The organism is Streptomyces sp. NPDC059679, from assembly GCF_042734105.1.
Taxonomy (GTDB): domain Bacteria; phylum Actinomycetota; class Actinomycetes; order Streptomycetales; family Streptomycetaceae; genus Streptomyces.
Map to the genome: position 1 here is coordinate 54,547 of NZ_JBHWES010000020.1, position 56,077 is coordinate 110,623.

53 protein-coding genes (2 of these 53 running past the window's edge) are annotated in these 56,077 nt (G+C 71.4%); 34 read left to right on the forward strand and 19 right to left on the reverse strand.

Annotation, left to right across the window (positions count from 1 at the left end):
• On the reverse strand, nucleotides 1-1,065 hold the start of the coding sequence (locus ACFV2X_RS22115; RefSeq protein WP_385618990.1) for a S41 family peptidase. Its footprint begins 2,517 nt before the window's first position; only the first 1,065 of its 3,582 coding nucleotides appear in the window; its start codon is at nucleotides 1,063-1,065; its stop codon lies off the left edge, out of view.
• Between the two features lie 166 nt (nucleotides 1,066-1,231).
• On the opposite strand from ACFV2X_RS22115, the gene ACFV2X_RS22120 reads away from it, so the two are divergent.
• The 6 genes from ACFV2X_RS22120 (at nucleotide 1,232) to ACFV2X_RS22145 (ending at nucleotide 8,517) form a co-directional block, all read left to right on the forward strand.
• Nucleotides 1,232-1,834, forward strand: a complete 603-nt coding sequence (locus ACFV2X_RS22120; RefSeq protein ID WP_385618992.1) for a TetR/AcrR family transcriptional regulator — start codon at nucleotides 1,232-1,234, stop codon at nucleotides 1,832-1,834.
• Nucleotides 1,835-1,977: 143 nt separating this feature from the next.
• Nucleotides 1,978-4,221: an MMPL family transporter gene (locus ACFV2X_RS22125; protein ID WP_385618994.1), complete on the forward strand. Its 2,244-nt coding sequence runs from the start codon at nucleotides 1,978-1,980 to the stop codon at nucleotides 4,219-4,221.
• Between the two features lie 215 nt (nucleotides 4,222-4,436).
• Nucleotides 4,437-5,660 carry an energy-coupling factor ABC transporter permease gene (locus tag ACFV2X_RS22130; protein WP_385618997.1) on the forward strand — a complete coding sequence of 408 codons (1,224 nt, stop codon included), beginning with the start codon at nucleotides 4,437-4,439 and terminating at the stop codon, nucleotides 5,658-5,660.
• A 1-nt stretch (nucleotide 5,661) separates the two neighbouring features.
• Nucleotides 5,662-6,426 carry a cobalt ECF transporter T component CbiQ gene (cbiQ, locus tag ACFV2X_RS22135; RefSeq protein ID WP_385618999.1) on the forward strand — a complete coding sequence of 255 codons (765 nt, stop codon included), beginning with the start codon at nucleotides 5,662-5,664 and terminating at the stop codon, nucleotides 6,424-6,426.
• Nucleotides 6,423-7,235 carry an energy-coupling factor ABC transporter ATP-binding protein gene (locus ACFV2X_RS22140; RefSeq protein WP_385619001.1) on the forward strand — a complete coding sequence of 271 codons (813 nt, stop codon included), beginning with the start codon at nucleotides 6,423-6,425 and terminating at the stop codon, nucleotides 7,233-7,235. The genes cbiQ and ACFV2X_RS22140 overlap by 4 nt, the downstream gene beginning before the upstream one ends.
• A gap of 73 nt (nucleotides 7,236-7,308) precedes the next feature.
• The gene (locus ACFV2X_RS22145; RefSeq protein ID WP_385619203.1) at nucleotides 7,309-8,517 is read left to right on the forward strand and encodes a serine hydrolase domain-containing protein; all 1,209 of its coding nucleotides are present in this window, start codon (nucleotides 7,309-7,311) and stop codon (nucleotides 8,515-8,517) included.
• Between the two features lie 140 nt (nucleotides 8,518-8,657).
• Here the strand turns inward: ACFV2X_RS22145 and ACFV2X_RS22150 are convergent, their stop codons facing one another.
• Together ACFV2X_RS22150 and ACFV2X_RS22155 are read right to left on the reverse strand one after the other, a co-directional pair.
• Nucleotides 8,658-9,080 (reverse strand): hypothetical protein, encoded by a 423-nt coding sequence (locus ACFV2X_RS22150; protein ID WP_385619003.1) that lies wholly within the window; start codon nucleotides 9,078-9,080, stop codon nucleotides 8,658-8,660.
• Between the two features lie 846 nt (nucleotides 9,081-9,926).
• Nucleotides 9,927-10,262 carry a DUF397 domain-containing protein gene (locus ACFV2X_RS22155; RefSeq protein WP_385619005.1) on the reverse strand — a complete coding sequence of 112 codons (336 nt, stop codon included), beginning with the start codon at nucleotides 10,260-10,262 and terminating at the stop codon, nucleotides 9,927-9,929.
• A gap of 412 nt (nucleotides 10,263-10,674) precedes the next feature.
• Between ACFV2X_RS22155 and ACFV2X_RS22160 the strand changes: the two genes are divergently transcribed.
• The gene (locus tag ACFV2X_RS22160; protein WP_385619006.1) at nucleotides 10,675-10,914 is read left to right on the forward strand and encodes a hypothetical protein; all 240 of its coding nucleotides are present in this window, start codon (nucleotides 10,675-10,677) and stop codon (nucleotides 10,912-10,914) included.
• A gap of 14 nt (nucleotides 10,915-10,928) precedes the next feature.
• Here ACFV2X_RS22160 and ACFV2X_RS22165 read toward each other — a convergent pair whose 3' ends face one another.
• From ACFV2X_RS22165 to ACFV2X_RS22195, 7 genes are all read right to left on the reverse strand, one after another.
• Nucleotides 10,929-11,789: a tetratricopeptide repeat protein gene (locus ACFV2X_RS22165; protein ID WP_385619007.1), complete on the reverse strand. Its 861-nt coding sequence runs from the start codon at nucleotides 11,787-11,789 to the stop codon at nucleotides 10,929-10,931.
• Nucleotides 11,695-12,645, reverse strand: coding sequence for an NB-ARC domain-containing protein (locus ACFV2X_RS22170; RefSeq protein WP_385619009.1), 951 nt, complete (start codon nucleotides 12,643-12,645; stop codon nucleotides 11,695-11,697). Before ACFV2X_RS22170 ends, ACFV2X_RS22165 begins: the two co-directional genes overlap by 95 nt.
• A gap of 228 nt (nucleotides 12,646-12,873) precedes the next feature.
• Nucleotides 12,874-13,596 carry a DUF6879 family protein gene (locus ACFV2X_RS22175; RefSeq protein ID WP_385619011.1) on the reverse strand — a complete coding sequence of 241 codons (723 nt, stop codon included), beginning with the start codon at nucleotides 13,594-13,596 and terminating at the stop codon, nucleotides 12,874-12,876.
• Entirely contained in the window at nucleotides 13,490-13,759 is a 270-nt protein-coding gene (locus tag ACFV2X_RS22180) for a hypothetical protein (protein ID WP_385619012.1), read from the reverse strand. The genes ACFV2X_RS22175 and ACFV2X_RS22180 overlap by 107 nt, the downstream gene beginning before the upstream one ends.
• A gap of 138 nt (nucleotides 13,760-13,897) precedes the next feature.
• On the reverse strand, nucleotides 13,898-14,098 hold the full coding sequence (locus ACFV2X_RS22185; RefSeq protein WP_385619014.1) for a hypothetical protein: 201 nt from the start codon (nucleotides 14,096-14,098) through the stop codon (nucleotides 13,898-13,900).
• A 107-nt stretch (nucleotides 14,099-14,205) separates the two neighbouring features.
• Nucleotides 14,206-14,868 (reverse strand): response regulator, encoded by a 663-nt coding sequence (locus ACFV2X_RS22190; protein ID WP_385619017.1) that lies wholly within the window; start codon nucleotides 14,866-14,868, stop codon nucleotides 14,206-14,208.
• Nucleotides 14,865-16,184 (reverse strand): sensor histidine kinase, encoded by a 1,320-nt coding sequence (locus ACFV2X_RS22195; RefSeq protein ID WP_385619019.1) that lies wholly within the window; start codon nucleotides 16,182-16,184, stop codon nucleotides 14,865-14,867. The genes ACFV2X_RS22190 and ACFV2X_RS22195 overlap by 4 nt, the downstream gene beginning before the upstream one ends.
• A gap of 134 nt (nucleotides 16,185-16,318) precedes the next feature.
• Here ACFV2X_RS22195 and ACFV2X_RS22200 point away from each other — a divergent pair, with 134 nt between their 5' ends.
• The 8 genes from ACFV2X_RS22200 (at nucleotide 16,319) to ACFV2X_RS22235 (ending at nucleotide 23,817) form a co-directional block, all read left to right on the forward strand.
• Nucleotides 16,319-17,227 carry an ABC transporter ATP-binding protein gene (locus tag ACFV2X_RS22200; protein ID WP_385619021.1) on the forward strand — a complete coding sequence of 303 codons (909 nt, stop codon included), beginning with the start codon at nucleotides 16,319-16,321 and terminating at the stop codon, nucleotides 17,225-17,227.
• On the forward strand, nucleotides 17,224-18,060 hold the full coding sequence (locus ACFV2X_RS22205; protein ID WP_385619023.1) for an ABC transporter permease: 837 nt from the start codon (nucleotides 17,224-17,226) through the stop codon (nucleotides 18,058-18,060). Before ACFV2X_RS22200 ends, ACFV2X_RS22205 begins: the two co-directional genes overlap by 4 nt.
• A 286-nt stretch (nucleotides 18,061-18,346) precedes the next feature.
• Nucleotides 18,347-19,726, forward strand: coding sequence for a hypothetical protein (locus ACFV2X_RS22210; RefSeq protein ID WP_385619024.1), 1,380 nt, complete (start codon nucleotides 18,347-18,349; stop codon nucleotides 19,724-19,726).
• A 35-nt stretch (nucleotides 19,727-19,761) separates the two neighbouring features.
• Entirely contained in the window at nucleotides 19,762-20,712 is a 951-nt protein-coding gene (locus ACFV2X_RS22215) for a DNA-binding response regulator (RefSeq protein ID WP_385619027.1), read from the forward strand.
• Between the two features lie 191 nt (nucleotides 20,713-20,903).
• Entirely contained in the window at nucleotides 20,904-21,386 is a 483-nt protein-coding gene (locus tag ACFV2X_RS22220; RefSeq protein WP_385619030.1) for a hypothetical protein, read from the forward strand.
• The gene (locus tag ACFV2X_RS22225) at nucleotides 21,383-21,703 is read left to right on the forward strand and encodes a hypothetical protein (RefSeq protein ID WP_014176973.1); all 321 of its coding nucleotides are present in this window, start codon (nucleotides 21,383-21,385) and stop codon (nucleotides 21,701-21,703) included. The genes ACFV2X_RS22220 and ACFV2X_RS22225 overlap by 4 nt, the downstream gene beginning before the upstream one ends.
• A gap of 73 nt (nucleotides 21,704-21,776) precedes the next feature.
• Nucleotides 21,777-22,964: an ATP-binding protein gene (locus ACFV2X_RS22230; protein WP_385619033.1), complete on the forward strand. Its 1,188-nt coding sequence runs from the start codon at nucleotides 21,777-21,779 to the stop codon at nucleotides 22,962-22,964.
• A 70-nt stretch (nucleotides 22,965-23,034) separates the two neighbouring features.
• A complete protein-coding gene (locus ACFV2X_RS22235) occupies nucleotides 23,035-23,817 on the forward strand; it encodes an SDR family NAD(P)-dependent oxidoreductase (RefSeq protein ID WP_385619035.1) in 783 nt (260 codons plus the stop codon).
• A gap of 16 nt (nucleotides 23,818-23,833) precedes the next feature.
• Here ACFV2X_RS22235 and ACFV2X_RS22240 read toward each other — a convergent pair whose 3' ends face one another.
• The 5 genes from ACFV2X_RS22240 to ACFV2X_RS22260 form a co-directional block, all read right to left on the reverse strand.
• The gene (locus ACFV2X_RS22240; RefSeq protein WP_385619038.1) at nucleotides 23,834-25,345 is read right to left on the reverse strand and encodes a PE-PGRS family protein; all 1,512 of its coding nucleotides are present in this window, start codon (nucleotides 25,343-25,345) and stop codon (nucleotides 23,834-23,836) included.
• Complete coding sequence (locus tag ACFV2X_RS22245; RefSeq protein WP_385619040.1) at nucleotides 25,332-28,040, reverse strand: ABC transporter substrate-binding protein; 2,709 nt, start codon at nucleotides 28,038-28,040, stop codon at nucleotides 25,332-25,334. The genes ACFV2X_RS22240 and ACFV2X_RS22245 overlap by 14 nt, the downstream gene beginning before the upstream one ends.
• A 194-nt stretch (nucleotides 28,041-28,234) precedes the next feature.
• Entirely contained in the window at nucleotides 28,235-29,428 is a 1,194-nt protein-coding gene (locus ACFV2X_RS22250) for an FAD-dependent monooxygenase (protein ID WP_385619042.1), read from the reverse strand.
• Between the two features lie 178 nt (nucleotides 29,429-29,606).
• Nucleotides 29,607-31,247: a penicillin-binding transpeptidase domain-containing protein gene (locus ACFV2X_RS22255; protein WP_385619045.1), complete on the reverse strand. Its 1,641-nt coding sequence runs from the start codon at nucleotides 31,245-31,247 to the stop codon at nucleotides 29,607-29,609.
• 105 nt (nucleotides 31,248-31,352) lie between these two features.
• On the reverse strand, nucleotides 31,353-33,131 hold the full coding sequence (locus ACFV2X_RS22260; protein WP_385619047.1) for a dolichyl-phosphate-mannose--protein mannosyltransferase: 1,779 nt from the start codon (nucleotides 33,129-33,131) through the stop codon (nucleotides 31,353-31,355).
• A 257-nt stretch (nucleotides 33,132-33,388) separates the two neighbouring features.
• Here ACFV2X_RS22260 and rsmI point away from each other — a divergent pair, with 257 nt between their 5' ends.
• The 6 genes from rsmI (at nucleotide 33,389) to ACFV2X_RS22290 (ending at nucleotide 39,223) form a co-directional block, all read left to right on the forward strand.
• Nucleotides 33,389-34,267: a 16S rRNA (cytidine(1402)-2'-O)-methyltransferase gene (gene rsmI, locus ACFV2X_RS22265; protein WP_089505221.1), complete on the forward strand. Its 879-nt coding sequence runs from the start codon at nucleotides 33,389-33,391 to the stop codon at nucleotides 34,265-34,267.
• A 161-nt stretch (nucleotides 34,268-34,428) separates the two neighbouring features.
• Nucleotides 34,429-34,881 (forward strand): hypothetical protein, encoded by a 453-nt coding sequence (locus tag ACFV2X_RS22270; RefSeq protein WP_385619050.1) that lies wholly within the window; start codon nucleotides 34,429-34,431, stop codon nucleotides 34,879-34,881.
• Nucleotides 34,882-35,090: 209 nt separating this feature from the next.
• On the forward strand, nucleotides 35,091-36,023 hold the full coding sequence (locus tag ACFV2X_RS22275; RefSeq protein WP_385619053.1) for a TatD family hydrolase: 933 nt from the start codon (nucleotides 35,091-35,093) through the stop codon (nucleotides 36,021-36,023).
• Nucleotides 36,024-36,116: 93 nt separating this feature from the next.
• Nucleotides 36,117-37,316, forward strand: coding sequence for a ubiquitin-like domain-containing protein (locus tag ACFV2X_RS22280; RefSeq protein ID WP_385619055.1), 1,200 nt, complete (start codon nucleotides 36,117-36,119; stop codon nucleotides 37,314-37,316).
• A 54-nt stretch (nucleotides 37,317-37,370) separates the two neighbouring features.
• Nucleotides 37,371-38,300: a 16S rRNA (adenine(1518)-N(6)/adenine(1519)-N(6))-dimethyltransferase RsmA gene (rsmA, locus tag ACFV2X_RS22285; protein WP_385619056.1), complete on the forward strand. Its 930-nt coding sequence runs from the start codon at nucleotides 37,371-37,373 to the stop codon at nucleotides 38,298-38,300.
• On the forward strand, nucleotides 38,297-39,223 hold the full coding sequence (locus ACFV2X_RS22290) for a 4-(cytidine 5'-diphospho)-2-C-methyl-D-erythritol kinase (protein WP_385619058.1): 927 nt from the start codon (nucleotides 38,297-38,299) through the stop codon (nucleotides 39,221-39,223). Before rsmA ends, ACFV2X_RS22290 begins: the two co-directional genes overlap by 4 nt.
• Before the next feature lie 65 nt (nucleotides 39,224-39,288).
• Here the strand turns inward: ACFV2X_RS22290 and ACFV2X_RS22295 are convergent, their stop codons facing one another.
• The gene (locus ACFV2X_RS22295) at nucleotides 39,289-39,729 is read right to left on the reverse strand and encodes a hypothetical protein (RefSeq protein ID WP_385619060.1); all 441 of its coding nucleotides are present in this window, start codon (nucleotides 39,727-39,729) and stop codon (nucleotides 39,289-39,291) included.
• A 197-nt stretch (nucleotides 39,730-39,926) separates the two neighbouring features.
• Here ACFV2X_RS22295 and ACFV2X_RS22300 point away from each other — a divergent pair, with 197 nt between their 5' ends.
• From ACFV2X_RS22300 to ACFV2X_RS22315, 4 genes are all read left to right on the forward strand, one after another.
• Complete coding sequence (locus tag ACFV2X_RS22300; RefSeq protein WP_385619062.1) at nucleotides 39,927-41,750, forward strand: ABC-F family ATP-binding cassette domain-containing protein; 1,824 nt, start codon at nucleotides 39,927-39,929, stop codon at nucleotides 41,748-41,750.
• 213 nt (nucleotides 41,751-41,963) lie between these two features.
• On the forward strand, nucleotides 41,964-43,868 hold the full coding sequence (locus ACFV2X_RS22305) for a hypothetical protein (protein ID WP_385619065.1): 1,905 nt from the start codon (nucleotides 41,964-41,966) through the stop codon (nucleotides 43,866-43,868).
• Between the two features lie 41 nt (nucleotides 43,869-43,909).
• Nucleotides 43,910-44,035 carry a hypothetical protein gene (locus tag ACFV2X_RS22310; protein ID WP_385619068.1) on the forward strand — a complete coding sequence of 42 codons (126 nt, stop codon included), beginning with the start codon at nucleotides 43,910-43,912 and terminating at the stop codon, nucleotides 44,033-44,035.
• A 217-nt stretch (nucleotides 44,036-44,252) separates the two neighbouring features.
• Complete coding sequence (locus ACFV2X_RS22315) at nucleotides 44,253-44,948, forward strand: LuxR C-terminal-related transcriptional regulator (RefSeq protein WP_385619071.1); 696 nt, start codon at nucleotides 44,253-44,255, stop codon at nucleotides 44,946-44,948.
• Nucleotide 44,949: 1 nt separating this feature from the next.
• Here the strand turns inward: ACFV2X_RS22315 and ACFV2X_RS22320 are convergent, their stop codons facing one another.
• Nucleotides 44,950-45,285 carry a hypothetical protein gene (locus tag ACFV2X_RS22320; RefSeq protein ID WP_385619073.1) on the reverse strand — a complete coding sequence of 112 codons (336 nt, stop codon included), beginning with the start codon at nucleotides 45,283-45,285 and terminating at the stop codon, nucleotides 44,950-44,952.
• A gap of 46 nt (nucleotides 45,286-45,331) precedes the next feature.
• Nucleotides 45,332-47,002 (reverse strand): sodium:solute symporter family protein, encoded by a 1,671-nt coding sequence (locus ACFV2X_RS22325; RefSeq protein ID WP_385619075.1) that lies wholly within the window; start codon nucleotides 47,000-47,002, stop codon nucleotides 45,332-45,334.
• Nucleotides 47,003-47,187: 185 nt separating this feature from the next.
• Here ACFV2X_RS22325 and galT point away from each other — a divergent pair, with 185 nt between their 5' ends.
• The 4 genes from galT to ACFV2X_RS22345 all read left to right on the forward strand — a co-directional run bounded on the left by galT (nucleotide 47,188) and on the right by ACFV2X_RS22345 (nucleotide 51,648).
• Nucleotides 47,188-48,231: a galactose-1-phosphate uridylyltransferase gene (gene galT / locus ACFV2X_RS22330; protein WP_385619077.1), complete on the forward strand. Its 1,044-nt coding sequence runs from the start codon at nucleotides 47,188-47,190 to the stop codon at nucleotides 48,229-48,231.
• Complete coding sequence (gene galE / locus ACFV2X_RS22335; protein ID WP_385619080.1) at nucleotides 48,228-49,202, forward strand: UDP-glucose 4-epimerase GalE; 975 nt, start codon at nucleotides 48,228-48,230, stop codon at nucleotides 49,200-49,202. The genes galT and galE overlap by 4 nt, the downstream gene beginning before the upstream one ends.
• Before the next feature lie 16 nt (nucleotides 49,203-49,218).
• Nucleotides 49,219-50,418 (forward strand): galactokinase, encoded by a 1,200-nt coding sequence (gene galK, locus ACFV2X_RS22340; protein WP_385619082.1) that lies wholly within the window; start codon nucleotides 49,219-49,221, stop codon nucleotides 50,416-50,418.
• Between the two features lie 339 nt (nucleotides 50,419-50,757).
• Nucleotides 50,758-51,648, forward strand: a complete 891-nt coding sequence (locus ACFV2X_RS22345; protein WP_385619084.1) for a LuxR C-terminal-related transcriptional regulator — start codon at nucleotides 50,758-50,760, stop codon at nucleotides 51,646-51,648.
• On the opposite strand, the gene ACFV2X_RS22350 is transcribed toward ACFV2X_RS22345, so the two are convergent.
• Entirely contained in the window at nucleotides 51,607-52,104 is a 498-nt protein-coding gene (locus tag ACFV2X_RS22350; protein ID WP_089505207.1) for a MarR family winged helix-turn-helix transcriptional regulator, read from the reverse strand. The two genes, ACFV2X_RS22345 and ACFV2X_RS22350, sit on opposite strands and share 42 nt — an antisense overlap.
• A gap of 123 nt (nucleotides 52,105-52,227) precedes the next feature.
• Here ACFV2X_RS22350 and ACFV2X_RS22355 point away from each other — a divergent pair, with 123 nt between their 5' ends.
• The 5 genes from ACFV2X_RS22355 to ACFV2X_RS22375 form a co-directional block, all read left to right on the forward strand.
• The gene (locus tag ACFV2X_RS22355; protein ID WP_385619086.1) at nucleotides 52,228-53,049 is read left to right on the forward strand and encodes a trans-aconitate 2-methyltransferase; all 822 of its coding nucleotides are present in this window, start codon (nucleotides 52,228-52,230) and stop codon (nucleotides 53,047-53,049) included.
• Nucleotides 53,049-53,429, forward strand: a complete 381-nt coding sequence (locus ACFV2X_RS22360; protein ID WP_385619089.1) for a VOC family protein — start codon at nucleotides 53,049-53,051, stop codon at nucleotides 53,427-53,429. The genes ACFV2X_RS22355 and ACFV2X_RS22360 overlap by 1 nt, the downstream gene beginning before the upstream one ends.
• A gap of 108 nt (nucleotides 53,430-53,537) precedes the next feature.
• Nucleotides 53,538-54,182, forward strand: a complete 645-nt coding sequence (locus ACFV2X_RS22365) for a Uma2 family endonuclease (protein WP_385619091.1) — start codon at nucleotides 53,538-53,540, stop codon at nucleotides 54,180-54,182.
• Nucleotides 54,183-54,304: 122 nt separating this feature from the next.
• Nucleotides 54,305-55,099: an SDR family NAD(P)-dependent oxidoreductase gene (locus tag ACFV2X_RS22370; RefSeq protein ID WP_385619093.1), complete on the forward strand. Its 795-nt coding sequence runs from the start codon at nucleotides 54,305-54,307 to the stop codon at nucleotides 55,097-55,099.
• A 118-nt stretch (nucleotides 55,100-55,217) separates the two neighbouring features.
• A protein-coding gene (locus ACFV2X_RS22375) for a hypothetical protein (RefSeq protein WP_385619095.1) crosses the window boundary here: on the forward strand, nucleotides 55,218-56,077 show its 5' portion. Its footprint extends 28 nt past the window's final position; only the first 860 of its 888 coding nucleotides appear in the window; it begins with the start codon at nucleotides 55,218-55,220; the stop codon falls past the right edge of the window.

Genomic DNA, 56,077 nt, shown 5'->3' on the forward strand with positions numbered 1-56,077 from the left:
GCCCAGCATCTCCGGCAGCCGGACCCGTACGCCCGGGGTGTCGGCGAGGGTGCGGGCGGGGCCGTCGCGGTGGGTCAGCCAGTACAGGCTGCCCCGTACGCATACCGCGCTCGCCCGGCCCGTGGTGTCCACGGACAGCGAGTTGACGTGCGAGGAGGCGGGGACCTGGTACGGGCGGCGCCCGGTGCGCGCCCCGCCGAGCCGTACGTCAAGCCGGCGCGGCTCGGCGCGCGGGCTCAGATCGTCGACCAGCCACAGGTCGCCCGCGCACTGGTAGACGATGCGCGAGCCGTCGGTCGAGGCGTGGCGGGCGTAGAAGTCGGTGTGGTCGGTGTGGCGCCGCAGGTCGGAGCCGTCGGGCAGAACGGAGTAGAGGTTGCCGATGCCCTCGTGGTCGGAGAGGAACGCGATCCGGCCCGCGACGAACATCGCCGAGGCCAGGTGTCCGTTCAACTCCGGTACCAGGCGCGTGCCGTGCAGCCACAGCCGACCCGTCGCGCCGCCGCGGTAGCGCTTCCAGGAGGCGGGCTCGTGCGGGGGCGTACCGGTCAGCAGGAGGGTGCGGCGCTCGCCGTCGACCTCGGTGACCGCGATATCGGAGACCGGGCCCCAGGGCAGCCGCCCGCCGGGGCTGCCGTCGGTGGGCAGGCTGTAGGCCCAGGAGAAGTGGGAGAGCGGCTGGTCGTGGGAGGAGACGGCCAGGATGTGCGAGGTGCCGTCCTGGTCGGGCGGCGTCCAGCCGCAGACGCGGGCGTCGACACCGCCCCAGTACGTCAGGCGCCGCGCCGCGCCGCCGTCGACCGGGACGAGATGGATCTCCGGGTCGAGGCTGCGCCAGGTCGTGAACGCGATCTGCGAGCCGTCGGGGGAGAAGCGGGGATGTCCGACGCGGGTGCGGTCGACCGTCAGCCGCCAGGCCCGCCCGGGTGGCTCTCCCGGCGCGGCCAGCGGCGCCACCCAGAGGTCGTCCTCGGCCGCGAAGCAGAGCAAGTCGTCGTGCAGGTGCGGAAACCGGAGATACGCGCCGTCGCCTTGGCCCGACGCGTTCGACAAAGCATCCTTCACCTGACCATCCTTCCGGGGCTGCCTCTTCAGGGCAACTCGGTCTTGTGACGCATCCCACGAGCGAAACGGGCTCGTTTCGTACAGTGCCACTCAGAACTGCGCTTACGCTATTGGTGTACGAAACCGTTTCGTTCGTGACGCTCCCATGTTCGGGAAGGAGGGCACGATGCAGGCACTGGACCGACGCCGCAGCCGGCTGTCCCCCGAGCGGGAGGGCGAGCTGTACGAAGCCGTCATGGGCCTCCTCACCGAGGTCGGCTACGACGCGCTCACCATGGACGCCGTCGCGGCCCGTACCCACTCCAGCAAGGCCACGCTCTACCGGCAGTGGAAGAGCAAGCCGCAGCTGGTGGCCACCGCGCTGCGGCACACCAAGCCCGTCTCGCTCGAAGACATCGACACCGGCTCGCTGCGCGGCGATCTGCGCGAGATGGTGCGGTGCGGCGACCATGCCCGGGAGCGGGACGCGGCCCTGATGCGAGGGCTGGCCCTGGCCGCCCACCAGAACCCGGATCTGCTCGAGGCGCTGCGCGAACTCATGGTCAAGCACGAGCTCGCCGCCTTCGAGACGGTGCTCGGGCGGGCCGTCGACCGCGGTGAGGTCGCCCCGGACCGCCCCGCCCTCCGCTACACCGTGCACATGCTGGTCGGCGCCTTCACCACCCGGGCCCTGGTCGAAGCCCAGGAGCCCGACGCCGACTATCTCTTCGACTACATCGACGCCGTGATCCTCCCCGCCCTCGGCGTCCGGTCCCCAGCCTCCCCCTGAGGCGCCCCTCCCCCCCCACTCTCCCCGCACCCCGGCTCCACCACCACACAACCCCATAGAGCTCCAGCCGGCGCGCCGCTCTCGTCGCCGTCTGGTTCCCCACCCCTGCCAGTCACGCCTACTCGACGGGAGCACCTCTCCTCGTGGCCACGTTCCTCTATAAACTCGGCCGATTCGCCTTCAGGCGACGTCGGTTCGTCGCCCTGATATGGGTGGCGCTCCTCGCGGTCGCCGGTGTCGGGGCCGCCACCGCCTCACCACCCTCCAACGACACCTTCTCCATCCCTGGTACGGAGGCCCAGAAGGCCTTCGACGTGCTGGAACAGCGCTTCCCTGGCGGTAACGCGCAGGGTGCCACCGCGCGCGTGGTCTTCCGCGCACCGGCCGGCGAGAAGATGACCGACGCGGCCAACAAGGCCACGGTCCAAAAGACCGTCCGTGAGCTCCAGTCGGGCTCGGACGAGGTCGCCTCGGTCGCCGACCCGTACAAGGCGGGCGGGGTCAGCAAGAACGGCACCACGGCATACGTCCTGACCACCTACAAGGTCAGCGCCATGGAGCTGGAGGACAAGACGCGGGACGCCCTGAAGGAGGCGGGCCAGGACGCCCGCAAGTCGGGGCTGACGGTCGAGATCGGCGGTGACGCGCTGGAGCAGATGCCCGAGACCGGCGCCACCGAGATCATCGGCATCGCGATCTCGGCGGTCGTCCTCCTGATCACCTTCGGCTCGCTGGTCGCCGCCGGACTGCCGCTGCTCACCGCGATCATCGGGGTCGGCATCGGCATCTCCGGGATCACCGCCCTCGCCACCACCCTGGGTCTTTCCAGTACGAGCTCGACGCTGGCGATGATGATCGGCCTCGCGGTCGGCATCGACTACGCGTTGTTCATCGTCTCCCGCTACCGGGCGGAACTGGCCGAGGGGCAGGAGCGGGAGGAGGCCGCCGGGCGCGCGGTGGGCACCGCGGGATCCGCGGTGGTCTTCGCCGGGCTCACGGTCGTCATCGCGCTCGTCGGCCTCGCGGTCGTCAACATCCCGATGCTGTCCAAGATGGGCTTCGCCGCGGCGGGCACGGTGGTCATCGCCGTGCTCATCGCGATCAGCCTCATCCCGGCCCTGCTCGGCTTCGCGGGCGGCAAGGTGCTCAGCCGTAAGGTCCGCAAGGCCGCCAAGAAGGGCGCGGAGGGCGAGGCCGCGGGCGAGGAGAAGCCCAACGCGGGTACCCGCTGGGCCCGTTTCGTACTGCGCCGCCCGGTGATGGTGCTGCTGGTGGCCGTGCTCGGCCTGGGCGCCGCCGCGCTCCCCGCGGCCAGCCTGGAGCTCGGCCTGCCCGACGACGGCTCGCAGCCGACCGACACCACCAAGCGCAAGGCGTACGACCTGATGTCCGAGGGCTTCGGCCCGGGCTTCAACGGACCGCTGATGGTGGTCGTCGACGCCAAGGGCAGCGACGATCCCAAGGGCGCGGTGGAGCAGGCCCGTAAGTCCATCCACGACGTCGACGGCGTCGCGAGTGTCAGCCCGGCTCGGTTCAACAAGGCCAATGACACCGCGATGCTGACGGTCATCTCCAAGTACAAGCCGAGCAGCGTCGACACCGAGGATGTGGTCCACCACATCCGGGACGAGGCCGCGTCCCTCAAGTCCGGGACCGGCGCCGAGATGCTGGTGACCGGCCAGACGGCGATGAACATCGACATCTCGCAGAAGCTGAACGACGCGCTGCTGCCCTATCTGGGGCTGGTCGTCGGCCTGGCCTTCCTGCTGCTGATGGTGGTCTTCCGGTCGCTGCTGGTGCCGCTCAAGGCGGCCCTCGGCTTCCTGCTGTCCGTCGTGGCGGCGCTGGGCGCGGTCGTGGCGGTCTTCCAGTGGGGCTGGGGCGGGAGCCTGTTCAACGTCGAGGAGCCCGGCCCGATCATGAGCATGATGCCGATCTTCATGATCGGTGTGGTCTTCGGTCTGGCGATGGACTACGAGGTGTTCCTCGTGACCCGGATGCGCGAGGCGTACGTCCACGGCGAGCGGCCGGGCCAGGCCGTGGTCACGGGCTTCAAGCACGGGGCCCGGGTGGTCACCGCCGCCGCGGTCATCATGATGAGTGTCTTCGCCGGGTTCATCGGCTCGTCCGAGTCGATGGTGAAGATGATCGGCTTCGGCCTCGCCATCGCGGTGTTCTTCGACGCGTTCATCGTCCGTATGACCATCGTTCCGGCGGTGCTCGCGCTGCTCGGGAAGGCCGCGTGGTGGCTGCCGCGCTGGCTGGACAAGGCGCTGCCGAACGTGGACGTGGAGGGCGAGGGCCTGCGCAAGCAGCTTGCCCCAGAACCCGCGGTGCGTGCGGAGAAGGATGAGCGGGATCCCGATGCGGATCTGACCCGGGTGTAAGTCCGGGTAAGCCCGGTTCCGGTGTTGCGGCGGCCCTTCGCGAGTGCGCGGAGGGCCGCCGTCGTTGTGTACGGCACGTGTGTGCGCCGGCTTTCGCGGGTAGAGCGCTCTTGCGAATAGGTTGCAATAGCGGGTTACCATCATCGGGCGGATAACCGGATTGGCGGATTCCGTGGATGTAGCGGACACCCCCGGCGCAGAAGCGGAGCCCCGTCATGCATGTCCCCGACGGATTTATCGACGCCCCGGTGTCCGTGGCGACGGGCGTGGTCGCGGCGGCGGCGGTAGCCGTCAGCCTGCGCGGCGCCCGGCGGGAGTTGGGCGACGCCGGGGGTGCTGGTGGCTCCGTCGGCTCGGGTGGTGAGCGCACCGCGCCGCTGGCCGGTCTCGTCGCCGCCTTCATCTTCGCCGTCCAGATGCTGAACTTCCCGGTCGCGGCCGGGACCAGCGGGCATCTGCTCGGCGGGGCGCTGGCCGCGATACTCGTCGGCCCCTATACGGGCGTGCTGTGCGTCTCCGTGGTGCTGCTCATGCAGGGCGTGCTCTTCGCGGACGGCGGCCTCACCGCGCTCGGCGTCAACATCACGGATATGGCGGTGGTCACCACGGTGGTGGCGTACGCCGTATTCCGCGTCATCCTGAAGCTCACGCCCCGCCGGCGCCGCTCCGTGACCGTCGCCTCCTTCGTCGCCGCGCTGCTCTCCGTACCGGCCGCGGCCGTCGCCTTCACCGCGATCTACGCGCTCGGCGGCACGACACATGTCTCGCTCGGCAAGGTCTTCACCGCGATGGTCGGCGTCCACGTACTGATCGGCATCGGCGAGGCCGTGATCACGGCCCTGACGGTCAGCGCGGTGGTGTCCGTCCGCCCCGACCTCGTATACGGCGCGCGCGGTCTGACGCGCACCCTGGAGATCCGTACGGCTGTCGTGGCCACCCCGGGCGCGCCCCCCGCGGCGACGGCCACGCCCGCCGCGCCCGTGCCGGCCGCCGCCACGCCGTCCGCCGCCACGGCGACGCGAGACGGCGGTGCCACAGAGGCAGGGGCCGTGGCGTCGGGGGGCGTCGCGGCCCCGGCGGCCGGGGGGCGGCGGTCGGCGCGGCGGGTGTGGGCGATCGGGGTCGCGGCGGCGCTGCTGTGTGCCGGGGTGGTCAGCTTCTACGCGTCCGCCAGCCCGGACGGCCTGGAGAAGGTCGCCCGCGACAACGGCATCGACAAGAAGACCGAGGACCACGCCAGCAAGGACTCCCCGCTCGCCGACTACGGCGTCAAGGACATCTCCGACGCCCGGCTCTCCGGCGGCCTGGCCGGGGTGATCGGGGTCGGCGCGACCCTCGCCGTGGGCTCGGGGCTGTTCATCGTCGTACGGCGCCGCGCCAAGAAGGCCGCCGCCGGGCCTGCCGCCGTTCCGTCCGCGCACCCCTCCGAGACGGTCTGACATGGGCGCGGGTCACGCCCACAAGCTGTACCGGGAGGGCCGCTCGCCGGTGCACGCCCTGCCCCCGCAGTGCAAGATCGCCGCGGTGCTCTGCTTCGTACTGGTCGTCGTCTCCACCCCGCGCGAGGCGGTGTGGGCCTTCGGGGCGTACGCCGTGGCGCTGGCGGCGGTCGCGGCGGTGGCGCGGATTCCGGCGGGGTATGTGCTGCGGCGGCTGCTGATCGAGATCCCCTTCGTGGCCTTCGCCGTGCTGATGCCGTTCGTCGCGGACGGCGAGCGCGTCGCGGTGCTCGGGATGGAGCTCAGCCGCTCCGGCCTGTGGGGCGCCTGGAACATTCTGGCCAAGGGCACGCTCGGGGTCGCCGCCTCCGTGCTGCTGGCCTCCACGACCGAGCTGCGTGCCCTGCTGCTGGGGCTCCAGCGGCTGCGGATGCCGTCGCTGCTGGTCCAGATCGCGTCGTTCATGATCCGCTACGGGGACGTCATCACGGACGAGATGCGGCGGATGCGGATCGCCCGCCAGTCGCGCGGCTTCGAGGCGCGCGGGGTGCGCCACTGGGGCGTGCTCGCCAAGTCCGCCGGGGCGCTGTTCATCCGCTCGTACGAGCGCGGCGAGCGGGTCCACCTGGCGATGATCAGCCGGGGCTATGCGGGCACCATGCCCGTGATCGACGATATGACGGCGACCCGGGCCCAGTGGCTGTCCGCCGCGGCCCTTCCCCTGACCGCGCTGGTGGTCTGCCTGACCGGATGGATGTTGATATGACCGGCTCGTCTCCCGCGGAGACCACTCCCGAGACCACCCCCCGGACCACCCCGCCCTCCCACGCGCCCTCCCTCCGGGTATCCGGTCTGGCGTACGCCTACCCCGACGGCCACCAGGCCCTCTTCGGCGTCGACCTGACCGTGGCCCGCGGCGAGCGCGTCGCGCTGCTCGGGCCCAACGGCGCGGGCAAGACCACCCTGGTCCTGCACCTCAACGGGATCCTGGACGCGGGCGCGGGGACCGTCACCGTGGCCGGGCTGCCGGTCTCCAAGCGGAATCTGGCCGAGATCCGCCGCCGCGTCGGGATCGTCTTCCAGGACCCCGACGACCAGCTGTTCATGCCGACGGTGCGTGAGGACGTCGCGTTCGGCCCGGCCGCGGCCGGGCTGCGCGGCGCGGAGCTGGAACAGCGGGTGAGCACGGCCCTGGAGCGGGTCGGCATGGCCGAGTTCGCCGACCGCCCGCCGCACCACCTCTCCTTCGGACAACGGCGGCGCGTGGCGGTGGCGACCGTCCTGGCCATGGAGCCGGAGATCCTGGTGCTGGACGAGCCCTCCTCCAACCTCGACCCCGCCTCGCGCCGTGAGCTGGCCGACATCCTGCGCTCCCTGGACGTCACGGTGCTGATGGTCACCCACGACCTGCCGTACGCGCTGGAGCTGTGCCCGCGCTCCGTGGTGCTCAGCGGCGGAGTGATCGCCGCCGACGGCCGCACCCAGGACCTGCTGTGCGACGAGGCCCTGATGAGGGAAAATCGACTGGAGTTGCCCTTCGGCTTCGACCCCCGCTCGGTGACGGCCCCGGTCTGAGGTATCCGGCGGGGGCGATGCACCATGGGGGGAGCACACTTCGCCCTCGGCATGGTGGGAGTACGGATCAGTGGTGGACGTCCAGGGCACGGTGGCCGACGGATTCGAACCGGTCCGGGACGCCTTCGTGGACAACTTCGCCCGGCGCGGCGACCGCGGCGCGGCCGTGACGGTGTACCGGGAGGGCCACAAGGTCGTCGACCTGTGGGGCGGTACGAAGGACGCCCACGGCGGGGGAGGGGCTGGAGGCCCCGACGGCGAGCCGTGGGCCCAGGACACCGCGCAGGTCGTCCGGTCCGTCACCAAGGGCATCGCCGCCGCCGTCCCGCTGCTGCTCCACCAGCGCGGCCAGCTCGACCTGGACGGCCGGGTCGGCACGTACTGGCCGGAGTTCAAGGCGAACGGTAAGGAGCGGGTCCTCGTACGGCATCTGCTCAACCACCGCGCCGGGGTGCCCGTACTGGACACCCCGCTGGCCCCCGTCCAGGCCATCGACGGCTTCCACGGCCCGCGGGCGGTCGCCGCCCAGCAGCCCGTGTGGGAGCCGGGCACCGCCCACGGCTACCACGCGCAGACCTACAGCTGGCTGATCGGCGAGCTGGTCCGGCGGGTCACCGGGCGGACCATCGGCCGCTGGATAGCCGAGGAGATAGCCCGGCCGCTGGGGCTCGACCTGTGGCTCGGGCTGCCACCCGAGCAGCGCGCCCGCGTCGGCCGGATCGGGCCCGTGGAGGCCCCGCCCGTGCCCGCCGCACAGGGCCCGCGGCTGCGGCCCAAGCGGTCGGTCGCCGAGGCGTACCAGAACCCCGACTCGCTCACCCGGCGCGCCTTCGGGGCGATCAGCCCGGCGCCGGACGAGAACGACCCCGCCTACCTCGAGGCCGAACTGCCCGCCTCGGGCGGCGTCGCCACCGCCGACGCGCTGGCCCGCTTCTACGCGGCGCTCATCGGCCCGCTGCCCTCGGCAGGCCCCCTGCGATCCGGCGGCCGCCTCTTCGCACCCGCGACGCTCACCCTGGCCCGTACGGAAGAGTCCGCGGGCCCGGACGAGGTGCTGGTCATCGGCACCCGCTTCGGCCTCGGCTACATGCTGCACGGCCCGGCATCCCCGCTCCTGACCCCCGGCTCCTTCGGCCACCCGGGCCGCGGGGGCTCCCTCGCCTTCGCCGACCCCGAATCGGGCATCGGCTTCGGCTATGTCACCAACGGAATGCAGCGCGGCGTCACGGCCGACCCGCGCCCACAGGCGCTGGTACGGGCGTTGCGGACCGCTCTGCGGTGACGCGCTGCTCCCGGGGGTCCCGGGGGTAGCCGGATCGCGTGGTGCCGCGGACCGGCGGTGGCGCGCTGTGCAGGGCAACTGCGGGTGGGACGGTCGCGGGACGAGCTCGTCGTGGTGGGTGTGCGGCGCACGGGACCGGCTCACGACGTGGGGAGCTTCCCTCGCTGGGTGATCACCCACATCCACGCCTCCAGGGTGGCGACGAACTCGCCGAGGTCGGGAGTGGTGTAGGAGGCCCGCTCATGGTCCCAGTCGGGGTCGAGGACGACGACGCGGAAGCCGTAGCCGTCGTACCAGCCGGCGTCTATGTTGATCTCCCGAGCCCGCAGATCGCCCTCCTCCGCTACCTCTTCCGCAGTCAGCCACGGCGGCGGTGCCGTACGCGCCCAGTACAGATCCTCGGAGTCGTTGGCCTCGACCCTTCCATCCGGCAGGCGTCGGGCCGACAGCTGGTTGTAGATGACGTTCCAACCGGCCGGAACACGCAACGGGATCAGGCCCCAGTCCTCGGAAACGGTAACGGCCAGCGGGGAATTGGGTGGAAGCCGGAAGATCGGGTCCATGCGCCTGCAGCGTAGTCGGGGCGTGTTTCGAGGCGTCGGCGGAGCCCACGCTCGAACCCCCGCTGTACGGGCGGGGTGGGTGCGGCTCGCTGCGCTTCGCGGGTGCGGCTTTCGTCGCGGACCCTCCGGGTCCAACGCGCCAGCGAGAAGGGGGAAGGGGGCGGCTGGCCCGGTGTCCTGGTTCCTCGGCCCGGCGGGCGGCTGAGCTCAGGACGGGCTCCGCTGCGCTCCGCCGCAGCTGCTGCCGAACGGTCAGTCCAGCGGTGCGCTGGACCGGGGGCGCGGGAGCGCGACGGATGGGCAGGCACCGGGGGACGGGATCGGCTCTCCACCCACCTGCTCTCAGAAAAACACTTGATGCAGTACTTGATGCAGATCAAGCATCTTTTTAAGAGCAGGTGGGTGGAGGCCCCAACCGGACCGGCCTCCAGCGCTCCGGGCGACCACCCGCCGCTCCGCCACCCGTAGGCGGGTGATGACTCGTTGGGCTGGACGGCGACGCTGCCTCGGCGCCCTTCTCCGTTCCCGCTGCTGGCCGCTGTGTGCCGAAGACGCGAGACGATGCCCGCACGCGGCGTCCGGACCATGCCGTCCAGCGTTCGCCGGCCCGTTCGTCGCGCTCGCGCGCCTTCGGTCCAGCGCACTGCTGGACTGACCGGGCAGCCACCGCGCGGCAGCTGTCGCGGCGCAGCGCAGCGGAGCCTGTCGTGAGCCCAGCCACCCGCCGGGCAAAGAACCAGGACACCGGGTCGGCCGCCCCCTGCACCCGCCGGGGGCGCGTGGTGGACTGAGCTACGCCCCCGGCAACGGCTCGCAGGATGCCCTCGTGCGTCTGAGCTGCGCCGCCTAGCGGTCGAACTCCCGCTGCTTGACGCACAGGAGGAACGCTTGCCATGCCCCACTTGTGAACGTCAGATGCGGGCCGCGCTGATCCTTGCTGTCCCGTACGGCACGGCCGTTGTCGGCCATGTCCGCAACCTCTACGCAGTTGTTCTCTGCGCCGGAGTATGACGACTTCCGGTATGGCCCTATAACTTCAGCACAGGTTCCCGTTACGCGACAGGGAGTCACCGCGTAACGGGTGCAAGAGGACTCCCAGCACCGCGCCCCCGTGGTCGCTGGTCGAGTCCCACGCGCAGGGGCCTCGTCACTCCGCAGGCGGGGCCCCTGCCGCCCCAACACAGAAGCGCCCCAGGACGGCGGGCAGCGCCATCCCGGGGCAATCAGCCAACAGACAGGAGCTGTTGACCTTGTTAGACCTTATCGTTCGCTTCCTCGCCTGGGCGATGGCCTTCTGGCCACATCGCCCCCGGCGCGGAAAGCGCCGGCGCGGCGCCAAGGCGCCCGTCGGCCGGCCGCTGCCGGTAGCTGTGCGCGAGCAGTCGACGCCAGCCGCATGGCCACCGCGCATCCCCTCCCAGCGAACGCACCGCAACGCGCGGCATGCCTCGCCCCCCTCGGCACCGCCGACAGAGTGGGTGGACACAGGCCCGCTCGTACGGGCCTACGTGGTCCGGCATGAGGAACGGCGGCACGCCCTCTGGCTCCACTGGGCATGGGTGGACCGGCCACAGGCCCGAAAGGGGGTAACCCCATGACCGAACACGCACGGGTGGTCGACGAGACGTCCGCTGCCGCGCAGCACGGTCCCGCGAGCGCGGGCAAGAACCCGGCCCGCGAGGCCGAGTCACGGGCATGGTCCGCGTTCATCACGCATGCCGCAGTCTGCAAGGACCGGTGCCGGACACACGGTGAAGACTGCGAGACAGCGGCAGAACTGCGCACGGTCTGGCGCGCGGCACACACCGAAATCCATGACCAAGACATGAAGTGACGCCCCGGCGGCCGTCATTCCCCGGGCTCGGCCAGCCGCCTTTCCACACGTGAGCGCACGGCCATGGCCCGGGGATCGGCATACGGCGCCAGGTGCGTCAGGGCCTCGGCCCAGTGGGCGCGGGCAGCCTCGGCGTCTTCTGGTTGGACGGCTGCAGCCAAGTGGTCCAGCTCCACGACGAGTTCCCACGTAGCCGCGAGGTCGCGGTGGACCGCCGCAGCCTGGCGGTGGAAGGCGGCAGCGTCGCCGTGGCGGCCTGTTGCGGCGTACGTCTGTCCCGTGCCGCGCCAGGCCAGGGCTTCGCGAGCGCGATCACCGAGGCGTCGGTGGAGCATGGCCGACCGCTGGTAGGAGGCCAGAGCATCGCCGTACTGTCCGCTGGCGCGCTGAATGTCACCGAGGGTGATGAGCCAGAAGCCTTCCAGCCCACGATTGCGCAGGCTCAGAGCGATCTCGAGAGCTTCGTCGATGGCCTCGTGGGCCGCCTCGATCTCGTCTTGCTCACGACGGAGTTTCGCGGTGAGCCACAGGGCGTTGCCTACGCTCTGCCGGCTGTCCAGGGAACGGTGAGCGGCGAGGGCGGTTTCGATCGCGTCGCCTGCTTCCCGGAGGCGGCCCGCTTCCAGGTGGGTGCCGGCGAGGTTGGACAGAGCGGAGGCGGCCCAGCGGTCACTGTCCACTTCCCGGAAGATGCTGATGGCCTGTGCGAAGTGTTCGGCGGCGGCATCGAGTCGGCGGGTACGCAGATGGATGAGGCCTAGGAGGTTGAGGGCATGCGCCTCATCCATGGGTTTCCTGGCACTGCGGGCAAGGAGGAGGGCGCGGTCCAGGTAGTGCACTGCCTGGTCGAGTTGGGATACGGATCGGTACGACATGCCGAGCTGGTTGAGCAGCAGGAGCTGTCCGTCCGTATCGTCCACGCGCTCGGCGGACTCCAGACCGACGAGCCCGAAGTCGAGCCAGTCGGCGAAGGACGCTGATTCGCCCGGAGTGGGGTGGCAGCGTGCGGTAGGACCACGCGAAGACCGTACGGACAGCCTCGGCCTCCTCGTCCATTCCCGTGCTGAGCGCGTCCCAGAGCGCGGACTCGTCACGCAGATCGTCAAGCAAGTCGTCGAGGCGGAGATGAGGGTGGCTGGCGGCGCGCTCCGCGGCTATACGCAGTGCGAGCGGGAGGCGCGCGCACAGCCGTGCCAGCTCTGAGAGCTTGTCCTCGTCGTCTCCCGACCGGTAGTCCTGCGTGACAGCCTGCAATAGTTCGATGGCTTCGGGCTCGGGAAGCATGCCGAGGGTGATCCTGCGGGCGCCTTCCCGTACGGCGAGGCCGGCGAGGCGATTGCGGCTGGTCACCACGGTGAGGCTGTCCCCGCCGCCGGGGAGCAGCGGGCGCACTTGGCCGGCGGTGGCGGCATTGTCGAGCAGGATGAGCATCCGGCGGTCGGCGAGCAGGGAACGGTAGAGGGCGGCGGCGTCGTCCACGTCCTGCGGTATGTCGCCTGAGGCCACGCTGAGCGCGCGAAGGAAACGGCGTAAAGCCTGCTCGGCGGTGACGGGCTCTCCTGGATCGTAGCCCCGGAGATCCACGAAGAGCTGGCCGTCCGGGAAGCGGTCTTTGACCTGGTGAGCCCAGCGCAGGGCCAGCGAGGTCTTGCCTGCCCCCGCCGTGCCGGCCACCACATACACGGACACGCGGGCCTGGCCGCCGTCCCGGCCGGTGAGGATGGTGTGCAACTGGGCTTGTTCGTCAGTCCGGTTGACGAAGGTGTAGACGTCGGCAGGAAGCTGACGAGGGACGGTTCGCGGACGGTCAGATGCTTCCGGTGCCTGGTGGAAGTGGATGTCACCGGTGACATTCCCTGCCTGGACGACATCGTGGGACGAGCCGGAGAGGTCGTTGGCCGAGTCTCCGGGCGATCCATTGGCGTCTGCCGGCGTGCCGATGAGTGTGTCCTTTCCGGGTCAGGCCGCCGGGGGCGGCGACAGCGGCGCGACGGCACGGTCGAAGTAGGAGGCGATGTCCTCCGCGGTCGCGTAGGCGTCCCGCACGTATTCCGTCCACGGTTCGACGATGTCCGGGTCGGTGAAGCGGATCGCACCGTCCGGCACCCCGGTATCGGTGTACAGGACGCGGAAGAGCACCTTGCCGTCCTGAATGGTCAGTTCCGGGAGCAGTCCGTCCGCCTCGGCCGCGGCGACCGCCCCGGCAGGCAGGATCCGCACCCGCTCCCCGTACTCGGCACTGATCCGCAGTGAATGCAGCTCCCACTGTACGTATGGTCTCAGAGGCTCCTCGACCACGCGTACGCGGTGGAATGCCGAGCCGCGTGCCTCATCGTCCGCTTGGATCGCGCGCAGATTGTCACGGCCCTCATCGAGCAAGCGCAGCGCCATGCCCCAATCGCCGCGTCGCAGCGCGTCACGGGAGGGACTGCCCACCTCCTCGAAATGCTGCAGCCGTTCAAGTTTCCATGAGTCCCCGTTGCGGATAGCCGCATCCCGAGCACGGAAATCCCGAAGGTACTCCTCGCGCCCTAGCCGTTGGCCGCGCTTCTCGGGGAGGGCGGGAGCGTGAACGTCAAGCATCGGCGATGTCCGGCTTTGCCGCGCTGAGCATGTTGCCGGGAATGACGACGATCCGCTCGTCAGCCCTGACTGCCACGCCTTCCGGCAGGCGCGAACCATAGTGAGCGGTCAGATCACGGCCGATGACAGCGATGTCGCCGTTGCTGAGCTGCCAGATGTCCGGGCACTCCGCCTTGCCCTGGGAGTGGCCCAACTCTTCTGCTGACTTGCCCAATCGCCTGACGAATAAGGCCGATGGGTCGGCTTCCCAGACACGGGCCATGACATGCCACCTCAGGTTCCCGATGGTAACGAAGAGTGACCATCACGGTACCGTACGCACCAGGACGCATGCACTAGGTAGTCGCGCCGTCGTGGACAGTCGCCTCTTGACCAGGGGCAGCACCTCGCGCTTCCGGTCCTACGAGCCGCCCCAGGTCATGTTGGCGACGGCCACGAACATGGCGAGGGCGATCGCCACGCCTTGGACGGCCTTCCCCCAGCCGGGCATCGGCTCGCCCCTCTTGGACGCCGAACGCGCGGCGAAGAAGGCAAGCGCCAGCCCGACGAGGACGAGGGGACCGAGCAGCACGGACAGCCAATCGACTTGTACGGGCGTCATCGCGGGTCTCCTTGTTCCACCTCGGCGGCTGTCGGCACATCATGCGCGCGCACCACCGGGACCCCTCCCGGACGCGATATGCGCGATCAGACAGGGCCTAGGACGGCCTAGGACCCCGACGGCGCCACCAGGCCCGCCTCGTAGGCGAGGATCACCAGCTGCACCCGGTCGCGGGCGTCGAGTTTGGCGAGCAGCCGGGTCAGGTAGGTCTTGGCGGTGGCGACGCTGATGCACAGCCGGTCGGCTATCTCGGCGTTGGACAGGCCGCTGCCGACCAGGGTCAGCACCTCGCGCTCGCGGTCGGTGATGCCGCTCAGTTCCGCCCGGGGCGGGGGCGTGGCCGTGGGGCGGGCGGCGAACTCCTTGATCAGCCGGCGGGTGACGCTCGGGGCGATCAGCGCGTCTCCGGAGGCGACGACGCGGACCGCGGCGAGGATGTCGTCCAGGGCCATGTCCTTGACCAGGAACCCGGACGCGCCGGCGCGCAGCGCCCCGTAGACGTAATCGTCGTCGTCGAAGGTCGTCAGGACGACCACGCGGGTCGTGCCGGGGCCCGTGGTGATCAGCCGGGTGGCCTCGATGCCGTCCATGCCGGGCATCCGGATGTCCATCACCACGACGTCAGGGGCGAGTTCACCGGTCAGCCGGACCGCTTCGGCGCCGTCCCCGGCCTCGCCCACGACCTCGACGTCGGGGGTGTCGGTGATGACCATCCGCAGGGCGGCGCGGACGAGGGGCTGGTCGTCGGCGAGGAGGACACGGATGGTCATCCGGCTGCGGCCTCTGCTTTCGTCTCGATTGCCGTCGTAGCGGCTGTCGCGGTCGCCGCCGGGAGCGGCAGCCGGGCCGTCACCAGGAAGCCGCCGCCGCGTCTGGGCCCGGCGGCGAAGTGGCCGTGCAGCAGGGTGACCCGCTCGCGCATGCCGATCAGGCCGTACCCCGTGTCGTGTTCGGCGTCCGCACGGGTGCCCTTGCCGCGGTCGCGGACCTCGACGGTCAGTTCGTCCTCGCCGTAGCCGATGGTCACCCGGCAGGAGTCGGCGCCCGAGTGACGTACGACATTGGTCACCGACTCCTGGACGATCCGGAACGCCGCGAGGTCGATGTCCGCGGGCAGCGGGCGGCGCCTGCCCTGCCACCACACCTCCACCCGGACCCCGGCGGCGGTCGTGGTCGTGGCCAGCCGCTCCACATCCGCGAGGCCCGCGGCCGGATGCAGCGGCGCGGGTTTCCGCGACCCGGCGGCCGCCTCGTCGGCCGCCTCGTCGGCCGCCGGGTCGGGCTCGCGGTCGGCCTCCCGGTCCGCCTGGCGCAGCGCGCCCAGCATCCGGCGCAGCCCGGACAGCGTTTCGCGGCCCGTCTTCTCCACGGCGAGCATCGCCTCGCGGGCCTTGTCCGGCTGGGTTTCGATGACCCGGGCCGCGGCGCCGGACTGGAGGGCGATGATGCCGATGCTGTGGGCCACCGTGTCATGCATCTCGCGGGCGATCCGCAGTCGTTCGGCGGTGACGGCCTGGGCGGCGGCCTGGGTGTGCAACTCCTCGGTGTGGAGCTGGGACTGGCGCACCGAATTGCCGACGAGCCAGCCGATGGCCACGGTCAGCGCGATGTACGGCTCGGGGATGACACCACTGTCCTGGACGCCGAGGCCCAGCCTCAGGGTGACGTAGCAGGGCAGCGTGGCCAGCGCCGCCGAGGCGGCGATGAGGGAGGAGCGCCGGGGCCGGACGGCCGCGACGTAGCAGAGGGCGACGTCCACTCCCAGGTACTGCGTGGGCGGGATCTGGTCCTGGCGCCACGCCAGCGTCGAGGCGACCGTGCCGGCCAGCAGCAGCCCGTACCCCAGCGAAGTCCTGCGGCGCAGCAGCACACATCCGGCCAGGACCAGGGCGAAGGCGATGGCGAGCAGCAGCTTGGCGGACAGCGGGTCCAGACCGTGCCGCGGGTAGCTGAGCGAGTACCCCTGCCGCGGGGGCACCAGGACGAACTCGACGATGGGGCCCAACGCCGCCGTGAACCACACCAGCCCCGCCCACAGGCCCGGCGGTATGCGCTTGAGCAGCGGGAGAGGCTGAGAGGCGGACATGGCCAGATCGTAACGACGGTGCCCGTGGCCGGACATCGGACTGTGGCTGTACAACCAGGGTCGACACCGGCGCCCGGCGATTGTCAGCAACGGACCGACGACGGGCGGGGCCGCCCACCGGCACCGTGGCCTTTGTGATCGAAGTCAACCAACTCACCAAGCGATACGGCGGCACGACCGCCGTCAAGGACCTGACCTTCACCGTGGATCCCGGCCAGGTGACCGGCTTCCTGGGGCCGAACGGCGCGGGCAAGAGCACCACGCTGCGGATGATCCTCGGCCTGCACGAGCCCACCAGCGGCAGCGTCACCGTCGAGGGCCGCCCCTTCGCCGCCCGCCCCCGCGGGCTGCGCCACGTCGGCTCGCTGCTCGACGCGCAGGAGGTGCACGGCGGGCGCAGCGCGGTGGCGCATCTGTCCGCCCTCGCCCGGAGCAACCGCATCCCGCGGCGCCGGGTCGAGGAGGCGCTGGAGCGGGTCGGCCTCGCCGAGGTCGCCCGGCGCCGCATCGGCGGCTTCTCGCTCGGCATGAAGCAGCGGCTCGGCATCGCGTCCGCGCTGCTGGGCGACGCGCCGGTGCTGCTCTTCGACGAACCGCTCAACGGCCTGGACCCGGAGGGGGTGAGGTGGGTGCGTGAGCTGTTCCGGGGGCTGGCGGCCGAGGGCCGCACCGTGTTCGTCTCCAGCCATCTGATGTCCGAGATGGAGCACACCGCCGACCAGTTGATCGTCATCGGCCGGGGTGAGCTGATCGCGGCGGAGAGCCTGGAGGACTTCTCGGCCCGGGGCACCCGGCAGAGCGTCGAGGTGCGCACGCCCGCCGTCGGCGTTCTGCGGGATCTGCTGACGGCGGAGGGCGCGGCGGTGCACACGGAGGGCGAGCTGCTGACCGTGACCGGTCTGGGCGTGGCCCGGATCGGGGAGATCGCGCACGCCCACGGCGTTCCGCTGCACCATCTCAGCGCCCGGTCCGCGTCGCTGGAAGACGCGTTCATGGAGCTCACCGCCGACAGCGTCCAGTACCTCGCGGGGGAGTCCCGATGACCGCGGCCGCCGCGTACCTTCAGGCCGCCGAACCCCGCCCCCGGTTCGGCGATCTGGTCGCCGCCGAGTGGATCAAGCTCCGGTCGCTGCGGTCGACCTGGTTCGGGTACGGGGCGACCGCCCTGGCCGTCGTCGCGTTCAACGTGGGCACCGCCTACGACACCTATCGCAACTGGCCGCGGCAGAACCCGGAGGGTCCGGAGGGATTCATCAGGGTCGGGATGCCGCTGGACGAGGCCTTCACGGTGAACGCCGCCACGGTCATGATGCTCGCGCTCGGTGCCCTCGGTGCCATGGCGGTCGTCGGGGAGTACGCCACGGGCACCATCCGTACGACGTTCGCGGCCGTTCCGGCGCGGCGTTCGGTGATGGCGGCCAAGGCGGCGGTGGTCACGGCGGTCACGACCGTCTTCGGCGCGTTCGTCGCCGGGGTCTCGTTCGCCGCGACCCAGGCGATCCTGGACCGGCGGGGCGCGGGCGTCTCGCTCGGCGACCCGGGCGCGCCGCGCGTCGTGGTGGCGTCCGCGCTGCTCGCGCCGCTGTGCGCGCTCGCCGGCCTGGCGCTCGGCACGGTCGTCCGGCAGACCGCCGGCACCATGATCGGCTCCTCTCTGGTTCTCCTGGTGCTGCCGCTGGCGCTCACCGACGGCCGTCACTGGTCGGCGGTCGCCTCCCACGGCACGCTCTACCAGGCGTGGCGTCGGCTGGTGGCGGTTGATTACCACCCGCTGCACTACCCGTGGACCATCGCGGGAGCCTGGACCGTCTACGCGCTGTGGGCGGCCGCCGCGGTCGCGGTCACCGTGGTCGGTGTGCACCGGCGCGACCAGTGAGCGGACGCCTGACCGGCGCGCGGTGAATGTGCAGTGCGCCCCCTGCTGACTCTGTGCGCCGCTGGGCACCCGCACAAGCGGGTTCCAGGGGCCAAGGGTCCCTATACCAGAGCCACTTGCTTCTCCACACTGAAAGGCCTTCCGGCTGGTCGGCGCCCTCGCGGGCGGTGTGTCGGCCGGGGGCAGAGGGGTTCGGGGGAAGCGGGGGGACCGCGTGGCTCTGCATCGGGGGCGGTCGCTTACGCGGCCGGAAGAGGGGCGTCGTGCGCCCGGCGTGAAGGTGCCCGTGAAGGTGCCGTACCGGCGGCGCAGGCCGGGCGCCGAGTCGCCGGCCGTGCGGCACCGGCTGGCGTGGCGCGATATGGAATGGCAGATGCTCCGCATCCTGCTGATCTTCCGGCTGATGCATGGCATTCAGCTGGCCGTGACCGTGCCGGGTATCGCCGGGCACACCCGGCACCCCGGCCGCGCGCTGACTCTGCTGCTGGCGGTGCTGGCCGAGTCGCTGTGGTTCGTTCTGCACATCTTCCGCAACCACCGGCGGGTGCTCGCCCGGGACGCGGGCGGCGAGCCGGACGCGGCGCGGTCCGCCGGAACGGCCGAGGACGGGGCGGCGGGGCACGGGGCGGCGGGGCAGGCGACGGCGGGGCACGGGCCCACGGTGTACGACTCCACCACGGCTGCGGTCGAACTGGGCTCCGCCGTGGTCTTCTTGTGGGCCTGCGCCCTGGTCATGGGGGAGAACAGGGCCGCGGACATGGCCCCGCTGCTGGTGCTGACCACCGAGCAGATCTCCGGTGTGGGCGTCGGCTCGGCCCTCGGCCAGCGGCTACGCGTCCTGGTCGGCGGCACGGCCGCCGTCGCCGCCTCGTACGCCGCGGTCATCGCTCTGGGCGACCCGTCGGCGCTGGGCCGCTCCGATGTGCTGATCGGGCTCACCGGTTACGGGGCGCTGGCCTACCTCATCCGGCGCGGCGGCATCTTCCTGCTGCAACTCTCCGCCGACCTCGGTGATATGAGCCTTCAGCTGCATGAACAGGAGCAGCGGAAACTGCTCGCCATCGAGCTGCACAACCACCTCGGGCACACCCTCAACGCCTTCCAGCGGGTCGACATCACCGATCCCGAACAGCTCGACTCGCTGCGTAAATCCGCGGTGGTGGCCCGGGAGCGGCTGGCCACCTTCATCGCCACCGGGCGGTTCAGCGAGTCGGTGCCGCTGATCGGCATGGTGCACCGGCAGGTCGCCCTGGCCACCAACGACCGGTTGACCGTGGAGCCGATCATCCCCGACCACGTGGTCGAGGCGGCGGCCCGGATCCCGCCGCCCGAGGTGGAGCTGCTGGAGCCCGCCCTGCGGGCGCTGCTGATCAACGTGCCGCGCAGCGCGGGGGTGCACGACGCGGTGCTGCACGTGGACGTGATGCCCGCACCAGAAGGCCGGGAGGGCGGCGATGTGGTGGAGCTGGTGGTCACCGACCACGGCACGGGATTCCCGCCCGAGGTGCTGGCGAGCGGGGTCAGCCGGATGAGGTCGCTCGCCGTCCACGAGCGGCTGCTGCGGGAGCGGGGCGGGGCGCTGCGGGTGGAATCGGTCAGCGGGCTCACGCAGGTGACGCTCACTCTCCCGATCGCATCGGCCGCCCGCGCTCCGAGGAAGCCATAAAGCACATGCCGAGGAGATCAAGGGGGGCGTCCGTCATGACGTCGGAAACTGAACGGGATGACCGGCAGCCACTGCAAGTGGCCGTGGTCGAAGACCACGAGATGACCAGACGCGGCCTGGTGGACGCGCTCAACGACGACCCGCGGCTCACTGTGGTCAGTGAGGTCGACTCGGTGAGAAAGCTGCGCATCAGTGGCGCGGAGTACGACGTGTGCGTGGCCGATCTGATGGGGGTGGCCACGGCCGAGGAGTTCGCCGAACTGGTGCGCCGCTCGGATGTCGTGGTGTGCACCGCGGCCGAGCAGTGGCGCCAGCGGGTGGCCCCCTGGGTGTGCGGGGCGAAGGCGGTGTTCGGCAAGACCGTGGGGCCCGCCGTCCTGGCCAACGCGGTCTGGGACGCCCGCTACCACCCGCACTGGCTCAAACCCCATCTGGCCTCCGCCCTGGAGACGGCGGTGCGCGAATGTGGGCTGACCCTCCCGCCCTACCTCGCCGAGGTGCTGTTCAAGACGGCCCGGGGCGGGCGGGTGCCCTGGATCCTGGAGGAGCTGGGCGTCGAGGAGGACCAGTACCGCAAGGACCTGTCCGACTTCCAGCAGCAGTGCGTCCAGGCCGGACTTGGCCAGCTCACCCTGCTGGACGCCCTCTACATGGCCGCGTCGGCCGAACAGGCGGCGCCCCGCGAGCCCGTGGTGTTCTCCGACTGGGCGGCGGGCCTGAGCGAGGGCCAGGTCCGGGTGCTGGAGTGGTACGCGGACGGCTACTCGTACGAGGAGACGGCCGCCGCGCTGAACGTGAAGGTCTCGACGGTCAAGACACAGATCGACCGGGCGATGACGGCCTGCGGGATCAGCTCGAAACCCGCCGACGTCCGGATGATTTTCGCGATGTACGTATGCTCCCGGCACACCAACCCCGACCTGCTGCTGCGCCGGCTCAACGCACTGGGCGCGCATCCGCCCGGCAAGCTCACGGCGGAACGGTGACGAACCGGGCGGCCTGTCGGTTTCTGTCCCGGCCCAGCGGGGCCCTGTCGTACCAGAGGACGACACGGGAGGGCGCGATTGCCCGCCCTCCCAGGGGACGAAGAGTGACAGGCGCGACGAGGAGCATCGAGGCAAGCCCCCGCAGGGTGCGCGGGGTTCGGGGGAGCCGGGGAAGCCGGGGGGAGAGGCGCATGTCCGAAGAGAAAGCCGTCCGAGGGGCGACGAGCGGGCCGGGGAGGGGACCGGCGGGCGGGCCGGGGAGGGAGCTGACGGGCGGGGCGGCACGGGCCGACCGGGTGCTGGAGACCGCCGACCGGATGCTCCACGGGATCGTCCGGCTCATGGATCTGGGCGACCGGGTCGGCGAGGCCAGGAGCGGCCTGGGCGCCAAACGAGCGCCCCTCCACCCGGTCCTCGGCTACTCCGAGGTGGTGGGCTTCCTGGTGCGCAACCGCGCCGCGGTGCCCGAGGCGGCGGGGGGAGCGGTGCTCCGGCGCCGCAGCGGCCGCGAATACCTCGTCCAGACCTTCTTCCTGGACGCCGAGGGCACCCCGCTGCACGGTACCGGGGCGGCCGATGCGCCGGTCTGGGTCTGCCGGGCCCAGCGGCTCGACGAGGAACTGGCCGCCGCCTTCGGCGATGCGGACCTGATCGTCTTCCAGGGAGGGGCGTGACCGTGCTGAGTCTGCTGACGACCGTCCTTCTCGGCCTCGGCGGGCTGGGCGCCGTCGCGGTGGTGTACGTCGTGATCGTGACCATCGAATACCTCGCCGACTGGTTCCGGGCCCGCAGCGACCGGCTGCACCTCGATCCCGATCTGCGGTGCGTCACGGTCGCGGAGTCCATCCGCGACGGCAAGGTCAGCTACATCCAGGGCGTCTTCGACACCTCGCGCGAACAGTTCGTCGAGAGCCGCCGGGTCAAGGGCGAACGGGCCGACGAGCGGGTGCGCGGCGCCCACCGGACCCACCAGGTCGCCGTCTGGGGCTGACGGACTGACGGACTGACCATCTGTCCGCCTGACCACCGACGACAGCCGTGCACGCGGCGAGCGGAGGACCGAAGTGAAGAGGAACACCAGGCCCGAGGGCCACCCCGTACGGCCCGGCGGGGCGGCGCCGCGCCCCGCGTTCGCCGTCACCGGCATCCCCGGCGGCACCGACGAGGTCGAGGCGGCCCTGCTGCGCAGCCGCCTGATCGCCGCCGTGGATGCCTTCGGCGGCCACCACGGGCCGGAACCGCTCACCGTCACCATCACCAACCGGCCCGCGGACCGACCACCCGCGGAGGCCGAGGCGAAGACCGAGGCGGAGGCGGCGGACGGACCCTCGGTGGCGGAGCGCGCGGAGCACTTCACCGCCACCGCCCCGCTGTACACCTTCGACCGGCTGGTGCTCCCCGACCGCACCATGGAGCAGCTGCTGCGCGCGATCCACATCGTGGAGCGCCGCCGCACTCTGTTCGAGGAGTGGGGGCTGCGGACCATCCAGCCGCACCCCAGCTCGGCGGTGAACCTCGAAGGCCCGCCCGGCACCGGCAAGACGATGGCCGCCCACGCCATCGCGGACCGGCTGGGCCGCCCGCTGATCGCCGCCCGCGCCTCCCAGCTGGAGAGCAAGTATCACGGGGAGGGTCCCAAGAACCTGGACGCGCTCTTCCACGCCGCCGGGACCCAGGGCGCGGTGCTCTTCCTCGACGAGGCGGACGGGCTGATGTCGGCCCGCTTCGAGACCACCAGCCACGGCTCCGAGCACGCGGTGAACGCCATGCGCAGCGAACTGCTCACCGCGCTCGACCGGTTCGAGGGGCTTGCGGTGTTCGCCACCAACCTGGTGTCCAGCTACGACACCGCCTTCGACAGCCGCGTCTGGCACGTCCGCTTCCCGGTCCCCGACGAGGCGGCCCGCGCCCGGATCTGGTGCCGCCACCTGCCCGGCACGCTGCCCCTGGCCGACGACGTCCGTACGCAGGGCCTCGCCGCCGTCGACGACGTCACCGGGCGGGACATCCGCCGCGCGGTGATCGACGCGGCGGCGGAGGCGCTGCTGACGGGGCGGGACCGGGTCGGCCAGGCGGATCTGCTGGCCGCGGTGGAACGGGTCAAGGAGAGCCGCCCCCACCGCCCGGCGCCGCTCCAGCCCCCGGAAACACCTCATTCCCCGGAAACACCTCATCCCCGGGAAGCACCGATGCCCCCGGAAACACCTCAGCCACCGCCGGAACGACTGCGTCCGCCCCCGGCCGGGAAGTGACCATGACGACGCCCCGCCACTTGGGCGGGGCGCGTCACGGGCGCCGGCCCGGTGTCGGAGGGAGCAGAAGGTGCGGCGATTCGAGGGTTATGCGGTCGTACTCACCGGCGCGGGACGGGGCATCGGCGAGGTGACCGCCCGCCGCTTCGCCGCCGAGGGCGCCCGTGTGCTGATCACCGACCTCGACGGCGGGCGGGCCGCGAAGGCGGCCGCGGCGATACGGGCCGACGGCGGCGAGGCCGAGTCGCTGGCCTGCGACGTCGCCGACCGTACGGCGGTCGAGGCGGCCGTCGCACACGCCGTGGACCGCTTCGGCGCGCTCGACGTACTCGTCAACAACGCCCTGTCCTGTACCCCCGACACCCCGCTGTTCGAGGACCAGCCGGACGACGCGTGGCACCAGGACCTCGACATCACCCTGACCGGCGCCTTCCGCTGCGCCCGCGCCGCGCTGCCCCACCTGGCCGCGGCGGGCGGCCGGGGCGCGATCGTCAACGTCGGCTCGGTCAACGGCGAGCGGGACTTCGGCAACCACGCCTACAGTGCCGCCAAAGCGGGCCTGGCCAGCCTCACCCGCACCCTCGCGGGCCATGCCGCCGGGCGCGGCGTCCGCGTCAATCTCGTCGCCCCCGGCACCATCCACACCCCCAACTGGGACGGCCGGGAGGACGCACTCGACCGCGCCGCCCGCGTCTACCCTCTGGGCCGTGTCGGCGAACCCGCCGACATCGCCGCCGCCATCACCTTCCTGGCCTCCTCCGACGCCTCCTGGATCACCGGCGTCACCCTCCCCGTGGACGGCGGCCTGCTGATGAGCAACGTGGGCCTGCGGGCCGCCATCGCGGGGGAGTGACAGCCACCCGATCACCTCAAGGCTGCCGGATCATCCGCCACATGACGTCCACCGGCAGGGCCGGATGCCCGGCCGCCTCCTCCGCGGTGGCGGGATCCCGCAGCAGCCGCACCAGCGCCTCCGCCGGCAGCCCGGGGTGGCGGGCCGCCGCCCTCCGTATGCTCCACTCGGGGTCGTCCACCAGCCGCACCGCCGAGTCCACCGGCAGCCGCGGGTCCTTCGCGGCCCGCAGCCGTACCTCGTCGTCGGCATCCCGGACGAACCGCTCCACCAGCTCGACCGTCGACTCCGGGTCATCCAGCGCCAGTTGGCGCATCCGCGGGCTGGGGTCGTCGGCATACCGGAGCAGGCCCTGGCGCGGGAAGTTCGGATGGCCGCGCGGCCGGTCGGGACAGGTCAGGCTGCCGGTCCACCACCCCCACACCTCCAGCAGCATGTCGGCGGGCGCGTCGTCGCAGGACTCGGCCAGGAAGAGGTGCACGACGCGATCCTCGTCCCGGGCGAGGCGTTCGACGACATCCGGCGGCAGGCGCTTCGCGCGGGCCACGCTCCGGCGCACCAGGAGATGGGACGAGGCGGCAAGGCGGCGCATCGCCTCGGGGTCGTCGTGGAGTGCGGTGACCCAGTCGAGCGCGTGGGTGAGCCCGTCCGGGCCGATGTCCACCCGGATGTCCGCCCGCTGCACCTCGGTGAGTTCCGGCCGTAAGGCCACCACATGGCGGACCCCGTCGTCGGGGTCCCGGGCGAGCACGGCGACCAGCTCCGGGGCCAGCAGTGGGTTGCCCGCGAGGCGACTCCGCTGGGCCTTGGTGCCGTGGTGGGTCAGGTGCTCGGCGAGGTCGTGGGTCAGATGACAGACTTCCAGGGCATCGTCGCCGAGATCTTCGGCCTCGAAGACCGACCGGGGCAGCGGCTGGGCCTCATGGCCTTCACGGTGCTCGTGATGCCGCAGCAGCGCGGCCACACGGACCTCGCCCTCGGGGTCGGCCAGCAGCCCCTGCCGGGCCGCCCCGTCCAGATGCGGCCAGGCACGCGGGCAGGCGGCGGCCCGTATACCGGGCTCCGGGTCGAGGGCCAGCGCGGTCAGCAGCCGTACGGGCAGCCCCGTCAGCCGGGTGGCCTCCGCGCGGATACGCGCCTCGGGGTGGGAGGCCACCCGCTCGTACGCGGCCTCGGTGAGCTCATCGCGCCGGTCCGCCGCGAGCAGGGTGAGGATCCACAGGTTCCTGGGCTTCCGCTCGCACAGGATCAGCCGGGCCCAGCACTCGGCCGTGAGGTTCGGCTGGCACTCGGCCAGCTGTCCCCGTACCTTCCACTCCGGGTGGACGACGGCTGCCTCCACGACCGAGGCAGACTGCTCGCGCCACAGAAGGAAACGCGAGCGGCCCAGCAGAGCGCACCGCAGGTCGTCGGGTACGGCCGGGTTGGCCCCCAGCCCCTGCGCCCACATCTCGCGCAACCGCTCCGTGGGCCCCGGCCCCTCGAACAGCGACTCCCACACGGCCGCGCCCCGGCTACGGGGTGACACCCAGCGACGCGAAGTCGTAAGCGCCGCCATAGATGTGGCTGGTATAGACATTGGTCAGCCGGGGGCCGCGCCAGGTGTAGCTCTTCTGGAAGGTCAGGGGGACAAAGCCGGCGCTGTCGGAGACCTTCCGGTTGATCTGTCGGTACATCTCCCTGATCTTCCTGCGGTCCTGCCCGGCGATCGCCTTGTCGAAGAGGTTGTTGATGGATTTGTCGTCCAGCTGGGGGAAGTTGACATTGCCGGTGGGCAGGATGAAGCGGCCGTCGGCCAGGGGCTGGAGAAATCCCTGGGCGGTCGGGAAGTCGGGGAGCCACCGCCCGAAGATGATGCCGTAGCCCTTCTTCTTGACGGTCGAGGGCGAGCCCACGACCTGGTAGTACTCGCCGAGTTCGATCTGCTCGATGGTGAAGCTGATCCCGACGGACTTCAGCGAGGACTGCAGCGCCTGAGCGGCGGAGAGGTCGTCGGGGTTTCCGGCGCGGACCGCGACGGTGGTCCGGAAGCCGTTCGGCTTGCCGCAGGCCGCCAGTTCCTTTTTCGCCTTGGCGGCATCGGCCCTTCCGCCGCGCTCCCGGACGCCGTACGGATCGTCGGTGGGGTTCGCCCCCTCGATGCCCGGCGGGAGCATGTTGGTGGCGATCTCACCGCCGCCGGGGCCGCCGAGGGCCGTCTGTATGGACTGCCGGTCCGTCCCGTAGATGACCGCCTTGCGGCAGTGGATGTTGTTCATCGGCTTGACGGTCCGCGGCAGGCCCAGATAGCGGATGCCCATGGTGTACGGGTCGTCCAGCCGGGTCTTGAGCTCGGTGCTGGCCACGGCCTTGGCGATGGCCGGCTTGGGAAGCGAGGTCGGTTCGAGATCCACGTCGTAGGAGCCCGCGAAGAGCTGCTGGCTCCGGGCATTGTCGTCCAGGACGATGTCGACCGTGATCCGGTCGGGCAGGGCGGCGCGGACGGGGTCGGAGCTCTGGTTCCATTCGGTGTTGCGGACCAGCTCCAGCGACTTGTTCGGCGTATACGAGCCGAATTTGTACGGCCCGGAGGAGAACGGACGCTCTTGGTATTTGGTCTTGGTGTCCTTCGCGCTCGGCACGGGCGAACCGGCCGGCATCGCCAGCATCTGCTCGAAGTCGCTGTTGGGCTCGGCCAGATGGAAGACGATGGTGTTCGACGTGGGAGTCTCGATGGCCTTCAGGCCCAGCTTGCCGTCCTTGTAGGGGCCCTTGTACTTCCCGTCGGGGTCGAGGACCTGCTTGAAGTAGGTCGGGCCGCCGGGGAGTACATCGGTGGCCCAGCCCCGCTCGATGCCGTATTTGACGTCCTCGGAGGTGATGGGCGAGCCGTCCTCCCAGGTGATCCCGTCGCGCAGGGTGTAGGTGTACGTCTTGCCGCCCTCGCTCACCTTGGCCTTGCTCGTCGCGAGGTCCGGGACAAGATCGGAGCCGCCCTTGTCGGGTTTGGGGGCGAAGGTGACCAGCTGACGGGTGAAGTAGCGGGAGAAGTTCCACGCGAAGCCGTAGTAGCTGCGCTGCGGATCCCAGGAGTCGGCGTCGCTCCTGCCGACGAACTTCAGCGTGCCGCCCTTGGTCTTCGACGGATTGACGACGCGCTCGGTCGCGTCGTCGTACGCCGGGGCGGGGGCTTTCTTCGCCGGGGTGCCCGTCGGCGACGGCTTCGCGACGGGCTTCTTGGGGGAGTCGTCCTCCGTCCACTTGTTCACCAGGGGGATGCCGGCGGCCAGCAGGCCACCGACGACCGCCACCGCTATGGCGGAGCGGATGAGGAGCCGGCGGTTGCCCGGCCCGCCGCTGCCGGGGGCCTGGGGCGGGGCGAATCCCGGGGGCCAGGCGGGCGGGGCGGGCGGCGGCGGGGGAGCCTGTCCGGGGGCGTACGGCGGGGGCGGCAGGGGAGCGCCGGCGCCCGGCGCGTACACCGGGGGCGTCGGGCCGAAGACGGGCATGACGGGGGCCGTGTTGCGCGCCAGGGCGAGGCCGCCCGCGACGCCGCCGCGGTCGCGCTTATGCGGCAGCGGCCGTCCCTTGGCGCCCATCGCCGCGTACACCTGCCCGTAGACGGCGTCCAGGTCGAGCAACTGCGGCCCGCCCGGCACCCCTTCGTTCAGCAGTCTGAGCAGCTCGCTGGTGAAGGCGGTGTGGGACTCGCCGGGCGGGGCGAACGCGAAGCTGCTGTCGGGGACGGCGGCCAGCAGACAGGCGCCGTCGAGCTCCGCGCGGTCGACCACCGCCTCGATCCCGTCCACGAAGCCGGGCGTCTCACCGCTGAGGCAGCAGTCGAGCAGCATCACCCGCCGGCCCGCCCGGCCGTCGGACATGACATCGCGCAGGGTGCCGTACGACAGTCCCGTATAGGACCGCTGCCGCTGCGACCCGGTGAGGCCGAGGACCAGCTCGCCGCGGCGCGGCTCGACCAGGGAGTGGCCGGCGAAGTACACCAGCAGGGTGTCGGTGGCCTGCTCGGCCGCGGTCCGGACGGCGTCCAGGACCTCGACCGGGTCCTGGGGGTTCTCGATGACCGTGCAGTGCTCGGGGGCGAGCCCCCATGTGTGCGGGGCGCACAGGGCGGCGGCGAGCGCGCGGAGGTTGTTCACCACCATCGGCAGCTGCTCTATGTGGTCATAGCGGCTGGTGCCGATGAGCACCGCCCGTGAAGTGGCCGCGTCGGGCAGGACCGTCACCGCTGCCGCCCCTCGTTCGCACCGGCGGGCGCGGCGGTGAGCCGCCGCTGCCCTCGCCCAGCACCGCTCGCCTCAACGCCGATCCGCAACGGGCCCCCCTTTGAGTGATGACGGCCTCATATTGTGCACTACTCAAGGGCGGCCGGAACGGTCCGATCAGGTACGCCGTCAGCGGTCCTTCCCGGGCACTCCGCTCAGTACTCCTTGAGCGAGTAGGAGTTGGCGACGTCCAGGTCCGCCCGGAGGTCGGCGACGAACTCCTCTCCCGCCGCCTCGCCGAGGTCCATGGCGTCCCGGGCGTCCATCACGGCCTTGTTGGTCAGCGCGAGCTCCTGGTTGGCGGTCACGTATCCGCGCAGCTCCCGCTCGTACGCCGCGAAGGCGGCGGCGTGGTCGCCGTCCGCGGCCTTGATCTCGCCCGCCAGGACATACGCGCCGACCAGGGCCATGCTGGTGCCCTGGCCGGACATGGGCGAACCGCAGTAGCCCGCGTCGCCGAGCAGCGCCACCCGGCCGCGGGACCAGGAGTCCATGCGGATCTGGGCCATGGAGTCGAAGAGGAAGTCCGGGGCGCCCCACATGTGCTCCAGCAGCCGGGGCATCTCCCAGCGGGCCTTGGCGAACTCCCGGGCGATCAGCCGCTTCTGCGCGTGCGGGTCGCCGGTGTCGGACTCGGCCGGCGGCTCGTCCCAGTCGAAGCCGACGTAGACGCGGACCTCCTGGTTGTCGCGGACGCTCATCACCATTCCGCCCCACAGGTCGCCGCCCATCTTGTAGACGACCTGCCAGCGGTCGAGGCCGAGGAAGTTGGGCGCCGTCCACACGGCCAGCGAGGTGCCGAGGTGGTGCAGATAGTCGTCCTCCGGTCCGAAGGCCAGCCGCCGGGTGCGGGAGTGCAGCCCGTCGGCGCCCACGACCAGGTCGAAGCGGCGCTTCGTACCGCCGTGGAAGACCACCCGCACGTCGTCCGCGTCCTGTTCCAGCCGGTCGATGGAGTCGCCGTAGACGTAACTGATCCCGGCTCCGCCCGCGTCGGCGAGGACCGCGGCGAGGTCGTCGCGCAGGATCTCCACATCGGGGCTGTCGAGGTCGCCTCCGCTGACGGTGCGCTCGGTGGTGCGGAACAGCTCCTGGCCCTCGTCGTCGACCACCGACATCCCCCGCAGGTCGGTGCTGAGGCCGCGGATCCGGTCGAGTACGCCCATGCGCTCGGCCACCTCCAGCGCGGGGCCGCGGACGTCGATCGCGTGTCCGCCGGGGCGGGGCCCCGCCGCCTGCTCGACGACGGTGACGTCGTATCCGTACCGGTCCAGCCAGTAGGCGAGCGCGGGCCCGCCGATACCGGCGCCCGATATCAGAACGCTCTGCTGACGCTTCTTCTGACGCATGGTGACTCCCCGTCGGTGCAGCGAGTGGTTTGGTCGGACAACTCGATGCTCGTCCGGGCCGCCGACGCGGCACCGACGCGGCGCCGACACGCGCCCGCCAACGCCGACGCGGCGCCGACACGGCCCTTGGGGGGCCGCGCCGACGCCGCGTCGGTCGTGCGTTGTCGCTTGAGTCGGGTCAGCCTGCGCGCAGCACGGAGGCCACGATCGGCCCAGCCGAGTCACCGCCGTGGCCGCCCTGCGGGACCACGGCCGCCGCCGCGAGGTCGCCGCTGTAGGCGGTGAACCAGCCGTTGGGCTGCTTCTGCCCGTCGACCTCCGCCGAGCCCGTCTTGGCGCCGAAGTCACCGCTCATCCCGGACATCGCCTGGGCGGCGGTGCCCGCGGTGGCGGTCAGCTTCATCAGGCTCTTGAGCTGCTGCCGGGTGCTCGGCTTCATGGCGCGGGCGGCCTTGGCCAGGGTCCGGTTGTCCAGCGAGGGGGAGACCAGGTAGGGCTGGTGGAAGGAGCCGCTGGCGACGGTCGCCGAGACCGACGCCATGTTGAGCGGGTTCATCCGCACCCCGCCCTGCCCGATCAGCGACGCGCCCTTGGAGGCGGCGGACTGCACCGGCACCGCGCCGTCGAAGGAGGAGATGCCGGTCTGCCAGTTCAGCCCGATGCCGAAGACGTCCCGGGCCTCCTTGGTGAGGTCGTCGTCGGCCAGCTTGGGCGCCTGGCTGATGAAGGCCGTGTTGCAGGAGCGGGCGAAGCTCTGCTCGAACTTGCCGCCCTTGATCTCGAACTTGTCGTCGTTCTGGAACTTCCAGCCGCCGTACGAGAAGTACTTCGGGCACGGGTGCGGCTTGCCGTAGCCCGCCAGGCCCTTGTCGATGAGCAGCGCCGAGGTGATGACCTTCATGGTCGAGCCGGGCGCGTACGAGCCCTGGAAGGCGGTGTTGAACCCCTGGGCGGGGGAGTTGGCGACCGCCAGGACCTCGCCGGTGCTGGGCTTGACCGCCACCACCGCGGCCTTGGACCGCTTTTTGACCGCCTGCTCCGCCGTCGCCTGCAGCTTCGCGTCGATCGTCGTGCGGAGCGTGCCGGCCTTGCCCTTGGAGAGCACCTTCAGCGTCTCGTCGGGGGACTTGGAGCCCTTGGCGCGGGAGATCCACGTCTCCACGCCGGGCGTGCCGCCCGCCTTCTTGCCGTACCGCTCCCGCAGTCCGTCCAGGATCGCCTTGAGCGTCGGGTGGTCGGCGGCGCTCAGCTCCGCGCCGTCGCGGTCGACGGCCTTGATCGGGGGCGTACCGGCCGGGCCCGTCTTGAGGGCGTCCCCGGCCTGGAGCTTCGGGTGCACGACCGACGGCTTCCAGTCGACGACCGCCGCCCCGCTGGTCTTGTCGCGGGTGACGGTCAGCGAGGATTCATACGTCCAGGGGATCTGCCGTCCGCCGTAGGCGATCTGCGCGTTGACCGTGAACGGCACCGTGCTGCCGGTGGGCTGCCCCGCCGCCAGCGTCGCCTTGCCGATGTGGGCCTTGTCACGGTAGGCGGTGAGCGCGGCCGTGGCGGCCTTGTCGTCGTCCGTCAGACCGGCGGCCTTCGCGGTCTTGCCCGCGGACCAGGCGGCCAGGAAGTCCCGGGCCGTGGCCTTGACCTCGGCCGCGCTGGGCGGGCCGGTCTTCACCTTCTTGACCACCGGCTTTTCGTCGCCCGCCCCGCTGTCCGCGCCGTCCTTCGAACCGGTCGAGCTGTCCTGTCCACCACCGCAACCGGCGACCCCGACCATGGCGGCGAACACCGCACCGATGACCGCGGCTCTCGCGCCACTCCGCATTGCAGAACCCCCACAGTCCCTCGAAGCCCTCCACCGCTCGATGGAGTGCGTGGTCCGGGGCACTCTACCGGCATCGAGAGCGGGCCCCTTGCCCGTCAGATCCCGTCAGATCCAGGTATCCAGCCAGATCCGGGACCGCCATTGATCCATGGGCAGCGTCTGACCTGTGTAGAGAGGGAAGAAGTAGATGAAATTCCAGATGATGAGAAGCACGAGCACGCCCGCGCCGACCGTGCCGATCACCCGCCGGTTCTCCGAGGCCCCCGGCGGCCCCACGATGGCGCCGACCATCATCGCCACCGCCAGACACAGGAACGGCACGAAGACCACGGCGTAGAAGGAGAAGATCGTCCGCTCCTGGTACAGGAACCACGGCAGATAGCCCGCAGCCAGGCCGCACAGGACCGCGCCCGCCCGCCAGTCCCGCCGCAGCGCCCACCGGAACAGCAGATACACCACCGCGAAGCAGGCCGCCCACCACAGCAGCGGGGTGCCCAGCGCCAGCACCTCGCGGGCGCACTTCTCGGTCGCGTCCTTGGGGCAGCCGGCCTCGCCGGGGGAGGGGGACTCGTAGAAGTAGGAGACCGGGCGGGACTGGATCAGCCAGCTCCACGGGTTGGACTGGTAGATGTGCGGGTCGTCCAGGCCCACATGGAACTTGTAGACCTCGGTCTCGTAGTGCCACAGGCTGCGCAGCGGGTTCAGCCAGGCCCAGAGCCCGTGGTCGCTGTAGCCGCCGCCTCCCATGTTCTTCGGGGTCTCGGCCCAGTGCCGGAAGTAGCCGCTGTGGGTCCAGCCGCTGCGGGCGCTGTAGCTGCCGCTGGTGGTGAACCAGCCCCACCAGCTGGCGAGGTAGGTGACCAACGCCACAGGCACGGTCGTCAGGAACGCCCACAGGGTGTCGCGGCGCAGCATCGCCCGGAAGGGGCGGCGCGCCCCGGCCGTGCGGCGGGCGCCCATGTCCCACAGGACCGTCATCACGCCGAAGGCCGCCAGCACGTACAGGCCGTTCCACTTGGTGCCGGCCGCGAGCCCCAGGCACACCCCGGCGGCGATCCGCCACGGCCGCACGCCGAGCTTCAGCCGCGCGGCGATCTCCGCGTCGGGGCGGGCGGTGCCGTCCGGGCCGACCGGCAGGGCGGCGGCGAGCCGCGCCCGCGCCTGGTCCCGGTCGATCAGCAGGCATCCGAAGGCGGCCAGGACGAAGAACATGACGACGAGGTCGAGCAGCGCGGTGCGGCTCATCACATAGTGCAGACCGTCCACGGCCAGCAGCAGCCCCGCCAGACACCCCAGGAAGGTGGACCGGAACAGCCGCCGCCCGATCCGGCACAGCATGAGCACCGACGCCGTGCCGAGCAGGGCGACCATGAACCGCCAGCCGAAGGGGGTCAGGCCGAAAAGCTGCTCGCCGACCGCGATGACCCACTTGCCCACCGGCGGGTGGACGACATACCCGGCGGCGTCGCTCAGCGGGATCTGCTGGGGATCCGCGATGATCTTGCCGTTGGCGTTTTTCGGCCAGGTGCCCTCGTAGCCGAGCTGGAGCAGCGCCCAGGCGTCCTTGGCGTAGTACGTCTCGTCGAATATGACCTTGCCGGGGCTGTCCAGCCGCCAGAAGCGGAGCAGCCCGGCGAACAGCGCGACCAGCAGCGGCCCGCCCCAGCCGGTCCAGCGGGCGATCCGCGACGCCGCCGGCGGAGCCGCGCCCAGCGCCTCCCACAGCCGGGTCCCCGGCTGTGGGTAGGGGGGCACCAGCCGCTCCCGTACATCGGACCGCGGCCGGCCCGCGTATCCGAAGCGGCGCAGCCGGCGCTGCCAGGCGGGCGGATGCTGGCCGGCGGCTCGGCCCGGCTGGGCGTGGGTCGCGGTGTCACTCGTCACCCGGCCCATCGTAGGGAAGCGGACTATGAGAGTGGCGAGCCAAGTCGTCCGGCCGGGGATCCGGGGCCTGCCTATCGGGGATCCGGGGCCCGCTCGGTGAGTGACGCACACGCGGCCGCCGGGCCGCTGACGGCGACGACGCCCGCACCTGCGCCGTGTGGGCGGCAGTGACATGAGCCTCCCCCAGCTACCGCTGGGAGGTGCCCCCTGCCGCGGTGGGGCGAACGAGAAGGCACAGGGCTGCGAGGATGGATCGTGTGACTGGAACGCTGGTACTGGCAGGGACCCCCATCGGCGACACGCGGGACGCGCCCCCGCGGCTGGCCGCCGAGCTCGCGGCCGCCGATGTGGTGGCCGCCGAGGACACCCGGCGGCTGCGCCGCCTCACCCAGGCGCTGGACGTGCAGCCGCGTGGCCGGGTGGTGTCCTACTTCGAGGGCAACGAGTCGGCCCGTACGCCCGAGCTGGTGGAGGCGCTGGCGGGCGGCGCGCGGGTGCTGCTGGTCACCGACGCGGGCATGCCGTCCGTCTCCGACCCCGGCTTCCGCCTGGTCGCCGCGGCCGTCGAGCGGGGGATCACGGTCACCGCGGTGCCCGGACCCTCGGCCGTGCTGACGGCGCTCGCGCTCTCCGGGCTGCCGGTGGACCGCTTCTGCTTCGAGGGCTTTCTGCCGCGCAAGGCGGGCGAGCGGCTTGGACGGCTGCGCGAGGTCGCGGCCGAGCGCCGCACGCTGGTGTACTTCGAGTCGCCGCGCCGCCTGGACGACACGCTGGCCGCCATGGCCGAGGTGTTCGGTGCGGACCGGCGGGCCGCCGTGTGCCGCGAGCTGACCAAGACGTACGAGGAGGTCAGGCGCGGCCCGCTGAAGGATCTCGCGGCCTGGGCGGCCGAGGGCGTACTGGGCGAGATCACGGTGGTGGTCGAGGGCGCCCCCGAACCGGCTCCCGGCGAGGCCGACCCGGCGGAGCTGGCCCGGCGGGTCGCGGTCCGCGAGGAGGCCGGGGAGCGCCGCAAGGAGGCCATCGCGGCGGTCGCGCAGGAGGCGGGCCTGCCCAAACGGGATGTGTTCGACGCGGTGGTGGCGGCAAAGAACGCGGCACGTACCGAGCCACGCGGAGGTAAAGGGGAAGGCTGAAAAGCAAAGGTTAGGCCGGGTGGCGGGGGCGTTGGGGCATCCGGCCGCCAAATCTCCCTCAAGAGGTGGAAGGGCAGCTGCACTCCGGGCCGGTAAAGGCGTCCACTGGAGGTGGGACGTCCAGTCCCGGAAGCCTTGTCCTGCGGACAAGAGGAGTTGCCATGAGCGAAATTGCGGGTACCTCGAGCGGCGTTCGCCCGATAGCCCACACCACCAACGACGCGACGGACGGGGAGGTCGCCCACGAGGCGTACGCCTTCGCGTGCATGAAGTGCGGGCACGGCTGGGAGCAGTCGTACGACATCGAGCATCACGTGGACGCCGAGGGGAGGGCGTTTGTCATCTACTTCACCGATGGCATGCGCGTACGGTCCCCGCTGACCAGCCCCAACTGCCACAACTGCGGCGCCGACCTCGTGCGCATCATGAGGTCGGGCCAGGTGTCGACGGCCCTGCGGAGCCTGGGCGGGGAGCCCCGGCGGCGGGCCCGTCGGGCGGACGCCGAGGCGTCCGACGCCACACCGGCACCGGCCGCCCCGACGGCGCCGCAAGAGCGGCGTGGCCACCACTGGCATCTGTCGGATCTGCTGCATCCGTTCCAGAGCCGGAAGTAAGGCACAGGGGGTAAGGCACAGAGCCGACGGCCGCCGATTTCCGGTGATTAACTCACCGGTAATCGGCGGCCGATGGTGATCCTGGTCACCCGCATATGAGCCGGACTGTATCCGAATGAGCGCCAGGGCGTGATTTCTTCGCGGTTCTTCAGCGTTCTCCGGCATTCCCCGGCATTCTCCGGCGATCTCTGGCAAATAGAATCGCGCTCATGGCGCAGTCACAAAACAAAAAGGATCTGCCTCCGCCGCTCCCCGAGCCGCTGCGGGTCCCGGTCGCCGATTCGCATACCCACCTGGACATGCAGTCGGGCACCGTCGAAGAGGCCCTCGCCAAGGCCGCCTCGGTCGGCGTGACCACCCTCATCCAGGTGGGCTGCGACCTCGCCGGGTCGCACTGGGCGGCGAAGACGGCCGAAGCCCACGAGAACATCTGGGCCACCGTGGCCCTGCACCCCAACGAGGCGCCGCGCATCGTCCATGGAGACCCTGACGGCTGGTCCCGGCAGGGTGCGCGCGAACCGGGCGGCGAAGCGGCCCTGGACGCCGCCCTGGAGGAGATAGCGGCCCTCGCCGCACTGCCGCAGGTACGGGGCGTCGGAGAGACCGGCCTCGACTACTTCCGCACCGGCCCCGAGGGCATCGCCGCCCAGGAACGGTCCTTCCGCGGCCATGTCGCCATCGCCAAGCGGTACGGCAAGGCGCTGGTCATCCACGACCGCGAGGCGCATGAGGACGTGCTGCGGGTGCTCGCCGAGGAGGGCGCGCCCGAGACCGTCGTCTTCCACTGCTACTCCGGCGACGCCGCCATGGCGAAGATCTGCGCGGAGCGCGGCTACTACATGTCCTTCGCGGGCAACGTCACCTTCAAGAACGCCACCCCGCTGCGCGAAGCCGTCGCCGTCGCCCCGCTCGACCTGCTGCTGGTCGAGACCGACGCGCCCTTCCTCACCCCGGCCCCGTACCGCGGACGGCCTAACGCGCCGTACCTCATTCCGCTCACCCTGCGGGCCATGGCGGAGGCCAAGGGCGTCCCCGAGGACACCCTCGCGGCCGCCGTCGCGGCCAATACCGCGCGGGTTTTCGGCTTGCCGGCGCCGGTCGCCGGCGCCGGCGAGCCCAGGCAAGGAAACTACTCACAGTAGTCATACCGCTTTGGAGAGTGGTCACCGCTCCGCTACAGTCCCGGGACTCATGCCCTGACCAGTGGACTTGTGGAGTGTTGCCGGAGTGTTGTCGTGAGCCGTACGCAAGGCGGCCGCCGTGTCGCGGGCAGTCACCGCGGCACGGGCGGCCGGGCCGACGCCCGCCGAGCCGCGCGCCGCAGACAGCGCGCCGCCCGGCCCGAGCAGCTGCGCCGGCTGCTGCCCCAGGCGCTGGTCGTCGCCGCGCTGGCGGGCGGCACCTCCGCCTTCGTGGCCGAGGACAAGGCCGTACGGCTCAGCGTCGACGGCAGCGCCCGCACCCTGCACACCTACGCCGGGGACGTCGCGGAACTCCTCGCGGACGAGGGCGTGGACGTCGGCGCCCACGACCTCATCGCCCCCGCGCCCGAAGCGGCCCTCGTCAGCGGCGACCGGATCGCCGTCCGCTACGGCCGCCCGGTCACCCTCACCGTCGACGGAGAACGCCGCCGGGTGTGGACCACCGCCCACACCGTGGACGGCGCGCTGCGCCAGCTCGGGGTGCGCGCCGAGGGCGCCCACCTCTCCGCCTCGCGCTCGGCCGCGATCTCGCGGCGCGGCCTGGACCTGGACGTACGGACCGAGCGCACGGTCACCTTCATGGCCGACGGGCGCGAGCGCACCCTGCGCACCAACGCCGCCACCGTCGCCGCCGCCCTGGCCGAGGCCGGGATCGCGCTGCGCGACCAGGACACCACCTCCGTGCCCCAGGAGAGCTTTCCGCGCGACGGCCAGACCATCTCGGTCATGCGGATCACCGGCCGCGAGGAGGTCCGCGACCGGTCCATCCCCTTCCCGACCTTCCGGCGCGCGGACCCCACCGTCCTCCAGGGCACCGAACTGGTGGCCGCCGTGGGCGAGCCGGGCCTGGAGCGCACCACCTACCTGGTGCGCACCGTCAACGGCGTCCGGCAGCGGCCCCGGAAGCTCAAGACCCGCGTGGTGCGCCGGCCCGTGGCCCATGTCGTACGGGTCGGCACCAAACCACGGCCGCCGCAGCCCGTGGCCGGGGCTGAGGGTCTTGACTGGCAGGCCATGGCCCGCTGCGAATCCGGCGGGCGGCCGAACGCGGTCGACGACTCCGGCCGGTACGGCGGGCTCTACCAGCTCGATCAGGGCACCTGGCAGAACCTGGGCGGGCATGGGCGCCCGCAGGACGCTCCCCCGGCGGAGCAGACCTACCGCGCGAAGAAGCTGTACGTACAGCGGGGGGCCAGCCCCTGGCCGCACTGCGGCCACCGGCTGAGCGGATAGCTCGCGGGCAGTTCAAGGGCCGTCGGGCAGTTCAAGGGCCGTAAACTTGCGCCGGTGAGCTCCACCGACGCAGGCGCCCTGCTGGGCCCCGCCGATATCCGCGAACTGGCCGCCCGGCTCGGCGTACGCCCCACCAAGCAGCGCGGCCAGAACTTCGTCATCGACGCCAACACGGTCCGCCGGATCGTCCGGACCGCCGACGTCCGGCCCGACGACGTGGTCGTCGAGGTCGGCCCGGGGCTCGGCTCGCTGACCCTGGCCCTCCTGGAGGCCGCCGACCGGGTCACGGCCGTCGAGATCGACGACGTGCTCGCGGCGGCCCTCCCCGCGACGGTCCAGGAGCGGCTGCCCGGCCGCGCGGACCGCTTCGCGCTCGTCCACTCCGACGCCCTGCACATCACGGAGCTGCCCGGCCCCGCGCCCACCGCGCTGGTCGCCAACCTCCCGTACAACGTCGCGGTCCCGGTGCTGCTGCATATGCTCGACCGCTTCCCCACCATCGAGCGGACCCTCGTCATGGTCCAGGCCGAGGTCGCCGACCGGCTCGCGGCGGCGCCCGGCTCCAAGGTGTACGGCGTGCCGTCGGTGAAGGCCGCCTGGTACGCCGAGGTGAAGCGCGCCGGGGCGATCGGCCGCAATGTGTTCTGGCCCGCGCCGAACGTCGACTCCGGCCTCGTCTCCCTCGTCCGCCGCTCCGCCCCGCTCCGCACCACCGCCACCAAGGACCAGGTCTTCCGGGTGATCGACGCGGCCTTCGCCCAGCGCCGCAAGACGCTCCGGGCGGCCCTCGCGGGCTGGGCCGGATCCGCCGCGGCGGCGGAGGCCGCGCTGACGGCGGCCGGGATCTCGCCCCAGGCGCGGGGCGAGGCGCTGACGGTCGAGCAGTTCGCGGCGATCGCGGAGCAGGCTGCCCTGATCGCGGAGCAGGCTGCCATGACCGACGAACATCCTCCGACAGACACCCCTGGGAGCAACCAGCCGTGACCCGATCCGTGACCGCCCGCGTGCCCGCGAAGGTCAATGTCCAGCTCGCGGTCGGCGGCCTTCGGCCGGACGGCTTCCACGACCTGGCCAATGTCTTCCTCGCGGTGGGGCTGTACGACGAGGTCACCGCCACCCCGGCCGACGAGCTGCGGATCACCGTCTCCGGCGCGGACGCGGACAGCGTGCCGCTCGACCGCAGCAACCTCGCCGCCCGCGCCGCCCTCGCGCTCGCCGAGCGGCACGGCGTCGAGCCCCGGGTCCAGCTGCACATCGACAAGGACATCCCGGTGGCCGGCGGCATGGCGGGCGGCAGCGCGGACGCCGCCGGGGCGCTGGTGGCGTGCGACGCGCTGTGGGGCACGGCGGCCTCCCGTGCCGAACTGCTGGAAATCTGCGCGGAGTTGGGCAGCGATGTGCCGTTCAGCCTGGTCGGCGGGGCCGCCCTGGGCCGGGGGCGGGGCGAACTGCTGACCCCGCTGGAGACCGGCGGCACCTTCCACTGGGCGTTCGCCGTGGCCGAGGGTGGCCTGTCCACCCCCGCCGTCTACCGCGAATGCGACCGGCTGCGCGCCGCCGAAGGCCAGGGGGCCACGGTGGACGACGTACCCGACCCCGAGCCGTCCGCGGCCCTCCTGGAGGCGCTGCGCACCGCGGATGCCGCCGCGCTCGCCGCCGCCGTGACCAACGACCTCCAGCCCGCCGCGCTGTCCCTGCGGCCCGCCCTGGCCGACACGCTGCGCGCGGGCACCGACGCGGGCGCCCTCGCCGCGCTGGTCTCCGGCTCCGGCCCGACCTGTGCGTTCCTGGCCGAGGACGCGGAAGCGGCCGCCGCCGTGGCGAAGGCCCTGGCCGCCTCGGGCACCTGCCGTGCCGTACGGGTGGCCACGGGGCCGGCGGCGGGGGCGGCCGTCGTGCGCGGATGACCCGGGGGGGCAGCGGACGACCCCGGGGTTCAGCGGATGCCCCGGGATGTCGCCGGCCCGGAGGGTCAGCGGATGATCAGCAGGTTCACCAGCCAGGCGATACCGAGCGCCGCCAGCGACGCGCCCCACACCGCGCGGCCGAGCAGACGGCGGGAGAAGGCCCCCCAGGTGCCGGCCAGCGCGGCGACCAGCGAGGTGTAGACGGCGATGTAGACGGCGGTGTCCTGGCCGGCGTCGGTGCAGATGAAACGGGTGTCGTCGACGCCGCAGTCCGACCCGGCGGACATCGAGAGCATGGGCAGGAACATGAGGGTCAGCCCGGCGCTGAGCCACACCACCCCGACCGCCACCGCCCGGATGGCCCTCAGCCTGCGCTCCGCCCGCTGCTGTGCCCGCTGCTCCGCGGCGGCCCGCTCCGCCTCGGCCGCTCTCGCCTGGGCCAGCTCCTGCTCCCGGTCCGCCTCGATCGTGCCCCCACCGGCCCACAGGCTCCTCGCGTGATCCATGGCAGAGGACGCTAGGAGCGAGATCACCCGCGTGACATCCGTACGGATACTCAGACGGGCTACCTATCGCCGGGTAATCACCGCGGCTGTACTGGCGTCGTAACATCAGCGGCTCCGCCGTGGGCACACCGGCGCGCCCGGACCGCTTCGCGTGGCGACTACCCTGGGATGCCGATCGATCCGTGTACAGGAGTGTGATGGCCACCAACTTGGTCAACGTCGAAGCCGTCGGCAAGGTATACGGCACCCGGGCGCTGCTCGACGGCATCTCCCTCGGGGTGAACGAGGGCGACCGGATCGGCGTCGTCGGCCGCAACGGTGACGGCAAGACCACCCTGATCCGGATTCTCGCCAAACTGGAGCCCGCCGACACCGGCCGCGTCACCCACTCCGGGGATCTGCGGCTCGGCGTGCTCACCCAGCACGACTCGCTGGACCCCGCGGCCACCGTCCGCCACGAGGTCATCGGCGATCTCGCCGATCACGAGTGGGCGGGCAACGCCAAGATCCGGGACGTGCTGACCGGCCTGTTCGGCGGGCTCGACCTGCCCGGCTTCACTCAGGGCCTGGACACTGTCATCGGCCCGCTCTCCGGTGGCGAGCGCCGCCGGATCGCGCTCGCCAAGCTGCTCATCGCCGAGCAGGACCTGATCGTCCTGGACGAGCCGACCAACCACCTCGACGTCGAGGGCATCTCCTGGCTGGCCGCCCATCTGCGGGCGCGGCGCTCGGCGTTGGTGGTGGTCACCCACGACCGCTGGTTCCTGGACCAGGTCTGCACCCGGATGTGGGATGTGCAGCGTGGCGCGGTCCATGAGTACGAGGGCGGCTACAGCGACTATGTGTTCGCCCGCGCCGAGCGGGAGCGCATCGCCGCCAGCGAGGAGGCCAAGCGGCAGAACCTGGTCCGCAAGGAGCTGGCCTGGCTGCGCCGCGGCGCCCCGGCCCGTACCAGCAAGCCCCGCTTCCGTATCGAGGCGGCGAACGCGCTGATCGCGGATGTGCCGCCGCCCCGCGACTCCGCGGAGCTGATGAAGTTCGCGAACTCGCGCCTGGGCAAGACCGTCTTCGATCTGGAGGACGTGACCGTCCAGGCAGGACCGAAGGTGCTGCTGACCCATCTGACCTGGCAGCTGGGGCCCGGCGACCGGATCGGCCTGGTGGGCGTGAACGGCTCGGGGAAGACCTCGCTGCTGCGGGCCATGGCCGAGGCGGCCGACAGCGACGGCGAGCGGCAGCCGGTGGGCGGCCGGGTGGTGGTCGGCCGGACCGTCAAGCTGGCGTATCTGTCGCAGGAGGTCGCGGAGCTGGACCCGACCTGGCGGGTGCTGGAGGCCGTGGAGCAGGTCAGGCAGCGGGTGGACCTGGGCAAGGGGCGGGAGATGACCGCCTCGCAGCTGTGCGAGAAATTCGGCTTCACCAAGGAGCGGCAGTGGACGCCGGTCGGCGACCTCTCCGGCGGCGAGCGGCGCCGGCTCCAGGTGCTGCGGCTGCTGATGGACGAGCCGAACGTGCTGTTCCTCGACGAGCCGACGAACGACCTCGACATCGAGACGCTGACCCAGCTGGAGGATCTGCTCGACGGCTGGCCCGGCTCGCTCGTGGTGATCAGCCACGACCGGTACTTCATCGAGCGGACGACGGACCGGGTCTTCGCGCTGCTGGGCGACGCGACGATGCGGATGCTGCCGCGCGGCGTCGACGAGTACCTGGAGCGGCGTCAGCGCGTGCGGTCCGCCGCGGCGTCGGCCCCCGTGGCGCCCGGACGGCAGAAGGCCGCGGAACAGCCGGGCCCGGCGCAGAAGTCGGCGGCCGAGCAGCGCGCCGCGAAGAAGGAGCTCCAGAAGATCGAGCGGCGTCTGGACCGCATCGGCGAGCAGGAGACCGAGCTGCACGAGCGGATCGCCGAGCATGCCACGGACTTCGAGAAGGTCGCGGAGCTCGACGCGCGGCTGCGGGAGTTGACGGGCGAGCGGGAGGAACTGGAGACCCACTGGCTGGAACTCGCCGAGGACGTCTAGGGCAACGGTCGCGTCACAGGCCGGTCTCAGCTGGTCGATGAGGCTGAGACCGGCCCTTGGCATGACAGGGCCGGGTGATACAAAGAACTCCCGCTTGTCGGCCGCTCACTGGCGGGTTTTGTGTCCGATTCGCTCCTTCCTGGAGGGCTTTGACCCCTGGGAATCGCGGGGGAGGTCGATCGGTTCACGGGCCCGCGTACAAAGGAACACCTCATGTCTCAGCCGCCTCCGCCGCCCAATCAGCCGCCGCAGGGTGGCTTCGGCGCACCGCAGGACCCCTCGTACGGTTATCCGCAGCAGCCCCCGGGGCAGCCGCCCGCCCAGCCGGGCTACGGCTATCCGCAGGCGCCGGGCCAGCCGCCGCAGGCTCCCCAGACCCCGCCGCCCCCACCCGGCCCGGCAGCGCCGCCCCCACCCGGCCCGGCAGCGCCGCCCCCACCCGGCCCGCCCGGCGTACCCCAGACTCCGCCGTCGGGCATGCCCCAGACGCCCCCGCAGGGCGCCGGCGGTTACGGCTATCCGCCGCAGCAGCCGCAGTCCGTGCACGCTCAGCCGACGCAGGTGGGCATGCCCGCGGCGTACCCGTCCGGCCAGCAGCCGCAGTACGGATACCCGCCCCAGGGCCCGTACCCGCCCCAGAACCCCTACCCGGGTGCGACGCCGGGCGGCGGCCAGGGCGGCGGCAACAAGTCCAAGCAGCGCATGATGATCATCGTCAGCGCGGTGGTCGCGGTCGCGCTGATCGTCGGCGGCGGAATCTTCTTCGCCACCAAGGGCGACGGCGGCAGCGACGACCAGGCCAAGGACCCCAAGGACAAGAAGCAGAGCCAGGAATCCACTTCGGGCACGACGGGCGGCAAGGACGTGCCCGCGCCCGAGACCGTCGACGCGAAGCTGATCAACAAGATCGACATGCCGAAGGTGAGTGACCAGATCACCACCGAGGGCATGTGGGTCACCGACGACACCTTCGTGAAGGCCGACGTCTACAAGGTCGTCGGCTATCCGCTGGACGGCGGAAGCCCGAAGTGGACCATCCCGCTGGCGGGCGAGATCTGCTGGTCCTCGGACCACGTCAGCGAGAACGGCCTGACGACGGTCCTCTTCCAGGAGGCCAAGCCCTCCAAGAAGGACAAGTACCCCTCCTGCACGGAGGTCGGGCTGCTCGACCTGAACAACGGCAAGATGCTCTGGCAGAAGCATGTGACCGGCGACTACGACAAGCTGTCCTTCGACGAGGTGACCCTGGGCGGCGGCACCGTCGCCGCGGGCGGCACCAGGGGCGGCGCGGCCTGGTCGCTCGACGGCAAGCTGCTGTGGAAGCCGCAGGAGGGCGAGGACTGTGAGGACGCCGGCTACGCGGGCGGCGGCGACAAGCTGGTCGCGGTGCGCCAGTGCGGCGAGTACGACAACCCGCAGATCCAGGTGCAGACGCTGAACCCGAAGAACGGCAAGATCAAGTCCAGCTACAAGGTCTCGCCCGGTCTGGACTACGTCCACGTCCTGTCCACCGACCCGCTGATCGTCGGCCTCGACGCGGGTGACTCGACGGGTGCCGCGGTCTCCGACTTCCTGACGATCGACGACAGCGGCAAGGTGGGCAAGGTCGTCAGCAAGATCTCCACGGAGGGCGGCAAGTACGTCGCCGAGTGTGAGTCGACCAATGTCGAGGGCTGCAAGTTGGCCGTCGTCAGCAAGTCGGCGGACGCTCTGTTCATGGGGTCCGAGGAGCGCTCCAGCTCGTCGTCCGGCACGGTGAACGAGGTCGTCGCCTTCAGCCTGAAGACCGGCAAGGCGATCGGCAAGACCGACGGCGTCGAGGGTGCGGGGCTGACCCCGCTGGGCCTGGACAAGGACGGCTACGTCGTCGCCTACCAGGAGTCCACCTATGACGCGGGCGGCGCGGTCTGGCGGATCGATCCCAAGTCGTACAAGAAGGACAAGCTGCTGCAGAACCAGGTCGCCGATCGCGAGATGGAGTCCAACTTCAGCGCGAAGTACAACGAGGTCATCTACGCGGACCAGCGGCTCTACATGAGCGACAAGTACGCCACCAAGCCCTCTGGCAGCTACGACAAGGACGACCCGCTCGCCGCGATCTTCGGCGCGGGCAGCTGACTGGCCCTCTTTTTCAAGGGCTCGGTTCGGGAAGACGGGCCATGGGCCCCGGCGGCCCCGCCCCGTACGGTACGTACGTATGGGGCGGGGCCGCCGACGTTGCCGCCCGCGCATGCGCGGGCGGCCGGGCGGGGGCGCTGTACCGGTCCGATTCGGACGCCAAGTAGGTGTCAAGTAGGCGCGAATGGCCGGGATTTCGGCATTCCGGGGGGCTTCTTCCGGGTAAGGGGCCCATGACGTCGAACAAGCGTGTAGCTTCCCGGGGCAAGGGAGTCCAGGGCCTCTGTGTGGGGCCCGGCAGTCGAGGGGGTGCCGGCGCGGACGGCGGGACTGAGCGGCCGGTGAGCGGCCGGGACTTGGTGCCTGAGCGGATGGGGGGAGCTCGTGGGCGTGCGACTCATGGTGGTCGATGACCACCGTCTGCTCGCCGAGGCGCTTGCCTCGGCGTTGAAGCTGCGCGGGCACCGGGTGCTCGCGGCGGCCGCGCCGAGCGCGGGGGCGGCGGAGCTGGTGGTGAGCCGGGCACCGGAGGTGTGCCTGTTGGGCACGGCGGCGCCCGCCGAGCCCGGGGCCTTCGAACCGGTCATACGGATAAAGAAGGAGCGGCCCCAGGTCGCCGTGGTAGTGCTGGGCCCGGTGCCGAGCCCGCGCGGCATAGCGGCCGCGTTCGCGGCCGGGGCGTCCGGCTATGTGCGCCACGACGAGCGCATCGAGGGCGTCGAGCGGGCGATGGTGAAGGCGCGCGCGGGGGAGGCCGCCGTGGCGCCGCAGCTGCTGCAGGGCGCGTTCGCCGAACTGCTGAACCCGGCGGCCCAGCCGGACGACGAGGGCTCCCGGCTGCTGCGGATGCTCACCCCCCGCGAGGTGGAGGTGCTGGTCCGGGTCGCGGACGGCGAGGACACCAGGCTGATCGCCGCGGGCATGGGGATCGCGTCCAGCACGGCGCGTACGCATGTCCAGCGGGTGCTGATGAAGCTGGGGGTGGGGTCCCGGCTGGAGGCCGCGGCCCTGGCCGCGCGTACGGGGCTGCTGGACCGGGCGGCGACCCACCAGACCCACCAGCCGCCGCCCTCGCCGTGACTCAGCTGCCGCCCGCGTTCGGACCTTTCTCGTGCGACGTGGGCGGCGTAGGCGGCTCGGGCGCGGGGTGCGGCGGGGCGGCGGGGCGCAGCCTCAGCCAGAGCAGGAACAGCAGCCCGAGGACGAGCATGCACACGCCCGTCCAGAGGTTGATGTTGATGTTCTCGGCCTTCTTCAGGTCCGCGTCCGAGACGGTGATCCCGGCGAGGGTGACCATGATCCCGTAGATCACGAACAGCCCGCCGATGATCCGCCGTACGTCGAAGAGCCGGGCCGCGGACGCCGACTTGCCCTCGAGTTCCTCGACCTGGTGCTGGTACTCGTATTCGTCGCTCATGACTCGGGCCTGCCTTCAGGAGACACAGGAGACAACGGGAAGAAGGTCACAGGGAGAACGGCACATAGCACAGCGCCGCCAGCACGATCGCGCCCCAGCCCAGCAGCGCCGGCCGGCGGTACCAGGCCTCGTCGCCGACGGCCGGCGGTTCGGCCATACCGGGGGAGGTGGTCCCGTAGACCAGCCCGGCCAGCGACTCCACCGGCTTGGGCTTGGTGAACAGGGAGACGGTCACCATCACCACGCCGCCGACCACGAACGCCACGATCGCCGAGACGAAGTTGGCCCCCTGGTCGCTGGGGATGGAGATCACCTGTGCCTTGTAGAGCCAGAAATAGTTGATCATCGCGGCCACGGTCCCGGAGAGCAGCCCCCAGAACCCGGCCGCGGCCGTGGCCCGCCGCCAGAACATGCCGATGATGAAGACGCAGAACAGCGGCACGTTGAAGAACGAGAACAGGGTCTGCAGATAGTTCATGATGTTGCTGAACGAGGACGCGATGACGGCCGTCCCCATGCCGCACACCACACCGATCGCCGTCACCACGCGCCCGGTCAGCAGGTAGTGCTCGTCCGAGCGGCCTCTGCGTACATACGCCGCCCAGATGTCGTTGGTGAAGACGGTGTTGAAGGACGAGACGTTGGCCGCCATGCCCGCCATGAAGGCGGCGAGCAGACCGGTCACCGCGATGCCCAGCACGCCGTTGGGCAGCAGATCGCGCATCAGCAGCGGGATCGCGTCGTTGTACTGCAGCCCGCTCTTCTTGGTGCCCAGGCCCGGCTCGATGACCAGCGCGATCAGCCCGGGGACGACCACGATCAGCGGGATGAACATCTTGGGGTAGGCGGCGATCAGCGGGGTGCGCTGGGCGGCGGAGAGGTTTCGGGCGGACAGGGCGCGCTGCACCTCGGCGAAGTTGGTGGTCCAGTAGCCGAAGCTGAGGCAGAAGCCGAGGCCGAGCACGATGGTCAGCCAGTTGGCGCCCAGCGGGTTGGCGGAGCCGATACCGGTGCCGCCCCAGGCGGAGGTGAAGTTCTCGCCGTATCTGTCGTTGAGCGAGTCGGCCAGTCCGCCGAAGCCGCCGACCCGCTTGAGGCCGACGACGGTGAGCGGGATCAGGGCGGCCAGGATGACGAAGAACTGCAGCACCTCGTTGTAGATCGCCGAGGAGAGCCCGCCGAGGGTGATGTAGGCCAGGACGAAGAGGCCCGCGACCACGATGGCCACCCACTGCGGCCAGCCCAGCAGCGCCTCGACCACGATCGCCAGCGCGTAGAGGTTGACGCCCGCGATCAGTACGGACGCCACCGAGAAGATGATCGAGCTGAGCAGATGCGAGGCGGGCCCGTACCGGTGCAGCAGGAACTCGGGGACGGACCGCACCTTGGAGCCGTAGTAGAAGGGCATCATGACCAGGCCGAGGAAGACCATGGCCGGGATGGCGCCGACCCAGTACCAGTGCACGGTGTAGACGCCGTACTGCGCGCCGTTGGCCGCCATGCCGAGGATTTCCAGGGCGCCCAGATTGGCGGCGACGAAGGCGAGGCCGGTCACCCAGGCGGGCAGGGAGCGGCCGGACAGGAAGAAGTCGAGGCTTGTCTTGATGCTCGCTCTGGCGGCGAATCCGACGCCCAGGACGACGACGAAGTAGAGGATGAGAATGGAGTAGTCGAGTGCGTTGGTGGGGAGCCGGAGCCCTTCGGCCAGACAGTGCATACGTGACTCGCTTCATCGCCGGAACGGAACGCACCAGAAACGTGCGGCGAAGGTATCCGAATTCTCCTGCTTTGTCCGGTCACCTTCACACTCATTGACGCGACTGTTGAGTTGTGGTTCATTGTGTTCGGTTGTGTTGAGTGACAGCCATTGGTTAACCCATGGCACTGACAGGAGTTGGCGGAGTGAAGAAGACGGCGACGCGGCTCGCGGACGGACGCGAGCTGATCTACTACGACGCACGCGACGACGCGGTGCGCGACGCCGTCGACCCGCGGCCCCTGGACCCCATCGCCACCAGCTCCGAGATCCGCCATGACCGTCTGCTCGGCGACAGCGTCGCGGTCGCCTCGCACCGCCAGGGCCGCACCTACCACCCGCCGGCCGACGAATGCCCGCTGTGCCCCTCCCGCGAGGGCCGGCACAGCGAGATTCCCGCCGCCGACTACGACGTCGTGGTCTTCGAGAACCGCTTCCCCTCGCTGGCCGGGGACTCGGGCCGGTGCGAGGTCGTCTGCTTCACCTCCGACCACGATGCCTCCTTCGCCGATCTCACCGTCGAACAGGCCGCCCTCGTACTGGAGGCATGGACCGACCGGACCGCCGAACTGGCCCAGCTCCCCTCCGTGGAGCAGGTCTTCTGCTTCGAGAACCGCGGCAAGGAGATCGGCGTCACCCTCGGCCACCCTCATGGGCAGATCTACGGGTATCCCTTCACCACGCCTCGTACACAACTGATGCTGCGCTCGCTCGCCGAGCACCGTGAGCGCACCGGCCGCAATCTCTTCGACGACGTGATCGCCGACGAGCGGGCCGACGGGCGGCGCATCGTCATGGACGGCGAGCACTGGATCGCCTTTGTGCCGTACGCCGCCCACTGGCCGTACGAGGTGCACCTCTATCCCAAGCGGCGCGTCCCCGACCTCCGTGACCTCGACGAAGGCGCGCGCACAGAGTTTCCACAGATGTATCTGGAACTCTTGAAGCGCTTCGACCGGATTTTCGGTGAAGGTGAGCCGCCGACGCCGTACATCGCGGCCTGGCACCAGGCGCCGTTCAGCATCGCGGACCGGGGTGATTTCGCACTTCACCTCGAGCTTTTCACCATCCGCCGCACTTCCGGCAAGCTGAAGTTTCTCGCGGGTTCCGAATCCGGCATGAATGTGTTCATCAACGATGTGCCGCCGGAGGCCGCGGCCGAGCGACTGCGAGAGGTAGCGAGCAAGTGAGCAATGCGCAGCAGAGGAAGTACCTGGTTACCGGCGGTGCCGGCTATGTCGGCAGCGTGGTCGCGGCGCATCTGCTGGAGGCCGGTCACCGGGTGACCGTGCTGGACGATCTGTCCACCGGGCACCGCGCCGGGGTGCCGGAGGGCGCGGAGTTCATCGAGGGGCGCATTCAGGACGCCGCCAAGTGGCTGGACCCCTCCTTCGACGGCGTACTGCACTTCGCGGCCTTCTCGCAGGTCGGCGAGTCCGTCATCAACCCGGAGAAGTACTGGGTCAACAATGTCGGCGGCACCACGGAACTGCTCGCGGCGATGCGCGAGGCGGGCGTGCGCAAGCTCGTCTTCTCCTCCACCGCGGCCACCTACGGCGAGCCGGAGCAGGTCCCGATCACCGAGGGCGCCCCGACCGCGCCGACCAACCCGTACGGGGCCACCAAGCTCGCCGTCGACCACATGATCAGCGGGGAGTGCGCGGCGCACGGCCTGGCGGCGGTGAGCCTGCGGTACTTCAACGTCGCGGGCGCCTACGGGGCGTACGGCGAGCGGCACGACCCCGAGTCGCACCTCATCCCGCTCGTCCTCCAGGTCGCCCAGGGCCGCCGCGAGGCGATCTCCGTCTACGGCGACGACTACCCCACCCCCGACGGCACCTGTGTGCGCGACTACATCCATGTCGCGGACCTGGCCGACGCCCATCTGCTGGCGCTGGGCGCCGCGACCGAGGGCGAGCACCTGATCTGCAACCTCGGCAACGGCAACGGCTTCTCGGTCCGCGAGGTCATCGAGACCGTACGCAAGGTCACCGGCCACCCGATCCCCGAGGTGAACGCCCCCCGCCGGGGCGGCGACCCGGCGGTCCTGGTGGCCTCGGCCGAGCGGGCCAAGGAGCGCCTTGGCTGGCGCCCGAGCCGCGCCGACCTGGCCGGAATCGTCGCGGACGCCTGGCGGTTCGCACAGCACATCGCACAGTAAGAAGGAGAGTCAGTCCGTGAGTGACAGTGTGAGCGGCCCAGACCGCGCCGCGGAGGGTTTCCGCAAGGTGTTCGGGGCCGAGCCCGAGGGTGTCTGGGCGGCCCCGGGCCGGGTCAATCTGATCGGTGAGCACACCGACTACAACGACGGCTTCGTCATGCCGCTCGCGCTGCCGCACACCTGCCTGGCCGCCGCCCGCGTGCGCACCGACGGCGTGCTGCGGCTGCACTCCGGGGACGCCACGGGCGGGGTCGTCGAGCTGCGCGTCGACGGTCTCGAGCCGGTCGCCGACGACGCGGGCGGCGACCGCGGCGGCTGGGCGGCCTACCCGGCGGGCGTGGTGTGGGCGCTGCGCGACGCGGGGCTGCTCACCGGCGCCGCGGCCGGCGGGGCGGATCTGCACTACACCAGTACGGTGCCGACGGGTGCGGGCCTGTCCTCCTCCGCCGCGCTCGAGGTGGTGACCGCCTCCGCGCTGAACGAGCTGTACGGGCTCGGCCTGGAGCCGCTGCGCATCGCCCAGCTGTCCCAGCGCGCGGAGAACGTCTTCGTCGGCGTCCCCTGCGGAATCATGGACCAGACCGCGTCCGCCTGCTGCACGGACGGGAACGCGCTGTTCCTGGACACCCGTGAGCTGACCCTGCGCCAGGTGCCCTTCGACCTGGCGGCCGAGGGGCTGCGGCTGCTGGTCGTGGACACCCAGGTCAAACACGAGCTGGGGGACGGCGCGTACGCCAACCGGCGCGCCGCGTGCGAGGCGGGTGCGCGGGCGCTCGGGGTGCGGGCTCTGCGCGATGTCGCGTACGAGCGCCTGAACGATGCTCTCGACACGCTCGCCGGCGACGAGACGCTGGTCAGGCGGGTGCGCCATGTGGTGACCGAGAACCACCGGGTGGAGGAGGTCATCGAGCGCCTTGACGCGGGCGCCACTCGGTCGATCGGCCCCATCCTGACCGACGGGCACGCCTCGTGCCGCGACGACTTCGAGATCTCCTGCGCGGAGCTCGACCTGGTCGTGGAGACGGCGAACGCGGCGGGCGCGCTCGGCGCCCGGATGACCGGCGGCGGCTTCGGCGGCTCGGCGATCGTGCTGGTGGAGGAGACGGACGCGGAGGCGGTCGGGAAGGCGGTGACCGAGGCGTTCGCGGCGGCCGGGTACCGGGCCCCGCGGATCTTCCCGGCGGTGCCGAGCGCGGGGGCGCGGCGGCTCGCGTAACAGGCAAGCCTAATCGGCCAGTTGACCGCTCGGCCGATCAAATACCGTACCGATTCGTTGACTTACTCCTCACAACGGAACACGATCCTCACGAGAGCAGGTCAACGTCGGTGCGCCGACGGTCAGTTTTGCCGAAATTCACCCCCGGTGTCGGACTCCGGCCGTACGCTGTGCACAGCGTCGGTGGGGGCCGACGCGTATCAGGGGGCGAGACAGGCAGGTACGACGCCCGGGGTGGGGTAGTGATCAGCACGGCGGCGGCCGTGCGGTTGCGGCGACCCTCGCACCGGGCGCCGTACCCGCACTGGGTTTTCCGTATCCGGCGACGTGGGGGGTTCCGTGGCACGTATTCGGGTTCTCGTGGTCGATGACCATCGCATTTTCGCCGAGTCGCTGGCGGCCGCCCTCGCGGCGGAGCAGGACGTGGAGGTCGCGGCGGCCGGCAGCGGTCCGGCGGCGCTGCGCTGTCTGGAGCGCGGGGCGTCCGAGGGGCGCCGCTTCGATGTGATGCTGGTCGACGCGGATTTGGGCGGAGGGGCAAGGGGGGCCGTCGGCATCCCGCCACAGCCGCTGCCCGCATCCGCCGAATCGCTGATGAGCGGCGCGCCGACGGGCCATGGGGCCGTGGGCGGCGGATCGCTCACCGGCGGGGCCGTCGGCGGCGGGGTCGCGAACGGTCGCGCGGCGCCCGGCCGGATGGCGAGCGGCCGGACGGTGGACGGCATCTCGCTGGTCGGCGGGGTCCGCTCGGCACAGCCGGGCGTGCGTACGGTGGTGCTGGCGGAGCGCGACGACCCGCGCCGGGCGGCGGCGGCCCTGCAGGCCGGGGCGTGCGGCTGGGTCGCCAAGGACTGTTCGCTCTCCCGGCTGCTCGCGGTCATCCGCGGCGTGCTGCGCGACGAGACGCATCTGCCGCCCGCGCTGCTCACCGGCGTGCTGCGGGAGATGACGGCCGCCCGTAAGCACCGCACCGAGAGCGAGCGGCTGGTCGAGTCGCTGACCCCGCGCGAGCGCGAGGTACTGCGCTGCATGGTGGCCGGGCTCGGCCGCAAGGCGGTCGCCGAGCGGCTGTATCTGTCCCCGCACACGGTCCGCACCCATATGCAGAACGTGCTGGGCAAGCTCGGCGTGCACTCCACCCTGGCGGCCGTGGCCCTGGCCCGCCGCGCCGGGGTCGGCCCGGTCGATCTAGCCGGGGAGATTGTCGAACGGGGCGGTCAGCTGGCGTAGCAGCGCGGCCAGTTCGGCCCGCTGCGCCTGGGACAGCTCGGCGAGGATGGCGTGCTCCTGGTCGAGCAGCCCGGCGAGCGCCTGATCGGCGCGGTCGCGCCCCTCGTCGGTCAGCCGCACCAGCACCCCGCGCCGGTCGCTGGGGTCGGGCAGCCGCTCGACGAGGCCCTTCTTCGCCAGCCGGTCGATCCGGTTGGTCATGGTGCCCGAGGTGACCAGGGTCTGGGTGAGCAGCTGCCCCGGCGAGAGCTGATACGGCGTCCCGGCCCGGCGCAGCGACGTCAGCACGTCGAACTCCCAGGGCTCCAGATGGTGCTCGGCGAAGGCGATCCGCCGCGCCCGGTCGAGATGGCGGGCGAGCCTGCTGACGCGGCTGAGCACTTCCAGCGGCTCCACGTCGAGGTCGGGGCGCTCCCGGCGCCACGCCGCGACCAGCCGATCGACCTCGTCCTCCATGACGATCAGTGTAGTTGGTCTGTCGACATGAAGTCTCTTGACATCAAGATACCCCCTGGAGCACCGTAGGCCGGGACGGCAAAGATCGCCGCACACCATGCGTACCTGCCTGGGGGCTTCGTCATGCACTCTTCACCCAACTGGGATCCGCGCCAGTACCTCCGCCACGCGGGCCATCGCACCCGCCCCTTCCTCGACCTCCTCGCCCGTATCCCCGATCTCCCCACCGCCCCCGGCCGCCCGCCCCGCATCGCCGACCTCGGCTGCGGCGCCGGCAATGTCACCGTCCTCCTCTTCGACCGCTGGCCCGACGCCCATGTCACCGGCCTCGACAACTCCGCCGAGATGCTGGAGGCGGCACGCGCCCACACCGCCCCCGAAGGCGGTGGCGGCCTGCTGGACTTCCGCCCCGCCGACGCCGCGCACTGGGTCCCCGAAGAGACCTTCGACCTGATCGTCTCCAACGCGCTGCTCCAGTGGGTCCCCGGCCACGCCGAGTCCTTCCCGGCCTGGGTCGCCGCCCTCCGCCCCGGCGGCACCTTCGCCTTCCAGGTCCCGGGCAACTTCACCGCGCCCAGCCACACGCTGCTGGCCGACCTGTGCGACGCCCCCCACTGGCGAGACCGCCTCTCCACCTACGGCGAACGCCCCGCCCCCGTCCTCGACCCGGCCGCCTACCTGGAGCGCCTGGCCGCCCTCGGCTGCGAGGTCGACGCCTGGGAGACCACCTACATCCAGATGCTGACCGGTACCGACCCCGTCCTCGACTGGGTCAAGGGCACCGCCCTGCGCCCCGTCCTCACCGCCCTCCAGGACGACCCCACGGCCCGCGACGCCTTCCTCACCGAATACGCCGACCTCCTCCGCAAGGCCTACCCGCCGGGCCCGCACGGCACGGCCTTCCCCTTCCGCCGCATCTTCGCCGTCGCCCGTAAGGGGGACTGATGCTCGCCGCGATCGACCATGTGCAGTTGGCCGTCCCGCCAGGCACCGAGGGCGCGCTCCGCACGTACTACGGCGAAGCGCTCGGCATGACCGAGGTCGCCAAGCCTCCCGTCCTGGCGGCCCGCGGCGGTCTGTGGTTCCGATGCGGCCCGGTCCAGCTCCACCTCGGCGTCGAGGAGCACTTCCGGCCGTCGAAGAAGGCCCACCCGGGCCTCCGGGTCACGGACATCGACGCCCTCGCGGCGCGGCTGGCGGAGCGCGGCGCCAAGGTCGTCTGGGATGAGAACCTGCCGGGCCACCGCCGCTTCTACTCCCAGGACCCGGTCGGCAACCGGCTGGAGTTCCTGGAGCCGGTCGCCTGTCCTCACCCAATCGGATGATCGGATGTCGTTCGGGCGGTGGCGGCGCCCCGCGGCGGCATAGCGTCCCGGTGTCGCTTGTGCCGCAGTGGCGCCCGCGCCCACACTTCATGGAGGAGGTGCTTCACGATGACCGCTCTCGCGTACGAGGTGTGCCCCGCCGTGGATGAAGGTTCGCCCTCGGCTTCCGGGCACGAGGCTGTGGCCCTGGACGAGGTTCTGTGGCAGGCGTGGAAGGCCATGGAACTCCCCGAGGGCTACCGGGCCGAGATCATCGAGGAGTCCATCGAGGTGTCGCCCACCGGCCGCCGCCGCCATACTGTGATCATCAACCGTCTCCGCCGGGCTCTGGACGCCCATCTGGCGGATGGTGACCACGCCGCCTACCAAGACGGCAACGTCATCCACCACCGCAAGGTGTGCATCCCCGATCTGTTCATCGCACCCGAGGACCTGGACGAAATCCCCGACGAGGAGGATCTCGGGGTCGACGCGAGCGGTGTCGCGGGTGTCTTCGAGGTGGTCTCGCCCGGCCGCGAAGCCCGGTCGCGTGACAGGGAGCGCAAGCGCCGGGCGTACGCCCGGGCGGGCATCCCGTTGTACGTCATCGTCGACGACTTCGATGGCGACGGGACGGTCACCGTCCTGACCGCCCCCAACCCCGACAAGGTCGACTACGCCGACGAGCACCGCGTCCCGTACGGGACCGACGCGGTCATCCCCGACGGCCCGGCGAAGGGCTTCGTCATCGGCGAGGCGATCGTCAAGCCCTGACGGCGAGCTCACCGACCAGGGCCTCCAGAGGCCAAGGCCGGTCGCTGGGACCTTCCTGCCTGAGCGGCCCGCCTCGCTCGCGCGTGGGCCGCGTGTCAGAGGCCGTGACTAGCCTGCGGGCCATGGACCTTGACCTCGCAGGACGACGCGCGCTGGTGACGGCAAGCAGCGGAGGCATCGGCGCGACCGTGGCACGGATGCTGGTCGACGAGGGGTGCGCGGTGCTGGTGCACGGCCGCGACCCGGGGCGTACGGGCGAGGTCGCGCGGGAACTGCGCGCCGGCGGCGGGACGGTCGAGGTCGTGCTGGGGGACCTCACCGATGACGTGGCTGCCGGGGAGGTGGCCCAACGGGCCCAGGCATGGGGCGTGGACGTGCTGGTCAACAACGCCGGTCCGTTCGCCGAACACGACTGGGAGACCGCGGAGCCAAAGGCGTGGCTGGACGCGGTGAACGGCAACGTGCTCTCCGCGGTGCGGATGATCCGGGCTTTGGTGCCGTCCATGCGCGAGCGTGGCTGGGGGCGGGTCATCAACGTGGGCAGCCGGGCGGCGACGACTCCGCTGCCGAACATGGTCGAGTACTCGGCGGCCAAGGCGGCGGTGGTCAATATGACCACCAGTCTGGCCCGGCACCTCGCCGGGTCCGGGATCACCGCGAACACCGTGAGCCCCGGAGTGATCGTCACCGACGGGGTGCGGCGGATGTTCGAGGAAGGGGCAGCAGCACGGGGCTGGCCTCAGCAGTGGTCGGAGCTGGAACCGCGCGTCGTGGCCGAGTACGCGCCGAACCCGGCGGGGCGACTGGGCACCGGGGAGGACATCGCGGCGGCGGTCGCCTTCTTGGCCAGCCCGCTGGCCGGCTACATCAACGGGATCGACCTGCGCGTCGACGGGGGAATCACCTCGGTGCCGTGAAGCCAAGGTCACGTGCGAGGCACGCTTTGCCGCAGCGCTCCCCCTGAGCTGCGTCTCATGAGACCGTGGATGCGCTGAACAACCACATGGTGGGCCAAGGTTTCCACGGGGGAGAGCCATGGAAGGCGCGTCAGGCGGGTCTGGTTCGGGAGCGAACACGGGGAGCAGCGAGGAGCAGAAGCAGCGCGGGGTCTGGATACTGGTCGCCGCCGCCCTCGCCTTCGCCGTCCTCGTGTTGCCGCAGGTCGTCGAGGACGACGACAAGACATCGTTCGTGGGCGGCGCCCGTCCGTCCAGCGGCTCCTCGCGGCTGCCGGCGCTCCCCAGCGGGATACCCAGCGGTCTGCCGAGTGGTCTCCCGAGCGGTCTGCCGAGTGGTCTGCCCACCTCGCCCGGCTATGGCTCCGGCGGCGGTACGGACGGGGGCAGCGGCAGCGGCAGTGGGGGAGGCGGGGGGTCGGTGGAGACCCAGCGGCCCGCGACGCCCACCGTCGCGCCGGACCCCACCGCGGACGCCTACCGGGCGGTGAGCGCCGGGGACTGCCTCGCCGTGTACGACACCGGCAACGGCGGCTACAACACCCAGGTCCCGTACCGGGTCGGCTGCGGTGCCTACAACGCCTATATGTGGGTGACCGCCGTGCGCTCCAGCGGCAGCTCCTGCAGCCAGGGGCCGGGCCAGAACTACATGTCGTACACCTCCCGCGGGCAGACCATCGCCCTGTGCCTGACCCGCCAGTTCAAGGTGGGCTACTGCCTGATGGCCAAGCAGTCGGGCAGCGGGCAGTCGGCGCAGATGCGGGCCGGGCTGATGACCGTGGTGGAGTGCGACGGGAAGGTCCCGGCCCGGTACAACCAGATCCTGCACATCACCGGTGTGTACAAGGCCCCCGCGAACCCCTCCGCCTCGAACTGCGCCCGGGTCCAGGGCGACCGTACGTACTACTGGTCGTGGGTGGTCAACGGCGGCCGGACGCT

Bases quoted from the DNA above. Each gene is read 5' to 3' on its own strand.
- ACFV2X_RS22195 (WP_385619019.1), bottom strand. From the start codon at position 16,184: ATGTCCGCCTCTCAGCCTCTCCCGCTGCTCAAGCGCATACCGCCGGGC.
- ACFV2X_RS22250 (WP_385619042.1), bottom strand. From the start codon at position 29,428: ATGCGTCAGAAGAAGCGTCAGCAGAGCGTTCTGATATCGGGCGCCGGT.
- ACFV2X_RS22120 (WP_385618992.1), top strand. From the start codon at position 1,232: ATGCAGGCACTGGACCGACGCCGCAGCCGGCTGTCCCCCGAGCGGGAG.
- ACFV2X_RS22160 (WP_385619006.1), top strand. From the start codon at position 10,675: ATGACCGAACACGCACGGGTGGTCGACGAGACGTCCGCTGCCGCGCAG.
- ACFV2X_RS22130 (WP_385618997.1), top strand. From the start codon at position 4,437: ATGCATGTCCCCGACGGATTTATCGACGCCCCGGTGTCCGTGGCGACG.
- ACFV2X_RS22255 (WP_385619045.1), bottom strand. From the start codon at position 31,247: ATGCGGAGTGGCGCGAGAGCCGCGGTCATCGGTGCGGTGTTCGCCGCC.
- ACFV2X_RS22360 (WP_385619089.1), top strand. From the start codon at position 53,049: ATGCTCGCCGCGATCGACCATGTGCAGTTGGCCGTCCCGCCAGGCACC.
- ACFV2X_RS22150 (WP_385619003.1), bottom strand. From the start codon at position 9,080: ATGGACCCGATCTTCCGGCTTCCACCCAATTCCCCGCTGGCCGTTACC.
- ACFV2X_RS22180 (WP_385619012.1), bottom strand. From the start codon at position 13,759: ATGGCCCGTGTCTGGGAAGCCGACCCATCGGCCTTATTCGTCAGGCGA.
- ACFV2X_RS22140 (WP_385619001.1), top strand. From the start codon at position 6,423: ATGACCGGCTCGTCTCCCGCGGAGACCACTCCCGAGACCACCCCCCGG.
- ACFV2X_RS22175 (WP_385619011.1), bottom strand. From the start codon at position 13,596: ATGGTTCGCGCCTGCCGGAAGGCGTGGCAGTCAGGGCTGACGAGCGGA.
- ACFV2X_RS22305 (WP_385619065.1), top strand. From the start codon at position 41,964: ATGTCTCAGCCGCCTCCGCCGCCCAATCAGCCGCCGCAGGGTGGCTTC.
- ACFV2X_RS22350 (WP_089505207.1), bottom strand. From the start codon at position 52,104: ATGGAGGACGAGGTCGATCGGCTGGTCGCGGCGTGGCGCCGGGAGCGC.
- ACFV2X_RS22190 (WP_385619017.1), bottom strand. From the start codon at position 14,868: ATGACCATCCGTGTCCTCCTCGCCGACGACCAGCCCCTCGTCCGCGCC.
- ACFV2X_RS22165 (WP_385619007.1), bottom strand. From the start codon at position 11,789: ATGTCGTACCGATCCGTATCCCAACTCGACCAGGCAGTGCACTACCTG.
- ACFV2X_RS22355 (WP_385619086.1), top strand. From the start codon at position 52,228: ATGCACTCTTCACCCAACTGGGATCCGCGCCAGTACCTCCGCCACGCG.
- ACFV2X_RS22310 (WP_385619068.1), top strand. From the start codon at position 43,910: ATGGGCCCCGGCGGCCCCGCCCCGTACGGTACGTACGTATGGGGCGGG.
- ACFV2X_RS22270 (WP_385619050.1), top strand. From the start codon at position 34,429: ATGAGCGAAATTGCGGGTACCTCGAGCGGCGTTCGCCCGATAGCCCAC.
- ACFV2X_RS22325 (WP_385619075.1), bottom strand. From the start codon at position 47,002: ATGCACTGTCTGGCCGAAGGGCTCCGGCTCCCCACCAACGCACTCGAC.
- ACFV2X_RS22365 (WP_385619091.1), top strand. From the start codon at position 53,538: ATGACCGCTCTCGCGTACGAGGTGTGCCCCGCCGTGGATGAAGGTTCG.
- ACFV2X_RS22215 (WP_385619027.1), top strand. From the start codon at position 19,762: ATGACGTCGGAAACTGAACGGGATGACCGGCAGCCACTGCAAGTGGCC.
- ACFV2X_RS22300 (WP_385619062.1), top strand. From the start codon at position 39,927: ATGGCCACCAACTTGGTCAACGTCGAAGCCGTCGGCAAGGTATACGGC.
- ACFV2X_RS22295 (WP_385619060.1), bottom strand. From the start codon at position 39,729: ATGGATCACGCGAGGAGCCTGTGGGCCGGTGGGGGCACGATCGAGGCG.
- ACFV2X_RS22320 (WP_385619073.1), bottom strand. From the start codon at position 45,285: ATGAGCGACGAATACGAGTACCAGCACCAGGTCGAGGAACTCGAGGGC.
- ACFV2X_RS22205 (WP_385619023.1), top strand. From the start codon at position 17,224: ATGACCGCGGCCGCCGCGTACCTTCAGGCCGCCGAACCCCGCCCCCGG.
- ACFV2X_RS22220 (WP_385619030.1), top strand. From the start codon at position 20,904: ATGTCCGAAGAGAAAGCCGTCCGAGGGGCGACGAGCGGGCCGGGGAGG.
- cbiQ (WP_385618999.1), top strand. From the start codon at position 5,662: ATGGGCGCGGGTCACGCCCACAAGCTGTACCGGGAGGGCCGCTCGCCG.
- ACFV2X_RS22185 (WP_385619014.1), bottom strand. From the start codon at position 14,098: ATGACGCCCGTACAAGTCGATTGGCTGTCCGTGCTGCTCGGTCCCCTC.
- ACFV2X_RS22370 (WP_385619093.1), top strand. From the start codon at position 54,305: ATGGACCTTGACCTCGCAGGACGACGCGCGCTGGTGACGGCAAGCAGC.
- ACFV2X_RS22275 (WP_385619053.1), top strand. From the start codon at position 35,091: ATGGCGCAGTCACAAAACAAAAAGGATCTGCCTCCGCCGCTCCCCGAG.